This window comes from Chromobacterium subtsugae (assembly GCF_001676875.1).
In the GTDB taxonomy this organism is placed as follows: Bacteria; Pseudomonadota; Gammaproteobacteria; order Burkholderiales; family Chromobacteriaceae; genus Chromobacterium; species Chromobacterium subtsugae.
The window spans coordinates 1-56,196 of the sequence record NZ_JYKA01000019.1; the positions used below are offsets into that span (position 1 = coordinate 1).

Here is a 56,196-nt window from a genome sequence, read left to right on the forward strand (position 1 = left end):
TTGCCATTGACCACTGCGCGCATCCCGCACAAAATCAGCCCTTTACCGACTGGAAGGTGGCAGCCGATGGTTTCTCGCAGCAGCAAGCCCGTCCGGCGAATTCTGGCGGGCGATCGCAGCCTGTTCATCCACAGCATGCCGCGGCATTCGCTGCATGACCTATACCATTACTGCATGACCATCAGCTGGCCGCGTTTTTACCTGTTCATCGCGGCGGCTTTCCTGGCCTTGAACCTGTTGTTCGCCGGCTTTTACCAGTTGCAGCCAGGCGGTATCGCCAACCAGTTTCCACAAGGTTTTCTCGGAGCATTCTTCTTCAGCGTCGAGACGCTGGCCACCGTCGGCTATGGCGACATGCATCCGCAAACCCTGTATACCCACTGGATTTCCATGCTGGAAATCTTTATCGGCATGATGAGCATAGCCTTGATCACCGGCGTCACCTTTGCTCGCTTTTCGCGGCCTAGGGCGCGCATCGTTTTCACCAGCCTAGCGGTGGTGAGGCCGTTGAACGGCGAGCCGGCGCTGATGCTGCGCGCGGCCAATGCCAGAAACAATGTGATCATCGATGCCAGCGCCCGTCTGCGTTTGTTGCAACATGAAGTTACGGCGGAAGGGACGGCGTTTCGCAAGCTCTACGACCTGGAACTGGTGCGCGACGAGCACCCGATGTTCGTGCTGGGCTGGACGCTGGTGCACAAGCTGGATGAGCGCAGCCCGCTGTATCGGCGCGATGCCGAGTCGCTGGCGGCGGTGAAGGCGCAGTTGATCCTGTCCATCAGCGGCATAGACGAAACCACCATCCAGCCCATGGTGGCGCGTCATACCTTCTCGCATCTGGATATCCGCTGGAATCATGTTTTCGCCGACCTGATCTATACCGACGAAGAAGAAAACGACCATGTCGATTATCAGTTGTTGCAAGAGGTGAGGCCGCTGCGCGCCGATGGCGGCCAATCGGACGAGGCTGAGCGGCGCTAGGCTGCATCCGGCCGGCATTCGAAACCATGCCATCCGTCAGGCGGGATTCGGCGGGAAGGTGATGATGAAGGCAGTGTTGTGGCCCGGCTCGCTTTCCAGCCGGATCTGTCCCTTCAGGATCACCTGCACGATATTGTGCACCATCGCCAGGCCCAGCCCCACGCCGCCTTGCCCCATGCGGGTGGTGAAAAAGGGATCGAACACCTTGCCGTGCAACTCCGCCGGAATGCCTTTGCCGTCGTCCTCGTAGCGCAGCGTGATGTCGCCCTGCGATTGGCTGATGGTGATGGCTATGCAGCCCTGGTTGCGCCCTTCGAAGCCGTGGGTCAGCGAGTTGGCGACCAGGTGCGAAACCAGCTGCTCCAGCGCGCTGGGATAATTTTCTATCATCAGGTGGGCCGGCGCGTGCATCTCCACCAGCAGATGCGGGTGATGCTCGGGCGGCAGCAGCGCTTTCAGCAGCTGGCCGATGACTTCGCCGGGGCTGAACACGCGTTTGGGCTGGTCCAGCTGGTCGACGGCAATCTGCTTGAAGCGGCCGATCAGATCGCCGGCCTGTTCGCTGTTGCGTTGCAACAGTTCACAGGTTTCGCCGGCCTTCAGCAGGAAATCCTGCAGTCCCTTGCGCGACAGCTGCTTGTCGGCGTCGGCGCGGGCGATGTCGGCCACGTCGGCCTGGATCTGCGACGAGCATAGAAGGATGTTGCCTATCGGGGTGTTGAGCTCGTGCGCCATGCCTGCCACCATCCGGGCCAGCGCCGTCTGCTTTTCGGCGATGCTGATTTGGTGCATCGCTTTCTTCAGCTCGGCGGTGCGGCTGGCCACCCGTTCTTCCAGATGGCTGTTCAATAGCTGCAGCTCGCCTTCCGCGTGCTTGCGGCGGCTGATGTCGGAGTAGGTGCCTATCATTCGCAGCGGCTGGCCTTGGGCGTCGTGGCTGACCACCATGCCGCGGCCCAGCAGCCAGATCCAGTCCTGGTCCTTGCGGAAGCGATGCTCGGTGACGAAGGAACCCTGGGGTTGGCGCAGATAGCTGGCCAGGTCGGCCAGCACGGTCGGCAGGTCGTCGGGGTGGATGCCGGTTTGCCAGAGCTGGAAATCGGCGATGTCGGCCGGCCGCGACAAGCCCAAGAGTTGCTGGCAGCGGCTGGAGAAAAAGATTTCGCCATTGGCGATGTTCCAGTCCCAGACGCCGTCGCCGGCGCCTTCCAGCGCGAAGTGCCAGCGCTCCTCGCTCTCGCGCAGCGCGCGCAAGGCTTTCTGCTCGCCGGCGCGCAGCAGTTCGAACTCGCGGCGCACCCGCTCGGCCTCGTCGGCGCGCAGGGCGGCGTCTTCCTGCGCGCGGGCCTTGTCGTTGTAGATCTGCTTGAGGTCGCGCTCCACCATGCTGCGGAACTGCGCCAGCAGCTGCCGGTAGATGGGGGTGTAGGCGTTTTCGACGCGGTCGAGTATGCAGATGGTGCCGAAGATGTCCTGATTCGGCCAGGTCAGCGGCATGCCCATATAGGAGATCATGCCCAGCTTGATATCGGGGTTGTCGCACCAGTCCGGATCGGTCAGCGCATTGGGCACGGTCAGCTCGTTGCGGGAGCTCATCACGGTTTCGCAGTACAGGCCGGTGCCGAGGTCGGCCATTTCGTCTTCCTCGTAGGGGTTGCCGGCGCTGTGGCTGGAGAGGAAGACCTTGATGCGCGGCGGCTGCACCTGCATGATCAATGCCGCCGGAATGCTGACTATCCTGGCCAGCAGGTCCAGCACTTGCTGCCATTTTTCCGCGTAATCGTGGCTGACGTCTAGATTGCGGGTTTCTACCTTGGGGGTGGCCATGCGGCAACTCCGCTGCGTGCATATGCTTAGTAGTTTTAGCATATGGCGGCGCGGCGTTGGGCAATGAAAAAGCCCCGCGGCGGCGGGGCTGGGAAGCAAGGTCTTACAGCATCAGGTTCAGCATGCGGTCTATCCGCACCCGGCTCAGGCGGGTCAGCAGCTTCTTGATCTGTTCCGGGTAGTGGCGGACGTCTTCCAGCTGGCGATAGTGCTTGAGCAAGGTGGTGTGGCGCAGGATGCTTTGTTGTTCGGCCTGGCTCTGAGCCTGCAGCTGGCGCTGCGGATCGCGCAGCAGCAAGGCGTTTTCCAGATCCAGCCGGAAGGCGCGCGGATTGAGGTTGTTGCCGGTCAGCAGGATGTAGCGCTCGTCGCCCCACATGCCCTTGAGGTGGAAGGTGTTGTCGCCGTCCTTCCACAGGTGGACGCGCAGTTCGCCGCGGTTGACGAACTGGCGCTGGCGCTTGGCGAAGCGGCGCAGGTTCATCTCGTACAAATAAGGCAGAGCGCCGATCACCCGGAACGGCTGTTTGGGCGGGATGTAGAAATCGTTGGCGGTCTTGTCGCCGACCACGATGTCGATCTCCACGCCGCGGCGCAGCGCGCGGTTGATTTCCAGCACCACCGAGCGGGGGAAGTTGAAATAGGGCGTGCAGATGAAAAGCTTGCGCTCGGTGCTGGCGATGACGTCCAGGATGGCGCGGTTCAGGCGGTTGCCCTTGCCTATGCCGACGATGGGGCTGACGCTAAGCTGATCGGGCGCCGCCTGGCCGCCGGCCAGCCGGTATTGGCTATGCACCAGCTTGTCGCGCAGCTGGCGGATTTCCTTGCGTATGCTGCGGGTGGACGGCGCCGGCTTGTCCAGGCGGAACACCGCCGGGTCGTTGAAGAACTGTTCGGCCATGAAGCCGGCCATCGCGTCGGCCAGCTCCGGATTGCGGATCAGGTGGTAGCGGTCGAAACGGTATTTGTCCAGCTTGTGCAGGTAGACATTGTTGAGGCTGGCGCCGCTGTAGTAGACGGTATCGTCGATGACGAAGCCCTTCAGGTGCAGCACGCCGAACAGCTCGCGGGTTTGCACCGGCACGCCGTAGATCGGGATGTCCAGCTCCCGGCGCGCCGCCTCGTCGCGATACCAGGCGGCGTTGCAGTGCGACTGGTCTTCGCCGATCCTGCCGCGCTGGGCGCGGTGCCAGTCCACCATCACCCGGATGTCCAGGCTTGGGCGGCGCTGCTTGGCTTGGTAGAGGGCGTCCAGTATTTCGCGGCCGGCTTCCTCGTTCTCCAGGTAGAGCGAGCACAGATAGATGCGTTGCTCGGCGGCGGCGATGCCGGCCAGCAGGCGCAGGCGGAACTCGCTAGTTTGCAGCAGCGTGGAGAAGTCTTCCGGCCGCAGAGGCAGCCAGGGCAGACGGGAAAGCGTTGGTCGGGTAAGCAGAAATGCCATGAATGCGCAGTTGAATGACGTTCAATCGACGCATCGTAGCACCGTTTGGCTGGTTTGGGGGAGACGGCGGCGCGCGGGCGGCGGCGCTCAAGTTTTTAAAGTGTCGGCGGGCCGGAGTTTCGCGCATGGCAAGGCAGACGGAAATGTGCAAAAATTCCGGTAACTAGACGAATTGCAGGTTTTTTCCATGCTGGACCGGGACGGATACCGCCCAAATGTCGGAATCATCCTCACCAACTCCAGGAATGAGGTGTTCTGGGGCAAGCGCGTGCGCGAACACTCTTGGCAGTTTCCGCAAGGCGGCATCAAGCCGGGCGAAAGCCCGGAAGCGGCGATGTACCGCGAGCTGCTGGAGGAGGTGGGCTTGCTGCCTCAGCACGTGAAGATCCTGGGACGCACCCGCGACTGGATGCGTTACGAGGTGCCGACGAATTGGGTACGCCGCGAATGGCGCGGCAGTTACAAGGGCCAGAAGCAGATCTGGTTTCTGTTGCGGCTGGTCGGGCGCGACAGCGACGTCTGCCTGCGCGCCACCAGCCATCCGGAGTTCGATGGCTGGCGCTGGAATGATTACTGGGCGCCGGTGGACGCGGTGATCGAATTCAAGCGCGACGTGTACGAGCGGGCGCTGTCGGAATTGTCGCGCTTTTTGCGCGGCGTGGAGAGCCACCACGCCTACCAGGCGCGCACCGGCGCGCAGAGCGAGCATTGACGGCGGCGCCGTTTCAGCTATACCCACACGGCGGGCCGATGCCCGCTGTCTTTTTTCCCGCCGCTCTTGCCGGAGCGGCGCAGGCGCGAGTCGCGGATAAAGCAAGACCAAGAATATGAGCCAACAATACGACGAATCCTCGGTACGGGTGCTGAAGGGGCTGGAGCCGGTGAAAGAGCGGCCCGGCATGTACACCCGCACCACCGACCCCACCCACATCTGCCAGGAAGTGATAGACAACGCCGCCGACGAGGCGCTGGGCGGCTACGCGCGCAAGATCGCCGTCACCGTGCATCAGGACGGCTCGCTGACGGTGGAGGACGATGGCCGCGGCATTCCGGTGGGCCTGCATCCGCAAGAAGGCGTGCCGGTGGTGGAACTGGTGTTCACCCGGCTGCACGCCGGCGGCAAGTTCAACAAGAAGGACGGCGGCGCCTACGCCTTTTCCGGCGGCCTGCACGGCGTAGGCGTGTCGGTGACCAACGCGCTGTCCACCCGCCTGGAAGTGGAGGTCAAGCGCGAGGGCGGCGTGCATCGCCTGGTGTTCTCGGGCGGCGATGTGATCGAACCCTTGGCCCGCATCGGCGACTGCGGCCCGCGCACCAGCGGCACCCGGGTGCGGGTGTGGCCGGACGGCAAATATTTCGAAAGCCCGCGCTATTCGATGCAGGAGCTGGAGCGCCTGCTGCGCGCCAAGGCGGTATTGCTGCCCGGCGTGGCGGTGACGCTGACGGTGGAAAAGTCCAGCGGCGACGAGGTGAAGGTGTGGCAGTACCCGGAAGGCCTGAAGAGCTATCTGGCGGAGCTGTGCGGCGACGACGAGCCGGTGGCGCCGCTGTTCGCCGGCGAAGCGTATATCGGAGACGACCACGAGCAATTCGCCAAGGGCGAGGGCGCGCAGTGGGCCATGGCCTGGTTCGAGGACGGCGCCAGCGGCGAGAGCTACGTCAACCTGATCCCCACCCCGGTGGGCGGCACCCACGAGGCCGGCTTGCGCGCCGGCGTGTTCGACGCGGTGAAGAGCTTCGTCGATCACCACAACCTGTTGCCGCGCGGCGTCAAGCTGATGGCGGAGGACGTGTGGAGCCGCGTGCGCTTCGTGCTGTCGGCCCGGGTGCTGGACCCGCAGTTCCAGGGCCAGACCAAGGACAAGCTGACCAGCCGCGACGCGCTGAAGCTGATTTCCGGCCTTGCCCGCGATCCGGTGGAGCTGTGGCTGAACCAGCACGTGGAAGCCGGCAAGAAAATCGCCGAGCTGGCGATCCGCCAGGCGCAGAGCCGTCTGAAGTCGGTCAAGAAGGTGGAGAAGAAGAAGGGTTCCGGCGTGGCCGTGCTGCCGGGCAAGCTGACCGATTGCGAGAGCGAGGACATCGAGCGCAACGAGCTGTTCCTGGTAGAGGGCGACTCCGCCGGCGGCTCGGCCAAGCTAGCGCGCGACAAGGAGTACCAAGCCATCCTGCCGCTGCGCGGCAAGGTGCTCAACAGCTGGGAGACGGACAAGGACCAGCTGTTCTCCAATGCCGAAATCCACGACATTTCCGTGGCGATAGGCGTCGACCCGCATGGCCCGAACGACGCGCCGGACTTGTCCGGCCAGCGCTACGGCAAGATCGCCATCCTGTCCGACGCCGACGTCGACGGCTCGCACATCCAGGTGCTGCTGCTGACGCTGTTCTTCCGCCATTTCCCGCGGCTGGTGGAGAACGGCAATGTCTACATCGCGCAGCCGCCGCTGTTCCGCGTCGACGTGCCGGGCCAGGGCAAGACCCGGCCGCCGCGCAAGCTGTACGCGCTGGACGAAGGCGAAATGGCGGCCATCCTCGACCGCCTGCGCAGCGAAGGCGTGCGCGAGAACGCCTGGAGCATTTCGCGCTTCAAAGGCCTGGGCGAGATGAATCCGGAGCAGCTGAAGGACACCACGATGAACCCGGACACCCGCCGGCTGAGCCAGGTGCGGGTGCGCGAGGGCCAGCTGCAGCAGACGCTGGACACTTTCGTGATGCTGATGGGCAAGGGCGAGGCGGCCAGCCGCCGCAGCTGGATGGAAGCCAAGGGCAACGAGGTCGAGGCCGACATCTGATCCGGTCCGTGCCGATGCCCGGCAGACCCGCCCGCCTGCGAAGGCCGGCGGGTTTTTTCATGGCTAATCGTAGCGCGCCAGCAGCGCCGCCATCTCGCGCCGGCCGGCGGCGGAAACGCAGGCCGCGCGCAGTTTTTCCAGCGTCGCCGCATCGCGCGCCAGCGGGTGGGCGCGCGACACGTATACCGCCATCGGCTCGCTGCTGATCGGCAATTCGGTCCATTTGTCGGCGGGGGAGGACAGTTCGCGCAGCACGCGGCCGCAGCCGGGCCGCACGCACATCATCGCGTCCAGCCGGCCGATGCGCAGCATGCCGAAGCCCTGGCGCATGTCGGCCACCCGCACCGGGGCGGCGGCGGAAGCCGTCAGAAAGGCGTCCAGCGTATGGGTGCCGCGCAGTATGCCCACCGGTCGTCGCCGGAAGTCCTCGGGCCGCAGCGGGCGGCTGGCCTGGCGGTGGATCAGCGACAGCCGGATGGCGGCGGGACGACACAGCTCCAGGCCGAAGGCGTCGCGCTCCGGCGAGGCGGTGATCAGCGCCAGCGCGTCGCGGCCGGCTTTCAGGTCTTCCACCAGGCGCGGCAGCGGCCGGGTGTCCTGCGCCAGCCGCAGCCCGCTTTGCGCGGCCAGCCAGCCGAGAAAGCGCGGCGTCAGGCCGTCGCCGCTGGCCGGATCGCCCCAGGGCTCTATCGCCTGGCTGTACGCCGGTATCGGCTCGGCATGGGGAAAGAGCGGGCATAGCAGCAGCGCCAGCCCGCCCCACAGGATAGCTTTCATCGCGGCGTCCGGTGTTTGGCGGCTGTTGCAGTATAGGTTGGCCGCGCGCCGGGCCTTACCAGACCTTGAAGACTTGTCCGGTCTCCACGCCTTCGACGCTGCGTTGATAGGCGCGCGCGGCTCTGGCGGCCGGCACGGCCTCGAAGCCGGGGAATAAGTCCTTCAGAGCTTCCCAGGACTCTTGCAAAACGCCGGGGCTGACGACGTTGATCCTTTGGCCGGCTGCCAGCTCCACTGCGGCACCCCGGACGAAGCCTTCTATCGCGGCATTGACGGCGCAGGCGTTGCTGCCGTGTCGGATCGGTATTTCATTGCCCATGCCGCTGGTCAGCGTGATCGAACCGCCATCGCTGAGAAAGTGCTGGCCGATCAGGGCCAGGTTCACCTGCCCCAGCAATTTGCCGTCCAGGCCGATGCGGAACTGCTCGGACGACATTTCGGTCAGCGAGCCCAAGTGCAGGCTGCCGGCCGCGCTGACGATGGCGTCCACCTTGCCGATGCGTTCAAACAGCGCGCGGATGCTGGACGGCTCGGAGAGGTCGACGCGGACCTCCCCGCCGCTGCGGCTGGCTGCGATGACTTGATGATGTGACAGCGCTTGCGACACGGAACGTCCTATGGTTCCGCCGGCGCCGACTAGCAGTATCTTCATGGCCTGTCTCCTGCCCTGGTTTGGGGAATCACCACACGGTCAGCGTCTGGCTGTTGGCGATGCCCTCCACGCTGCGCACATAGGCCAGCGCCGCGCGCGCGGCCGGCACCGGCTCGAAGCCGGGGAAGAAGGGCGCGTAGCCGTCCCAGGACTCTTGCAGCGCGTTGGGGCTGACCACATTGATGCGGCGGTCGCGGCCCAGCTCCAGCGCAGCGGCGGCGGCGAAGCCTTCCAGCGCGCGGTTGACCGCGGTGGCGTTGGCGCCCTGGCGGATGGGTTGGGCGCTGATGATGCCGCTGGTCAGGGTGATGGAGCCGCCGTCATTCAGATAATGCTGGCCGGTCAGCGCCAGGTCGATCTGGCCCAGCAGCTTGTCGTTCAGGCCGATGCGGAAGTCGGCGGCAGTCATCTCGGCCAGCGGGGCGAAGTGCACGCTGCCGGTGGCGCTGACGATGGCGTCGAGGCGGCCGGCCTGCTCGAACATCCACTGCACGCTGGCGCTGTCGGTGATGTCGACGCGCAGGTCGCCGCTGCCGCGGCCGGCGGTGATGACTTGATGGTGGGACAGCGCTTGATGCACGGCGCGGCCCAGCGTGCCGCTGGCGCCTACGAGCAGAATCTTCATGGATGTTCTCCGTTATGGGTTGCGATGTCCGCAGTGTGCATGGATTCGCTGGTTTGATTAATCCGCTATGATGAACAAAATTGATAACTTGGAGTTTCTAATCTCGTGGACCGACTGCTCAGCATGGAATTGTTCGTCGCGGTGGTGGAGAAGGGCAGCTTCACCGCGGCGGCCGACGCCCACCGGTTGTCCCAGCCCATGGTCGGCAAGCATATCGCGGCTTTGGAGGCGCGGCTGGGCGGCAAGCTGCTGGTGCGGACCACGCGCCGGCAGCAGTTGACCGAGCTGGGCCAGCATTACTTTCAACGCTGCCGCGCCATCCTGGCCGAATTGGCGGCGGCCGAGGACGCGGCGGCGCTGCTGCGGGCGCAGCCGCGCGGGGTGCTGCGGATCAATGCCTCGGTTACGTTCGGCACGCTGAGGCTGGCGCCGCTGTTGGCCGATTTCATGGCGCGCTATCCGGATATCGGGGTGGAGCTGGAACTGAGCGACCAGCTGGTGGATCTGGTGGCCGACGGCTATGACGCGGTGTTCCGCATCGGCCATCTGGCCGATTCCGGCATGGTGGCGCGGCGTTTGCGGCCGTACCGGATGATGATCGCCGCCTCGCCCGCCTATCTGGCCGCGCGCGGCACGCCGGCGACGCCGGCCGATCTGGCGGAGCACGACTGCCTGGGCTTCAGCCGCTGGCGGCGCGACGACGGCTGGGAGGCGCTGGCGCAGCGGCATGGCCTGCGGATGCGCGCCAGCCGCTTCCTGTGCAATCAGGGCCAGGCTTTGCGCCAGCTGGCGCTCTCCGGCGCAGGCATCGCGCTGCAGGCGGAGGCGTTATTGGCCGGGGATGTGGCGGAGGGCAGGCTGGTGTCGCTGCTGGACGGCTATCTGCCCGATCCCAAGCCCATGCACCTGATTTACCCGGCCGACCGCCAACCCTTGCCCAAGCTGCGGGTTTTCGTCGATTTCATAGCCGAGCGGCTGGGCGAACTGTGAGGGCAGGTGACCGCCCCTGTCAGAATTTCTCGTTTGTATAGTCCTGCGGCGGCGAGTAGTGTCAAGGCATGAATAGCGATCTGATTCTTCCCAGCCGGCGCGAGCTGTTCGCCGGCTTCTTCTCCATCGGCGTCAGCGGTTTCGGCGGCGTGCTGCCGCAGGCGCACAGCATGCTGGTGCTGAAGCGGCGCTGGCTGTCCGAGGCCGACTTCGCCGAGCAGCTGGGGCTGTGCCAGGTGCTGCCCGGTCCCAATATCGTCAATATGGCGGTGTCGATAGGCGCGCGCTTCCACGGGCCGAGCGGCGCGCTGGCGGCGGTGTGCGGCCTGCTGTTGGCGCCCATGGTCATCGTACTGTTGTTGGCTTCCGTTTACGGCCGCTACCGCCAGCTGCCGCTGGTGGAGCATGTGATGCATGGCCTGGCGGCGGCCGCCGCCGGCCTGTTACTGGCGATGGCGCTGCGTTTGCTGTCCAGGCTGGAGCGGCGTGTCTGGAGCGCGCTGGTGGTGGCCGCCACCTTCGCCGCCATCGCGGTGTTCCGCCTGCCTTTGCTGTGGGTGCTGCTGGCCTCGGCGCCGTTGGCGCTGGCGCTGGCGTGGCTGAACAGAGGGAGGGCGGCGACATGATTCTGTTGGTGCTGCTGTGGCATTTCAGCCTGATGTCGCTGCTGGCGGTGGGCGGCGCCAATGTGCTGTTGCCTGAGCTGCAGCGGCTGGTGGTGGCCGAGGGCTGGATGAGCGCCGGCCAGTTCGCCGAGCTGTTCGCCATCGCCCAGGCCGCGCCGGGCCCCAATGTGCTGGTGGTCAGCCTGATAGGCTGGCATGTGGCCGGCCTGGCCGGGGCGCTGGTCTGCATGCTGGGCATGTGTCTGCCGTCGTCGCTGCTGAGCTTCTATGTCTCCCGCTGGTGGGAGGCCAACCAGGGCGGCGAACTGGCCCGGCTGCTGGCGCGCGCCTTGCTGCCTCTGACGGTGGGCCTGGTCGGCGCCAGCGCCTGCCTGTTGCTACAGGCGGCCAACCGCGACGCCGCCGGCTGGGGCGTGAGCCTGGCGGTGGCCTGGATCGCCTGGCGGCGCAACTGGAATCCGCTGTGGCTGCTGCTGCTGGGCGGGCTGGCGGGCGGCTTGGGCTGGCTCTGATCCGCGGCCATAATGGAGGCATCGGGGCGACGGGGTGCTTCCATCATGGTGAGGGTGTTGAGCATATGGCTGCTGTGCTGCCTGCTGCCGATGGCGCAGGCGGCTGGCATGTCCATCAACTACGCGCTGGTGTCCGGCGACAACGACCCGCACTGGCCCTACATGCAGGCGCTGTTGCAGTTGGCCTGCAGCCAGATGCGCGAGCGTTGCGTGCTCTTGGCGGCGCGCGACATGAACCAGGGGCGCGCCACCGAGCAGATGCTGCGTGCCGGCGGCAGCGTCGACTTGTTCTGGGGGATGACCAGCCGCGAGCGCGAAAGCAAGTTGCTGGCGGTGAAGGTGCCGCTGGACAAGGGGCTGATAGGCTGGCGGGTGCCGCTGATCAGCGCCGACCGGCCGCAGCTGTTCAAGGGCGTGAAAACCCGGCAGCAATTGATGGCGTTTCGCGCCGGGCAGGGACAGGACTGGCCGGACACCCAGATCCTGCAGCATGCCGGCCTGCCGGTGGTGACCAGCGTCGATTATCCCAACCTGTTCTCCATGCTGCGCCAGCGCCGCTACGACTACTTTCCGCGCAGTGTGATCGAGGTGCGGCAGGAGCTGGAGTCGCCGAACAGCAAGGGGCTGATGCTGGACCCCTACCTGCTGCTGCACTACCCCACCGCCTTTTATTTCTTCGTCTCGCCGAAGCGCCCGGAGTTGGCCAGGATGCTGGAGCAGGGCCTGGAGAGGAGCGTCGCCGACGGCAGTTTCGAGCAGCTGTTCAAGTCTTTCAACGGCGATCATCTGCGCGGACTCAATCTGGCGGCGCGCACCATCATCGAACTGGACAACCCGCTGCTGCCGGAGGACACGCCGCTGCGGCGGCGCGAGCTGTGGTTTCACCCCTGAGGCCGGGTGGGTATAATGCCGGCTGATTCCCATAGCGTGTGCCGACATGACCCAGCTGAGCAACGATACCTTCCTGCGGGCCCTCTTGAAGGAGCCGGTTGAATACACCCCGATCTGGATGATGCGCCAGGCCGGCCGCTACCTGCCGGAATACCGCGCCAGCCGCGCGCGCGCCGGCAGCTTCATGGACTTGTGCACCAGCCCGGCCTTCGCCACCGAAGTGACGCTGCAGCCGCTGGACCGTTTTCCGCTGGACGCGGCGATCTTGTTTTCCGACATCCTCACCGTGCCCGACGCGATGGGCCTGGGCCTGTATTTCGCCGAAGGCGAGGGGCCGAAGTTCGAGCGCCCGCTGCGCGACGAAGCCGCCATCCGCGCGTTGCGCCCGGCGCCGCTCGACAAGCTGCGCTACGTGTTCGACGCGGTGGCCAGCATCCGCCAGGCGCTGAACGGCCGCGTGCCCTTGATCGGCTTTTCCGGCAGCCCGTTCACGCTGGCCTGCTATATGGTGGAAGGCGGCGGCTCGGATGACTTCCGCCATGTGAAGGCGATGCTGTACAGCCGTCCGGAGCTGCTGCACCACATCCTGGAAATGAATACCCAGTCGGTGATCGCCTATCTGAACGCGCAGATCGACGCCGGCGCGCAGGCGGTGCAGATTTTCGACACCTGGGGCGGCGCGCTCAGCCATGCCGCCTATCGCGAATTCTCCCTCTCCTACATGCAGCGCATCGTCGCCGGCCTCAAGCGCGAGGCCGACGGCCGGCGCGTGCCGGTGATCGTGTTCACCAAGAACGGCGGCCAGTGGCTGGAAGACATCGCCGGCATCGGCGCCGACTGCGTCGGCCTGGACTGGACCACCGACATCGGCCTGGCGCGCGCGCGCGTCGGCGCCAAGGTGGCGCTGCAAGGCAACTTCGATCCCAACGCCTTGTTCGCCTCGCCGGAAGCCATCGAGCGCGAAGCGGGGCGGATCCTGGCCAGCTACGGCCAGGGCAGCGGCCACGTGTTCAATCTGGGCCACGGCATCTCGCAGTTCGTCGACCCGGCCCACGCCGGCGCGCTGATCGAGGCGGTGCACCGGCTGTCGCGCCCCTATCATTCCCAGTGAGATCCCGGACTATGCTGGTGCCGCGCCCGGTGCGCGGCGCACCAGCGTGGTGCGCGCGGATGTTGCTGAATGAATTCTTGTTTCTGTTTAAACAGAATTCTTATCTTTTATGCAGAAAACCTGTGGAAAAAACCGCGGTTTTTTAAGAATTTATTGCGCTTGTCGTATCGAAGCCTTGGGCGGCCGCCAGGGTATCGACGCCCGTCAGACCGGCTTTCGTTTCTGTTTTTAGATGGATATTTGCAACTTGAAAAATGTCTATTGACAGCGGACGCGGCTGGTGTTTCTGAAGTTATGCACACGGCCTAGTCGCTGTGGCTTCTCTTGTCAAGCGCGCAAGGCAAAAAATAAATAACTTTATAAACCATTGAAAATAAAAGAGTTTTACATTTGATTAATTTTTGTGCAATCCAACGGAAACACTGATTTCATGGCTTTTTGCCAGCGATCAGCATGGTTGTTCACAAAGTTATCCACAAGATCTGTGCACAGCGGATGCAAAGCCTTGTCGCAGCAGGGTTTGCCTGAGGAAGGCATGTAAATGGATGGCAAGGACTTGGTCCAGGTGGTGGTGGATCTGCCATTGCCCGGAACGTTCAGTTACCTGACTCAATCACCCGTCATGGCGGGCGCGAGAGTCTGCGTACCCTTCGGCAATCGGCGGGTGTGTGGCGTGGTTGTCGCGCCGATACCGGGGGAGGGTGTCGCCGAGGTCGACGCCGCCAAGCTGCGATGCATCGAAAGCGTGCTCGACGGACTGCCGGCGCTGCCGGAAGAGTTTCTGGCGCTGGCGCGCTTCGCCTCCGGCTATTATCACTATCCGCTGGGACCTACGCTGTTCACCGCGCTGCCCACCGGCTTGCGCGAGCCGCGCGACGTCATCCGCCCCGACCGCCGGTCATTCCTCCTGACCGCCGCGGGCTTGGCCGAGGCGCCGCCGGCGCGGCAGCGGGCCAGGCTGGCGTTGTGGCAGGCGCTGCAGGACGGGCCGCTGGACCTGGCCGCGGCCAAGGCGGTGACGCCGCAGGCCGGCAAGCTGCTGGCCGATTGGCTGGCCGAGGGCAAGGCGGCGCGCGCGACGCCGGAGCCGGCGCCGCTGCGGCTGGGCGAAGCGCCGGCGCTGAACGCCGAGCAGCAGGCGGCGCTGGACGCGCTGCGCGCCAGCCAAGGTTTTCAGCCCTGGCTGTTGCACGGCGTGACCGGCAGCGGCAAGACCGAAGTCTATCTGCAGCTGATCGCCGATCATCTTGCCGCGCGGCGGCAGGTGCTGGTGCTGGTGCCGGAAATCAATCTGACGCCGCAGCTGATCAACCGTTTCGCCGACCGCTTTCCCGGCAGCCGCATCGTGGTGCAGCACAGCCACCTGGCCGATGGCGAACGGATGCACGGCTGGCTGGACGCCTGGCATGGCGACGCCGAGGTGGTGATAGGCACCCGGCTGTCGGTGTTCACGCCGCTGCCCAGGCTGGGCTTGATCGTGGTGGACGAGGAGCACGACGGCTCGTTCAAGCAGCAGGACGGCCTGCGCTACCACGCGCGCGATCTGGCGGTGTGGCGCGCGCGCCGCGCCGGCATTTCCATCGTGCTGGGCTCGGCTACTCCCTGCCTGGAAACAGTGGCCAATGTCGAGGCCGGCCGTTACCGCAAGCTGGCGCTGATCCGGCGCGCCCACGGCGCGGCGCGGATGCCGGACGTGCGGCTGGTGGACACCCGGCGCCGGCGTCTGGCCGAGGGCCTAGACGAAGGCGTGGTCGAGGCGTTGCGGGCGCGGCTCGCGCGGCGCGAGATGAGCCTGGTGTTCATCAACCGCCGCGGCTTCGCCCCGGTGGTGGCCTGCACCGCTTGCGGCTGGCTAAGCGGCTGCCCGCATTGCTCGGCCAAGCTGGTGGTGCATTTGCTGGAGCGCAAGCTGCGCTGCCACCATTGCGGCTGGGAAGAGCCGGTGCCGCGCGCCTGCCCGGATTGCGGCGACCCCGACATCAAGCCGCTGGGCGAGGGCACGCAAAGGCTGGAGGCGGCGCTGCAGCGGATGCTGCCGGAGGCGCGGGTGCTGCGGATAGACCGCGACACCACCAGCCGCAAGGACGCCTGGGACGAGGTGTACCGCAAGGTGCATGGCGGCGAGGTGGACATCCTGGTCGGCACCCAGATGCTGGCCAAGGGCCACGATTTCGGCACCCTGTCGCTGGTGGCGGTGCTGGGGGCTGACGGCGGCCTGTATTCGGCCGACTTCCGCGCTTCCGAGCGCCTGTTTTCGCAGTTGATGCAGGTGGCGGGGCGCGCCGGCCGCGCCGAAGCGCCGGGCGAGGTGCTGATCCAGACGCAATGGCCCGAGCATCCGCTGTACCAGGCGTTGGCGGCGCATGACTTCGACGGTTACGCCTCCAGCCTGCTGGACGAGCGCCGCCAGGCCGGCTTCCCGCCCAGCGTGTTCCAGGCGCTGCTGCGCGCCGACAGCCCGGAGTTGGCGCAGGCCGCCGCCTTTCTCAAGGAGGCGCGCGCGCTGCTGGAGCCCTTGGCCGACGGCGTATTGATTTCCGGCCCGGCGCCGGCGTTGATGGCGCGGCTGGCGCAGCGCGAGCGCGCGCAGCTGGTGCTGGAGGCGCCGCGCCGCGCCGCGCTGCACAGCCTGCTCGCGCAGGCGCAAGCCTTGCTCGACCCGCTGGCGCGCTGCCATGGCCGCGGCTTGCGCTGGTCGCTGGATGTCGATCCGCAGGAATTATGAGGTGAACATGACGGGTAAACTGATTCTGCTGGCTGCTTTGACGGCCAGCGCCGCGCCGGTCCAGGCGCTGGACCTGCATGGCTTCCAGCCGGATGAGATCGCGGTGTGGGCCGCGCCGGTGGAAGGCGGCAGCCCGGTGGCCGAATACCGCGCCGACCAGGCGGTGAATCCGGCCTCCACCATGAAGCTGCTCACCGGCTGGGCGGCGCTGAACCAATTGGGGCCGGACTACCGCTGGAAGACGGCGCTGCTGTCCGAAGCGCCGGTGCGGGGCGACACGCTGAAAGGCGATTTGTATTGGCTGGGAGGCGGCGATCCGCGCTTCGACAACGGCAATCTGCTGAGCCTGCTGTACAGCCTGCGCCTGCGCGGCATCCGCCAGCTGGACGGCAGGCTGCTGCTGGACAAGCGCGCGTTCAGCCGGGTGGGCGGCGCCGACGACTTCGCCGGCGACGCCGGCAAGGCCTTCATGGTGAGCGCGGACAGCCACCTGACCAATCTGAAAGTCGCCTGGCTGACTTTCTACAACGACGACAAGGGCGCGCGGGTGGTGCTGGACCCGCCGCTGGCCGGCGTCAGCCTGCAGGCCGAGCTCAAGCCCGGCGGCGACGAGCCCTGCCCGGACGTGCGCCGTTTCGTCGCCATCCGCAACGATGGCCGCCATGTCGGCGTGCAAGGCAGCGTGCCGGCGGCCTGCGACGGCGCTCGCGCCTTCGTCAGCGTGCTGGAGCACGATGACTTCGCTGGCCAGGATTTCACCGCGCTGTGGCGGGCGCTGGGCGGCGTGGGGCCGCTGGCGGTGGGACTGGGGACGGCCCCGGCCGCCGCGCGCGAACTGGCGGTCTGGCAGTCGCAGCCGCTGACGGTGGCGCTGTCCGACACCAACAAGTACAGCAACAACACCATGGCGCGCACGCTGTTCCTGACGCTGGGCCGGGAGGCGGGCGGCGAGGACACCGCCGCCGCCGCCGAACGCGCGCTGCGCGGGCAATTGGCGCAGAAGGGCATAGCCGACGCCGGCGCGCTGGCGCTGGAGAACGGCTCCGGCCTGTCGCGGCGCGAGCGGGTAAGCGCCCGCCTGATGGGCGAGGTGCTGCTGGACGCCGCGCGCGGGCCTTACGCCGGCGAGTTTCTGGCCAGCCTGCCCATCGCCGGCGAGGACGGCACGCTGAAGAAGCGTTTCGCCGGCCTGGGGCCGCGGCTGCGCTTGAAAACCGGCACGCTGCGCGACGTGAGGGCGGTGGCTGGCTACTGGCTAGCGGCGGATGGGCGCCAGCTGGCGATCGTCGCCATCGTCAACAGCCCGCGCGCGCCGGAGATGGCCAAGGCGCTGGACGCGGTGGTGGCCGACGTGGTCGGCGCTTTCGACGCGGCGGCGCGATCCAGCGCAAACCGCTGAGCGCCAGACTCAGGCTATAATCGACCCCGACAGACCCCATCAGGCGAGGAATATGAAACCGGTTACCATGTACACCACCGCGGTATGCCCGTACTGCGTGCGCGCCAAGCAGTTGCTGGCGAGCAAGGGCGTGAGCGGCATCCAGGAAATCCGCATTGATCTGGACCCGGAGCAGCGCGACAAGATGATGGCCATCACCGGCCGCCGCACCGTGCCGCAGATCTTCATCGGCGACACCCATGTCGGCGGCTGCGACGACCTGGTCGCGCTCAACCACGCCGGCAAGCTGGACACGCTGCTGGCCGACTGAAACCGGGGCGGGCCGCGCCGGTTGGCCGCCGCCGGCTTTCATGCGATGATGCCCGCCGCTGTATCCAAACAATTCAACCGTCATCCAGGCGGTTATTAGCGAGAAAGAATCATGAGCGAACAACAAGAGCTGCAACCGGCGTTTTCCATCGAGAAAATCTACGTAAAAGACCTGTCGCTGGAGGTGCCGAACGCGCCGCAGGTATTCCTGGAGCAGGCTCAGCCGGAAATCGACATGCAGCTGGCCAGCGCCGGCCAGCAACTGGACGATGGCTTCTACGAAGTGACCCTGACCGTCACCGTGACCGCCAAGCTGCCGGAAAAAACCATGTTCCTGTGCGAAGTCGCCCAATCCGGCATCTTCCAGATCCGCAACGTGCCGGGCGAAGACCTGGATCCGATCCTGGGCGTGGCTTGCCCGAACATTCTGTTCCCGTACGCCCGCGAAGCGGTGTCCAGCGTGGTGAACCGCGCCGGCTTCCCGCCGGTGCTGCTGGCGCCGATCAACTTCGAAGCCCTGTACATGCAGCAGCGTGCGCAGCAGGCTGAAGCCGGCAACGCCTGAGGCATCGCATGAAGCGCCTCGTCATTACGCTGCTGTTGGCCCTGGGCGTTGCCCAGGCCGCCCAGGCCCTGGAATTCCGCTCGGTCAAGGAAACCGGCGTCGCACTGTACGAGGCGCCGGCGCTGTCCGCGAAGAAGCTGTTCGTGGTCAGCCGCTATTACCCGGTGGAAGTGCTGCAGAGCCAGAAGGAATGGGCGCGCGTGCGCGACGCCACCGGCGGCATCGCCTGGATTCCGGCCGCGGCGCTGTCCAAGCAGCGCTGGCTGCTGGTGGTGTCGACTCAGGCCGGCGTGCGCGACAAGGCCGGCGAAGACGGCAAGCTGCTGTTCACCGTGCCCAAGGATGGCGTGCTGGAGCTGATGGAAGCGCCGCAGGCCGGCTGGGCCAAGGTGCGCCACCGCGACGGCAGCGTCGGCTATGCTCGTATTACCGATTTGTGGGGTTTATAAGGGCCTGGCATGAAACTGGCGATATTGGGAGCCGGCGCCTGGGGAACCGCGCTGGCGATAGCTTTTGCCCGTCACCATCAGGTGACGCTGTGGGCGCGCGACGCCGGCCAGGCGGCGCAGATGGGCGAGGAGCGCGTCAATCGGCGTTATCTGCCCGACTGTCCGTTTCCCGAAGGCTTGGCGTTGACCGCCGATCTGGCGGCCGCGCTGCAGGACGCGGAGCTGGCGCTGATCGTCACGCCGATGGCCGGCCTGCGGCCCACGCTGAAGGCGTTGAAGGCCTTGAAGTCGCTGCCGCCGGTGTTGTGGGCCTGCAAGGGCTTTGAGGCCGGTTCCAGCCTGCTGCCGCACCAGGTGGTGGCGGAGGAGTTGCCGGCCGACCATCGCTGCGGCGTGCTGTCCGGCCCCAGCTTCGCCCGCGAAGTGGCGCAGGGCCTGCCGGCCGCGGTGACCATCGCGTCGGACGACGCCGAGTTCGCCGCCCGCGTGGCGCGCGAGCTGCACAGCCCGCTGCTGCGCCTGTACGCCAACGACGACCTGGTGGGCGTCGAGGTGGGCGGCGCGGTGAAGAACGTGATGGCGATCGCCACCGGCGTCGCCGACGGCCTGGATTTCGGCCTGAACGCCCGCGCGGCGTTGATCACCCGCGGCCTGGCCGAGATCAGCCGGCTGGGCGTCGCCCTGGGCGCCAGCCCGCAAACCATGATGGGCTTGTCCGGCATGGGCGACTTGATCCTCACCTGCACCGGCGCCTTGTCGCGCAATCGCCAGGTGGGCCTGAAACTGGCCGAGGGCAAGCCGCTGGAACAGGCGCTGCGCGAGCTGGGCCATGTCGCCGAAGGGGTGGCCACCGCCCGCGAAGTGCTGACCATGGCCGAGCGTCTGGAAGTGGACATGCCCATCACCGCCGCGGTGTGCGGCCTGCTTTACCAGGGCAACGACCCGCAGCAGGTGGTGGCCGGCCTGCTGGGCCGCTCGCCCAAATCCGAATCCGGCGCGATGCTGGATTGATCCCTCCCGCGGCGACGGCGCGCCGCCGCCGCGGAACATCCTGTCTTTCCCGTTTGCTTCATGCGCCTGCCTGGCCCGCTGCCGGGCCGCTCAAGGCTGGCCGCCCGGCCACACCACGTCCTGGTCCACCGCGTACAGCGAGCAGGGGCTGGGGCTATGGTTCTGGCAGAAGCCCAGCGCCCGGCCGGCGGCGTCGCCGCCGTGGGCATAGCCCCAATGGCCGTCCGGGCTGATGGCGAAGGCGCGCGGAAAGGGGCTGGACAGAAAGCGGGCGTAAGCGTCGCGCCTGTCCTCGGGCTTCAGATAGGGAATGCGTTCGCTGTCGTTCAGTGCGGCGAAGCCGCTGGGCGCCGGCCGCGGCGGGATGTCGGGTTGGCGAAAGCCCAGGCTGCCCAGATAGGCCTCCAGCAGCGGCATCCAGATGTCCGGACCGTCGGCGAACAGCAGGTGGCCGTTGTCGCCGAAGGCCGGCAGCAGCCGGTAGTCCAGCCGGGCGCCCGCCTCGCGGTAGGCGCGCGCCCATTCCTGCGTGTATTCCGGGCCGAAGAAGTGGTCATTGCGGGTGTAGACCCACAGCATCGGCGTGCGGGACTGCGCGCCGAACTCGGCGAACAGCCGCCGCAGCTGGGGCTCGGCGCAGGGGATGCCGGGATGGCTGGCCGGGTCGCCGCCGGCGCCGCCGGCGAAATTGATGGCCGCCATCACGCCAGGAGGGTTTTCGGCGGCGGCGGCCACCGTGCTGATGCCGCCGACCGATTGACCCAGCAGTAGCATGCGCTGGCTGTCCACTTCGTCGAGGCGGCGGCCGTAGTCTAGCGCGGCCAGGATTTCGCTCACGGCGGGGCGCAGCGAGTCGGCATAGTCCTTGTCGCGGCAGGGGCCGGAGTCTTCCGGATCCGCTCCGCCGGCGCTGGCGCCGTAGCCTTGCCGGGTCGGCACGATCACCACGAAGCCTTTGCGCACGAAATAGCGGGCGGCGTCCAGCATGCGCACCCGGGATGGACGGGCGCGCTCCGCCGGGGTCGTGGCGCGGCCGTGGCTGAGCACCGCCAGCGGGTGGGGGCCGGGGCCGGACGGATGGTAGACGGTGATGGTCATGGCGTGGATGCCGCCGGGCAGGCGCACCGGCAATTGCAGCACTTCTTCGCCCAGATCGCGCGCCAGCGTTTCATCGGCGCGGACGCCGCCGGCCAGGACAAGGGCCAGCAGGGCCGGCAGAATGGGAAGTTTCATCGAGGCCGCTTTCCAACGGAGGTGGTCGCAAGCGGAGCCGCCCGCGGCGCGGCCGACAGCCTCGATGCTTCAGGCCTCAGCGGCGCAGCGGCCCCAGTCCCAATGCGTAACGGATCGCCCCGCGCTTGAGCGGGCCGGCCTTGTCGGCCAGCCGCAGCCCCAGGCCGCGCAGCAGCCTGAGCGGGGCGATGTCGTTGGAGAAACCATAGCAGAAGGCGTCCATGCCCGCCTGCATCGCCAGATTGGCCGGCTTGCGGGCGCGGGTGTAGCGGGCCAGCGTGGCGGCGCCGGCCCAGTCCTCGCCTTGGCCGCGGGCGGACAGGATGACGTCGGCCAGCGCGGCGGCGTCCTGGAAGCCCAGGTTGACGCCTTGCCCTGCCAGTGGGTGGATGGTGTGGGCGGCATCGCCGGCCAGCGCCACGCCGTCGCGGACATAGCGCTGGGCATGGCGGCGGGTGAGCGGGAAGCTGCCGCGCGCCGCGATGCGGACGATGCCGGGCAGCTTGCGCGGAAAGGCCTGGGCGACGGCGGCGATCAATTCCGCCTCCGGGAGCGCGAGCAGGCGCTTCACTTCCTCCGGGCGGTGATACCACACCAGCGAGGCAGCGTCGCCGCACAGCGGCAGGAAGGCTTGCGGGCCGTCCGGCGTGAAGCGCTGCCAGGTGATGTCCTGCTGGCCGCCATCGGTTCGGCAGGCCAGCACCAGCGCGTGCATCGGGTAGTCCCAGCCGGTGACGCCGATGCCGGCCGCCTCGCGCACCAGCGAGCGCGCGCCGTCGGCGGCGACGACCAGCCGCGCCTGCAGTTGGCTGCCGTCGCTCAGCGTCAGTTGCGTGGCCTGCGGGCGGTAGACGATGCCGCTCACCGCCGCCGGGCAGCGGTAGTCGACATCGCCCTTGTCCCGCAGCGCCGCGGTGGCGGCCAGCTGCGCCACGCGGTTTTCCACGATATGGCCCAATTGTTCGACATCGGCCTCGGCGGCGTCGAACAAGGCGGCGCGGTTTTCCTCCCCCTCCCACACCTGCATGCGGCGGTAAGGCGCGGCGCGCATCGCCAGCACCTTGTCCCAGGCGCCTATCCCGGCCAGGAAGCGCGCCGACGCCGGGCTGATGGCCGACACGCGCAGGTCGGGGTCTTGCTCCGGGTCGAAGGGCGCCGGCGCTTCGCGCTCCAGCACGCAGATCGATAGGCCGTTGCCGGCCAGCGCCGCCGCCAGCGCGCTGCCGACCATGCCGCCGCCGACGATGACGATGTCGCGGTGTTCCATTGAGTTCTCCTTGTCAGGCCGGGCCAGCGCCGGCGCGAATGGCCGTCATTCTGACGATGGCGCCGCCGCGCCGCCTTGGCCTGGATCAAGGCTGTTCTCCAGCAGCGCGCGCATCCGCGGCACCACGTGCTGGATGAAGGCCTCGTATTTGCGCGGCAACGGATGGCGGTAAGGGTAGACCAGGAATACCGGCCAGCAGTCGTGGCTCCAGCCCGGCAGCACCGGCGCCAGCCGGCCGGACTTCAGGTGCTCGGCCGCTACGTAGGGGGGCAGCAGGGCGATGCCGCTGCCGGCGATGGCGCCGGACAGCAGCGGCGCGTACTGGTGGCTGGACAGCACCGGCTGCACCCGGATCAGTTTTTGCGCGCCGTCCTTTTCCAGCAGCCATTCCGGCGCGTCGCGCAGCTTGGGGCGGCTGGTGTCCAGCAGGATGCGGTGGTGGATCAGGTCGTCCGGCGCTTCCAGCGGCGGCGCCTTGGCCAGATAGTCCGGCGAGGCGAACGCCCATTCGCGCACGAAGCCCAGCGGTTTGGCCACCAGCGCGTCGTCATGGACGTTGCGGGTGCGGATGCAGAAGTCCAGGCCTTCCGCTATCGGGTCCTGCAGCCGGTTCTCAACTTGCAGCTTCAACTGCAGGCCGGGGTGCAGCACCGCCAGCTCGGCCAGTATGGGCGCCAGCAGGTATTGGGCGAAGGAGGTGATGGAGCTGATCACCAGCGGACCGCTGACTTCGCCCTCGGTTTCGTTGACATCCAGGCGGGCCCGCTCCAGCAGACCGCGCAATTCGCGCGCGTGCGCGGCCAGCCGCTGCCCGGCCTCGGTGAGCGCCACGCGGCGGGTGTTGCGCAGCACCAGCACGCTGCCCAGGTCTTTTTCCAGCGCTTTCACCAGTTGGCTGACCCGGCTCTTGGTGCAGTCCAATTCTTCGGCGGCCGCAGTGAAGCTGCCGCGCCGCACCAGCGCGTCGAAGGCCAGCATCGCCTGGGCATCGGGTAGGTGATTTGTTCTCATTTCATGAACAGTGTGTCATGACGAATGGGCTTTTTCAATAAAACCAGCGTGTATACGATATGCCTCATGATGAATGATTGAACAGTGGAGGCGAAAATGAGCACGTTGCTGATCATGCTCAGACAGTGGCGGGATTGGTGGTGGCAGGGCATGGCCATCCATGCCCGGCATGTCTGCCGGGATGAGATGGAAGCGCTGCAGCGCATCCGCAACCTTATGGAGGGAAGGCGATGAGTCGGGAGGAAACGAGGGCGGTGGTGCTGGGTTTTTTGCAGGAGGTGCGTTCGGGCGTCAATCCTGACGCCGTCAGCCGCTATATGGCGACCAGCGTCGCCGCGCATCAGCTGGAGTCGGAAAATCCGCGCACCCTGGCGCGCAGCCCGGCCAATTACGCCGAGCACGTGCGCGAATTCAAGCGCCTGTTCGGCGATTTCCAGCTGCGGATAGACGAACTGCTGGTGGATGGCGACCGCGCCTATGCGCGCTGGACCCAGCTTGGCCGCCATTTGGGCGAGCTGGACGGCCATGCGGCCAGCGGCAGGCCGCTGGCATTGGTGGATAGCGCTTGCTATCGGGTGGCGGACGGCAAGATCGTCGAGTACTGGATACAGGCCGACCGCATGGGGCTGGCGCGGCAATTGGAATGACGCGGCGTTCGACAGCCGCCGTCTTCTTCTGAAACAATGTCTGCCGCATAGGGCCGCGCAGACGGCCCGCCAACCGCATCGGGAGACATCTTGCCTTATCTCGCCCTGACGCTGGCCATGTTCCTGTGGTCCAGCGCCTTCATCGTGCTCAAATACGTATTCCAGTTCTATCATCCGCTGGCGGTGCTGTTCGCCCGCATGCTGATCGCCAGCCTGTGCCTGCTGCCGCTGGCGATGAGCGGCCGCATCCGCTGGCGCTACCGCCGCGGGGACTGGCGCTGGTTGTTGGCGATGGGGCTGGCCGAACCCTGCCTGTATTTCCTGTTCGAAGCCAATGCCTTGACCTATACCAGCGCGTCGCAGGCCGGAGTGATCACCGCCACGCTGCCGATGCTGATGGCGGTCGGCGCCAGCCTGTTCCTCGGCGAGCGCCAGCCGCGCCAGGTATGGTTGGGCATCGCGCTGTCTTTCGCCGGCGTGATCTGGCTGAGCATGGACAGCCGCTCCGGTCCGGGCGCGCCGGACCCGCTGCTGGGCAACGCGCTGGAGTTTTGCGCGATGGTGTGCGCCTGCGGCTATGTGCTGATCGCCAAGCGGCTGTCGACGCGCTACTCGCCGCTGGCCATCACCGGCATTCAGGCGCTGGCCGGCAGCGCCTGGTTCGGTTTGGCGATGCTGACGCCATGGGGGCAATGGCCGCAGCGGCTGCTGCTGGCGCCGAGCTTGTGGGTGCTGTACCTGGGCGCGGTCATCACGCTGGGCGCTTACGGCCTCTATACCTGGGCGGTGTCGCGGATTCCAGTGGCTCGGGCAGGCGCCTTCAACAATCTGATCCCGGTTTTTACCGTCCTGCTGGCCTGGTGGCTGTTGGGAGAGCGCTTCGAGGCCTGGCAGGGTCTGGCCGGCGTGCTGGTGTTCGCCGGGGTGTGGCTGAGCCAGCGCAAGCAGGCTTGAGCCGGCGCATGCCGACTGGTGCCTTTTCCGGCTATAGTCGATGATGCAGAATAGAATGAATATTTCCTTTGATGACCTTAAGGACTCGAGCATGAACTCTCGGCATATCAGATCGTGCATGGCGTTGCCGCTGCTGCTGGCGTTGCAGTCTGCATGGGCGGACGATGCGCCGGGAGCGCCGGAACCGCAGGTGCAGCAGGTGATCAAGCTGCCGTTGCGGCCGGGCAAGCCGGCGCAGGCGCCGGATGGCGCCGCGGCCGCGCCGCCGCAGTCGGCGTCGCCATCCGGCGCGAATTCGCCCAAGCCGGGCAAGCCCGCGGAGGCTGGCAAAAAGATGGATGCGGGCAAGGGCGGCGCCAAGGCTGACGTCCAGGCGGCGCCGGAGAAAATGGCGCCGTCGGTGCCGATGGGCAAACCGCCGGCGCGCGACCTGAGCCAGCCCAGTCCGGAAGTGACGGCGCCGGGAGGCAGGCCGCACGCCGCCCGCAAGGCGCGCGCCAAGGCCAGGCATCCGGCGCGCGCGGCGGCGACGGTCGCGGCAGGGGAGGCCGGCCAGGTGAAAAGCGTGGTGGGCAGCATATTGAAGGCCAACGGCGCCTATATCGCCAAGCATTCGCCGGGCTATCTCGCCAAGCTGGGCGGCCGCCAGACGCCGCGCGCCACGGTGGTGACCTGCTCCAATCCGGGCGGCCAGGTGGGCATGCTGGGCGGCGACGCCGACGGCGAACTGTTCGTGATCAGCAATCTGGGCAACCAGCTGGCCACCTCCGAGGGCTCGGTGGAGTACGGCGTCCGCCATCTGCACACGCCGCTGCTGATGTTCATCAGCCATACCGGCTGCGGCGCGATCAAAACCGCCGCCGGCGATTACAGCAATATGGAGCCGGCCATCCAGCGCGAGCTCGACAATATCGAAATTCCCAAGGGCATCGACGCAACCAACGGCGCGCTGATCAACATCAACAACCAGGTGGAAGGCTCCATCCTCAAGTTTTCCGGCGAGGTGGAGGCCGGCCGGCTGGCGGTGCTGGGCGGTTATTACGACTACAACAACGATCTGAAGCAGGGCCGCGGCCGGCTGGTGATCACCAATATCAACGGCGAGACCGATCCGGCGCGCATCCGCGAGCTGACCCGCAGCGGCCAGTATTTCAAGTACGGCTTCATGGGCCGGTAGCATCGTCGTTACAGATGTTTTGACCAGGACATTTTGCGGAGCGCCTAAACGGCGCTCTTTTTGTTGGCGAAGCGGCAATTGTTTGGCTAGGCGCAAAAACGAATATCCGAAAACAGACTAGCATGGTGGTGAGTCTGGCGAGGCTGGGGCAAAAAGCTTGAAAAGCCCCAAGTTTTATAAGGTTATCTGAGCCGCCTTGTAATGGCCGCGCTACACAAGCTTGAATGGCGTCCGCGCCGTTTGCGCGTCGGCAGCTGGTTTTTCTGCCAATTTTTTCGTTTTCGAAAATAAACAGCTGAAAACGAATAAATAGATGCCCGGCAATTTCATTTGGTTTCTGGAGAGACACTATGGCCGTTAGCAATCAAATCGAACTCGACGCCCTGGTGGCACGCGTCAAGAAGGCGCAGCAGGCCTTCGCGCAGTTCACGCAAGAGCAGGTCGACCACATTTTCCGCAGCGCCGCGCTGGTAGCCGCCGACGCACGCATCCCGCTGGCGCGGATGGCCGTGGCCGAAACCGGCATGGGCGTGATGGAAGACAAGGTGATCAAGAACCACTTCGCTTCCGAATACATCTACAACAAGTACAAGGACGAGAAGACTTGCGGCGTGCTGTCCGAGGATGACACTTTCGGCACCATCACCATCGCCGAACCGATAGGCGTGCTGTGCGGCATCGTGCCCACCACCAACCCGACCTCCACCGCCATCTTCAAGGCGCTGATCTCGCTGAAAACCCGCAACGGCATCATCTTCTCGCCGCATCCGCGCGCGCGCCGCTCCACTTGCGAAGCCGCCCGCCTGGTGCTGGAAGCCGCCGTCGCCGCCGGTGCGCCGCAAGACATCATAGGTTGGATAGACGAGCCGTCCGTCGCGCTGTCCAACCAGCTGATGCACCACCCCGACGTCAACCTGATCCTGGCCACCGGCGGCCCGGGCATGGTGAAGGCGGCTTACTCTTCCGGCAAGCCGGCCATCGGCGTCGGCGCTGGCAACACGCCGGCGGTGATAGACGAAACCGCCGACATCAAGCGCGCCGTGGCCTCCATCCTGATGTCCAAGACCTTCGACAACGGCGTGGTGTGCGCGTCCGAACAGTCGGTCATCATCGTCGATGAAATCTACGACGCGGTGCGCGAACGCTTCTCCAGGCACGGCGGCTACATTCTGTCCAAGAGCGAAGCCGAGGCGGTGCGCAAGGTGATCCTGCAGGACGGCAGCCTGAACGCCGCCATCGTCGGCCAGAGCGCGGCCAAGATCGCAGCGATGGCCGGCATCGAAGTGCCGCCGACCACCAAGGTGCTGATCGGCGAAGTGACGGAAGTGTCCGAAAACGAAGCCTTCGCCCACGAGAAGCTGTCGCCGACCCTGGCCATGTACCGCGCGAAGGATTTCCTCGACGCCTGCGACAAGGCGGCCGCGCTGGTGACCATGGGCGGCATCGGCCACACCTCGGCGCTGTACACCGATCAGGACCTGCAGGAAGAGCGCGTGCGCTACTTCGGCGACAAGATGAAGACCGCCCGCATCCTGATCAACACCCCGTCCTCGCAGGGCGGCATCGGCGACTTGTACAACTTCAGCCTGGCGCCGTCGCTGACGCTGGGTTGCGGCTCCTGGGGCGGCAACTCCATCTCCGAGAACGTCGGCCCCAAACACCTGATCAACAAGAAAACCGTCGCCAAGAGGGCCGAGAACATGCTGTGGCACAAGCTGCCGAAGTCCATCTACTTCCGCCGCGGCTCCCTGCCGGTGGCGCTGGAAGACCTGGCCGGCAAGAAACGCTGCCTGATCGTCACCGGCCAGTATCTGTTCGAGAACGGCTTCGTCGACGAGCCTATCCGCCTGTTGAAGAAGATGGGCCTGGAAGTGGAAACCTTCTTCGAGGTGCCGGCTGATCCGACGCTGGCGGTGGTGCGCAAGGGCACCGATCTGGCCCACGCCTTCAAGCCGGACGTGATCATGGCGATAGGCGGCGGCTCGCCGATGGACGCGGCCAAGATCATGTGGGTGATGTACGAGCATCCGGAAGTGCATTTCGCCGACCTGGCGCTGCGCTTCATGGACATCCGCAAGCGCATCTACCAGTTCCCGAAACTGGGCCAAAAAGCCATGATGGTGGCGGTGCCGACGACTTCCGGCACCGGTTCCGAAGTGACTCCGTTCGCGGTGGTGACCGATGAAGTGACCGGCGTGAAGTATCCGATCGCCGACTACGAATTGACGCCGAACATGGCCATCGTCGACGCCAATCTGGTGATGGACATGCCCAAGTCGCTGACCGCTTTCGGCGGCATCGACGCGGTGACCCACGCGCTGGAAGCGTATGTGTCGGTGATGGCCAACGAGTACTCCGATCCGCAGGCGCTGCAAGCCTTGAAGCTGCTGAAGGAATACCTGCCGTCGTCCTACCAGAACGGCGCCAAGGACCCGAAAGCGCGCGAGCAGGTGCACAATGCCGCCACCATCGCCGGCATCGCCTTCGCCAACGCTTTCCTGGGCGTCTGCCACTCGATGGCGCACAAGATCGGCGCCGAGTTCGGCTTGGCGCACGGCCTGGCCAATGCGCTGCTGATCAGCAACGTGATCCGCTACAACGCCGCCGATGTGCCGACCAAGCAAACCGCCTTCAGCCAGTACGACCGGCCGAAGAGCGTGGCGCGCTACGCCGAAATCGCCCGCCACCTGGGCCTGGAAGCCAGCCGCGACCACGAAAGGGTGGAAAAGTTGATCGAGTGGGTGGATGAGCTGAAGAAGACCTTGGGCATCCCGGCGTCGATCCAGGCCGCCGGCGTGGCCGAATCGGACTTCCTGGCCAAGGTGGATGAACTGGCCGAAGCCGCCTTCGACGACCAGTGCACCGGCGCCAATCCGCGCTATCCGCTGATCAGCGAGCTGAAGCAGCTGCTGCTGGACAGCTTCTACGGCCGGCCGTACAAGGAAGCCTGGGAGCGCGAGGAAGATGCCGCGGAAGCCAAGCCGGCCAAGGGCAAGAGCAAAGCCAAGGCCTGACCGCCGCGCGGAATGCCGCATCAGCCAAGCCCGGACGCGAGTCCGGGCTTTTTTGCGTCCGCCGCTTAGGCATGCGCGTCATTTCTATTGACGCTTATGGCGAGTGGTTTGAATTTTTATGCGCTTGAAAATGTTGAATCAAGGTTTTAATGTGCTCAAATATTCATATTGATATGAATATATGTAAAATGCTTTGTCATTAACCGGTAAGAAAACAGCAAAACGGCAACCGGGATTTCCACGCTTACACAAGGAGCATTGCATGCCAGGAGAACAACAGACCCTGCACCGCGGGCTGGAGGAGAGGCATATCAACCTGATGGCGCTGGGCGCGACGATAGGCGTCGGCCTGTTCCTGGGGTCGGCCACCGCGATCAAGATGGCCGGCCCGGCCATCATGCTGGCCTACGGCATCGGCGGCCTGGCCATTTTCATGATCATGCGCGCGCTGGGCGAAATGGCCATCCACAATCCGGTGGCCGGCTCGTTCAGCCGCTACGCGCAAGACTACCTCGGCCCCTTGGCCGGCTACCTCACCGGCTGGAACTACTGGTTCCTGTGGCTGGTGACCTGCATGGCGGAAATCACCGCCGTCGGCGTCTACATGGGCATCTGGTTTCCGGACGTGCCGTCCTGGTACTGGGTGCTGGCGGCGATGCTGGCGATGGGCGGCGTCAACCTGATCGCGGTGAAGGCCTATGGCGAATTCGAGTTCTGGTTCGCGCTGATCAAGATCGTCACCATCGTGCTGATGATAGCCGGCGGCTTCGCCATGATTATTTTCGGCTTCGGCAATCACGGCGTCGCCACCGGCATCGCCAATCTGTGGGCGCACGGCGGCTTCATGCCGCATGGCTTCTCCGGCGTGCTGATGTCCTTGCAGATGGTGATGTTCGCCTACCTGGGCGTGGAAATGCTGGGCCTGACCGCCGGCGAGGCCAAGAATCCGAAAAAGGCGCTGGCGCGCGCGGTGGATTCGGTGTTCTGGCGCATTCTGATCTTCTACATCGGCGCCTTGTTCGTGATCCTGTCCATTTACCCGTGGAACGAGCTGGGCACCCGCGGCAGCCCCTTCGTGATGACTTTCGAGAGCCTGGGCATTCCGGCCGCCGCCGGCATCATCAACTTCGTGGTGCTGACCGCCGCGCTGTCCTCGTGCAATAGCGGCATCTACAGCACCGGCCGCATGCTGTTCAACCTGGCCGAGCAGAAACAGGCGCTGCCGCTGTTCGCCAAGGTTTCGAAAAGCGGGGTGCCGCTGCCGGCGCTGCTGCTGTCCATCGCCGCGCTGCTGTTGGGCGTGCTGCTGAACTACCTGGCGCCGAAGGAGGTGTTCACCTGGCTGACCGCCATCTCGACCTTCGGCGCGGTGTGGACCTGGCTGATCATCCTGCTGGCGCAGCTGCGCTTCCGCCGTTCGCTGTCGGCCGAGCAACTGGCCGGCATCAGTCACCGCATGCCGCTGTGGCCGTACGGCTCCTACCTGACGCTGGGCTTCCTGGCGCTGGTGATAGCCCTGATGGCCTACTTCCCGGACACCCGCGTGGCGCTGATCGTCGGCCCCGGCTGGCTGGTGTTCCTGGTGGCGGTGTACTACTTGCTGGGCTACCACAAGCAGGATGCCGCCTGGCGGCTGGCGCAGCAGGGGCGCTAGCTTCAGGCTTGCCGCGCGCAACCCGCCGTTTGGCGGGTTTTGTCATTTCAGACGACGCCGTTGGCTTCGCGCAGAAAGTCTATCAACACTCTGAGCCTGGCCGGCAGGCGGCGCTGCTGCGGGTAGAACAGGTACAGCGCCTCGGCCGGCGGCAGGTAGGACTCCAGCACCGGCAGCAGCCGGCCGGCGGTGATGTCATCCCTCACCAGCGTTTCGGCCAGGTAGGCGATGCCGATGCCGCCGCGCGCGCCCAGCAGCCGGGCCTGGTTGTCGTTGGTGAGCAGCGGGCCGCGCAGCGCCAGCTGGCGCGGCTGGCCGTCCTCGACGAACTGCCAGCGGTACTGCGGCCCGCTGGCGCCGAAGCGGTAGCCTATGCAGGCGTGCCGCAACAGATCATCCGGCCTTTGCGGCGCGCCATGGCGCGCCAGGTATTCGGGCGTGGCCACCGCGACGAAGCGGAGCGGGCGGCTGATCTGCGCCGCCTGCATGCCGGGTTGCAAGCGGTCGCTGAAGCGGATGCCGGCGTCGAAGCGCTGGCCGACGATGTCGACCAGGCCGTCGCTGATGTCCAGCTCCAGCGCCACGGCCGGATGGCGGCGCTGAAAGCCGACCAGATGGGGATAGAGCGCGATTTGCGCCGCGCTGTGCGGCAGCGTCAGCCGCAGCGTGCCGGCGGGCTGGCCCTGCAGCTGGCGCGCATCCTCCAGCGCCTGGCGGATTTGCTCCAGCGCCGGCGCCAGCCGCTCCAGCAGCGCGTCGCCGGCCTCGGTCGGCGCGACTTGGCGGGTGGTGCGGATCAGCAGCGGCACGCCCAGCTCCGCCTCCAGCTGGCGCATGGTCTGGCTCAAGGCGGAAGCGGTGACACCCAGTTCGGCGGCGGCTTGGGTGAAGCTGCGTAGGCGGGCGATCAGGGCGAAAGCTTGCAGGGCATCGTGCTGGGGACGCGACATTGTTAAGCTCAGCTACATAATGTTTGTCATTTTGGCCCATTTATCGGCGGCTGGCCATCCCTTATGCTGATGTCACTTTCCACTTCAGGAGCGATGGCGATGCAAAAACGCACTCTGGGCCGCAATGGCCCGCAGGTTTCCGCGCTGGGCCTCGGCTGCATGGGCATGAGCGCTTTTTACGGCCCGCATGACGACGCCGAGTCGCTGGCGACGCTGGACGCGGCGCTGGATCTGGGCGTCAATTTTCTCGATACCGCCGATATGTACGGCCCGCACACGAATGAGCGGCTGTTGGCCAAACTGCTGGCCCGCCGCCGCGGCGAGGTGGTGCTGGCCACCAAGTTCGGCATCGTGCTGGACCCGGCCGATCCGATGAAGCGCGGCGTCAACGGCCGGCCGGAATACGTCCGCGCCAGCTGCGAAGGCAGCCTGCAGCGGCTGGGCGTCGATCATATCGACCTTTACTACCAGCATCGCATCGATCCCGCGGTGCCGATCGAGGAAACCGTCGGCGCGATGGCCGACCTGGTGCGCGCCGGCAAGGTGCGCTATCTGGGCTTGTCCGAAGCCTCGCCCGCCACGCTGCGGCGCGCGGCCGCCGTCCATCCCATCCACGCGCTGCAGAGCGAATATTCGCTGTGGACGCGGGATCCGGAAGACGGCGCGCTGGCGGCTTGCCGCGAAGTGGGCGCCAGCTTGGTCGCCTACAGCCCGCTGGGGCGCGGATTTTTGACCGGCGCCATCCAGAGCCCGGATGATTTCGCGCCTGACGATTTCCGCCGCCACAACCCACGTTTCCAGGGCGAAAACTTCCAGCGCAACCTCGACCTGGTGGCCAAGGTGAAAGCGCTGGCCGCCGACAAGGGCTGCAGCCCGGCGCAGCTGGCGTTAGCCTGGCTGCTGGCGCAGGGCGAGGACATCGTCGCGATTCCCGGCGCGCGCAAACAGGCCAATCTGCGCGACAACCTGGGAGCCTTGTCTGTCAGCCTGGATGGCGGCGAGCGGGATGCGCTGGCGGCGGTGTTCGCCGACGGCGGGGCCAGCGGCGCGCGCTACGCGCCGGACGTCATGCAGTTGATCGACCGCTGAGCGCGCCGGCCGCTTGCGCGTGGCGCTCAGCGGCCGGGCAGCTTGGGCAGCTCGTGCATCGGGATGGCGCGGGGTTTGCCGGTTTGCGGGTCGAAGCGCGGCAGCGGCTGGGGGCGCTCCCAGGGCGCGCGCGGCGGCTGGCCGGGCAGCGCCTGCGGTTGCCGGTTTTCCATCCGCTGCAGCATTTCCTGCTGTTGGCGCGGCGTCAGCTGGAGCGGGGCGTCCAGATCGCGCAGCTGCAGCGCGGGCTGGACTTGCAGCGGCTTGGCCGGCGCGGCCATATTGATGCGCGGCGCCGCCGCCGGCTTGGCCTGCAGCGCGAAATCATAGGAAGGCAAGGTCTTGGCTGCCAGCGGCGCGCTGCAAAACGCCATGGGCAGCAGGAAATGGCGAAAGCGCATAAGGATTCCTGCGGCGCCGGCCAAGGCGGCCGGACGATGGTTTGGGAAGAAAAGCTGGCTGGCGCGGCCGATTAAGAGGGGCCGCGTGGCTGGCAAGGGCCGGCGCGGCGCTAGCCGCGCGCAAGCGCCTGAAGAGATGGATATTTTATCCAATATGCGGCAGCCTGGGCAAGCCGGCTGGCCGCGGGCGGCGTTGCGGCGACGCCACTAGGCCTGTTTTTTCATGCGCAAGGCATCATTCAACGCCATGCGGGACGGCGGCGATCTGCTATGGTGTCTGCGATTCCATGGCCGACAATCCCGCGGCGCCGTGGCGGGCCGAGCCCGCTGGCGCGGCGGCAGCGCTGCACCCGACCTCCATGTCAAACCAAACCATACAAAACATACAAAGCATTCTGGATTTCAAGGCGACCTTGCTCAGCACCACCGGCTACACCGTCATGCTGACGGGCGTGGCGGTGTTGTTCTGGTTATACAACCGGAAGGAGCGCGCGCTGCTGACTCTGGGCATGGGCGGCGCGTTTGCCGTGTGTGGAACCCTGCTGGCCTACCTGCCGCCGATTTTGCCGCCCTGGCCGATGCTGATGCTCGACACCCTGTTGCTGCTGCTGTTCCACCCGCTGGCGTTGATCGCCACGCAGCAGATGTTAGGCCGCTCCGGCAGTTGGGGATACGCCGCCTTGTCGGTGGCGCTGGTGATGGCGGCGTTCGCGTACTGGGGCGGGGTGGAGAACTATGGCCGCCGGGTGATGGTGACTTCCGGCTCGCATTTGTTGTACTGGGGGCTGATTTTCCGCTTGCTGCTGCAGGAGAGGAAGCAGGGGACGCCGGCCGGCCACCGGTTGGCGATGGGCTTGGCCGCGGTGATGCTGACGATTTCGGCCAGTCGCTGGAGCGTGGCCTGCTATGCCGGCGATCCGGATTTTGGCCGGCATTGGTCGATGTTCAACCTCTTCAGCAGCCTTGGATTGTTCTGGTGCACGTTCTGCTTCAGCCTCAACATGCTGCTGATCAGTTACGAGCGCCTGCTGCTGCAGGTCCGGCTGCAGGCCCAGCAAGACGGGCTGACTCGGTTGTACAACCACCGCGCCTTCCATGAGAAGGCCGAAGGCCTGTTCCTGCGCGCGCTGGAGAAGCGCGCTGAATTGGCATTATTGCTGATAGACCTGGATCATTTCAAAAGCATCAACGACCGCCACGGCCATCAGGCCGGCGACGAAGTGCTGCGCCAGCTGGCCGACTGCCTGCGCGGAGAGGCGCGGCATGGCGACCTGCTGGGCCGGCACGGCGGCGAGGAGTTCGTGGTGCTGCTGCCGCAGACCGGCCGGATCGACGCCTACAATACCGCCGACCGGCTGCGCGGCGCCATCGCCAACCTGGCGCCCCAGGTGAATGGCCAGCCGCTGCGCATCAGCGCCAGCATAGGGGTGGCCTGCCTGCGTCCCAGCGAACATTCCAACCTGGCCAGCTTGTTTCTGGAGGCCGATGTGCTGCTGTACCAGGCCAAGCACAAGGGCCGCAACCGGGTGGAAATCGAGCGCGAGCGGGTGGTTGAACCGCTTTAGCCCAGGAGCTCGGCCTCATCATGGGCATCGCGCAGATAGACCGGTAGATCGGTGGCCGGCGGCAGGGCGGGAATCTGGTACAGCATGTCGGCGACGAAGCCGCGATGGTAGTTCTTGTGGTTGACGATGTGCAGCAGCATGTCGCCGCGGCGCATGCTGCCCCTGCCGCCGTCGACGAAGGCGAAATCCACCACCTGGTCGTGGGCTGCCGGGTCCAGCGCGTCGGCGTAATCGATATACCAGCGGTCCAGCTCGGCCTGATCGACGGCCAGTTCGGCGAGGCTGGGCGTGCGCTCGGTGTTGCGGCTGGCGTAGCCGTGCGCGCGTCCCTGCAGATGGGCCTGCCAGATGCGGTCCACCACCAGATTATGGTTGAGGGTGCTGAGTATGTTGCCGAAGACGGTGGCGCGCGGTTTGAGCAATTCGGTTTCCGGCAGCGCGGCCAGCGCGCCCAGCAGGCGCTGGTTGGCCCAGGCGCTGTAGCGGACCAGCATGCGGATATTGCGTAGCGGCATGGCGATGGCGGGGCGGGATAGTGATATGTCAAGTGTATGGATGATGACTGTCGGCCGCAATGCTTTCGACATGGCTCAGTCGCGCTCGCCGGAGCGATAGCGTCGCTCGATGCGCTGGTAGTCGCCGTTTTGCCGCAGTTGCCGCAGCGCCAGATTGAAGCGGTCGCGCAGCGCGCGGTCATGGAAAACCGCTGGATAGCCGGTGGTTTGCGGGAAGATGTCGTAATACCTGACGGCCTCAGCGGTGGGCAGGCTGGCGGCGAGCTTGCCGCGAAACCAGTCGAACACCGCGCGGTCGATGATCAGCAGCTCCACCCGGTTGGCCCAGAACATCCGGCACTGGTTTTCCTGGCTGGCGCTCTCGTGATAGTTGTGGCGGAAGCGCCCGGAAGGGTCGGGCTGGTAGATGGCCTGGAACACGGGGCCCAGATCGCGCCAGCCGTTCTGCCAGATGGCGAAGCTGTGGCCGCCAAGGTCCAGCAGCGAGCGGATATCCAGCTGCCGGCCCTGCTTGCCGATGGCGACATTGCGGTATTCGATGAAGTCGTCCGAATAATAGACGCCCTTGCCGTCGGGGCCGCGCTCGTGCACCGCCGAGGCGATGTCCGCGCTGCCGGCGGCGACGGCGCGCCGCAGCCGCGAATTGGGCACGATCATGATTTTCATCGCATAGCCCATCCGCTCCAGCGCCGCCCGCATCAGCTCCACCTCGATGCCGGTGTCGCCCAGCTTGTCGTCGTGGAAGGAAAACGGCGGCCGGCTGGAGGAAAAGGCGACGCGCAATTCGGCCGCGCCGGCCTGGGCCGTCAGCAGCAGGGCGCACGTCAGAACCGGCAGGCTGGCAAGGCGGGCGGACAGGGTTTTCATCGGCTGGGGGGCTGCTCGCGGTATTGCCGCAGCAGCAGCTGATAGCGGCCGCTGTCGCGCAGCGCCGCCAGGCCCTGGTTGAATTGGCGGATCAGCCGCTCGGCGTCGGGGCGGCGGCGGCTGACGATCAGGTACAGTTCGCTGCTCTGCGCCTTGCCGATATCGGCGATGGCGAAGGGCACGTGTGGGCCGAATAGCCGGCGCATCGCGTAATCGGCGACGAAGTCGTTGCAGGACACCAGGTCCACGGTGTCGCTGTTCAGCATTTTCAGGCAGTTTTCCAGCGTTGGCGGCCGCTCCAGCCGCAATTGGTATTTGCGCACGTCGGCGTCGACATAGGCGGTGGTCCAGCCCAGCGGCAGGCACAGGCGCTTGCCTTGCCAGCGTCCCTTGCGCGCATCCTCGTCGTCCTGGCGGGCGAAGTAAGAGAAGCGGTCCTGATGCAGCGGTTCGGAATACAGAAAGGCTTTCTCGCGGTTTTCATCGCGGGCATAGGGAAAGCTGGCGGCGAAGCGGCCCTGCTCGGTTTCCGAATAGGCTCGCTTCCAGGGCAGGAAAACGATGCTGGGGGCGGGCTGGCCAGCCGCCAGAAAGGCTTCGCGCACCAGCACCGCGCTGATGCCGCCCTGGGGCAGGGCCGCGCCGGTATAGGGCGGAAACTCGCCGGTGACCAGCGCGAGCGCATCCGCGTCCGGCTCGGCGAAGCCGTAGCCGGCTGCGCCGCAGGCCAACAGCGCGGCGAAGGCAAACTTGGGAATGGCGCTCATCAAGACAGGCCGGAGTGGGTGTGTCTTGATTATCGGTCAAGCCCGAGGCAAGGCAAGGCGGCTCAGCCGGCGTCCGGCTCTGCCCGGCCGCCGCGTTTGGCTGGTTTGCGCGGCTGCGCGGCCGGCTCGCCCTTGCGGATGTGGTTGAGGCGGCGGCGGATGTTGTCGCTGTCCAGCCAGATGTCCTCGCCTTTCTGGATGCGGTCCAGCTCCTCGTCTGTGAGGAAGGGGCGGCAGATGTGGCGCATCACCTTCTCGAACCACTTGCCGCTGGCCATCACCTGGGCCTGTTGCTCATTGCCCTTGCCTATCAGTGCCGACGAGTAGTTGTGGAACATCAATTGGCAGGTGTCGTGGACGATCAGCTCGTCGCCGGCGAGGAAGATCAGCGCGCCCATCGAATAGGCGCGCGCTTCCAGGATGGTGACCACGTGGGCCGGGCTGGCGGTGATGTTGTTGATGATCTGCAGGCCGGCGTCGAAATTGCCGCCCGGGGTGTTCAGGTGCAGAAACACGATGTCGGTGCTGCTGGCGGTGCGCAGCGTGTACAAGAGGTCGGTGTAGTGGATGGCGGCGCCGATCTCGTCGGACAGGTAAAACGATATCTGCCGCACCGTGCCCTGGGTTTCATATTGGCGATACAGCGGGACGGGCTTGTCGTCGTCGTCCGCGTCGGGGTTGTGGCGAGGCATGGCGTTTCTTCCTTGTGCTTGTCTTTCCAATCTAGCCGGGGAGAGGAGGGCTTGCCTTGCAATGGCGCAAGTTGAGGGGCTAAGGAATCCGCTTCGCGGATGATGATTCGCATGGCGGGGCTGCCCGCCGGGCAGGTCAGGGAGCTGTCTCGCCAGCTCCCCGACACCCCTAGGCGACCCCAGCAGCGCTGCGAAACCCCGGCTCCAAAGCCATTCCCAAGGCGCCGCCGGAACTAGCCGCGCGCTAACGTCGCGCGGCGTCGAACAACCGGCGGCTTAAAACCTTGGGAATGGTTTCGGAGCCGGCTTGCGCTGATGGGGAAGGGCGAGTCGGTTCGGTTCCACGCGATTGGTAGAGGGTACGCCACATGGGGCTCAAGGCAAATTCAAGAGGCAAAGCCAGGTAAGGCTATGGATGGTGGAATGCGGGGAAAGGCCGGGCTTCCTCCCTACAAGAGGTTGAGCGTGAGTGACGCGCCCCTTCCCCTTTCAGCACGCGCCGGCAAAAAAGCGCTGGGCAAGGTTTTAAGCCGCCGCTTGTTCGACGCCGCGCGACGGTAGCGCGTACTGCTGAGCGAATCAAAGATTCGCACGCATGTAGTTTCGGCGGCTCCTGGCCCAGCGGTTTTTTGTCGGGGTTTCGCGGGCTGCAGGGGCGGCCCGGGGTGGTGAGGGGCTGGCCGCGCGGCCCCCTCACCCGTTCGCCGGGCGGAACCGGCATCTAAATCATTATCCGCGGAGCGGATTCAAGAGCGTGAGAAGGTATTAGTTTTAATTTTGAGGGTAAACTAAGCGAGTAATTGGCTTGCGGCCTGCGGTATATATACGTATGAATATGCGTCGGCCTCGTAAGGATGTCGCTCCCCAGTCAAAGTGGCTAATGTCAGAAAATGTTAATGTGTGTGAGGAGTTTGCTTTTATTTCTATATCGTTGAAATCATATTCAGGACTGGCCATGGGTGTGTAATGACGAGTTGGCCATTTTCCCGAAACATAAATCAAGCTCCAATGTGTCAGAGTGATTGATTTGGGAGACAAGTTGCGAATGGTAATGTCGTTGCCAATGTCAGGTAAACTTCTGAAGTTATAAGATATTTCAATGCGAAACCTATCTCTCCACATTTCATATAACTTAATAATGGCTGAGGCTGATACTGAAATGGTCAAGAAGGATACTCCAATTTGGATGGAGGATGGCATAGGGTTGATTGGGTAGCGATTTACCTTCATTACAGCAAAAATAGGATATGGGACGCCTGAAGCAAAGGAAAAAGGCCAACTCCGAGGTGGCCTTTTGTTGAGTGCGTTATGAAAGTCGTTGAGCCTACGCGCTCAACTCCTTCAACACCTCCTTCACCTTCACGATCCGCTGCGCCACCTCCGGCAGCGGCTGCTCCACCCGCAACTTGTCCTGCCCGGCCAGGCGGTAATTCTTCTTGCTCTGGATCAGCATGATGATCTTCACCGGATCGATCGGCGGATTCTTGATGAAGGCGATCTGCACCGCCACCTCGCTGGCGTCCAGCTTTTGCACGCCCAGCTCCTTGGCCACCAGGCGCAGGCGGTGGCTTTCGATCAGCGTCTTCACGCTCTGCGGCGGCAGGCCGAAGCGGTCGATCAGCTCCTCGTGGATGCCGTCGATCTCGGCCTCGGTCTCGCAGCTGGCCAGGCGCTTGTAGATCAGCAGCCGTTCGTGCACGTCCGGGCAGTAAGCGTCCGGCAGCAGCGCCGGGCTGTGCAGATTGATCTCGGTGGTGACGCCCAGGGGGGCATCCAGATCTGGCGCGCGGCCCTTTTTCAGGTCGCGCACCGCCTGTTTCAGCATTTCGGTGAACAGGCTGAAACCCACTTCCTGCATCTCGCCGGACTGGCCTTCGCCCAGCACTTCGCCGGCGCCGCGGATTTCCAGGTCGTGCATCGCCAAATAAAAGCCCGCGCCCAGCTCGCCGGACAGCTGGATCGCCTCCAGCCGCTTCTGCGCGTCGCGGGTCATGCCGTCCGGCGTCAGCAGGTAGGCGTAAGCCTGGTGGTGCGAGCGGCCGACGCGGCCGCGCAGTTGGTGCAGCTGCGCCAGGCCGAACTTGTCGGCGCGGTTGATCAGGATGGTATTGGCGTTGGGGATGTCGATGCCGGTTTCGATGATGGTGGAGCACAGCAGCAGATTGAAGCGCTGCTGCAGGAAGTCGCGCATCACCTGTTCCAGCTCGCGCTCGCGCAGCTGGCCGTGGGCGACGCCGATGCGCGCTTCCGGGATCAGCTCGGCCAGCTTTTCCCGCATGTTTTCGATGGTGTCGACTTCGTTGTGCAGGAAGAACACCTGGCCGCCGCGCTTCAGCTCGCGCAGCACCGCCTCGCGGATCACGCCGTTGGAGAGCGGGCTGACGAAGGTTTTCACCGCCAGCCGGCGGCTGGGGGCGGTGGTGATGGCGGAGAAGTCGCGCAGGCCTTCCAGCGCCATCGACAGCGTGCGCGGAATCGGCGTGGCGGTCAGCGTCAATACGTCGACATTGGCGCGCAGCCGCTTCAGCTGCTCTTTCTGGCGCACGCCGAAGCGGTGTTCCTCGTCGATGATGACCAGGCCCAGGTTCTTGAATTCGATATCCGGCTGCACCAGCTTGTGGGTGCCGATGACGATGTCGACGCTGCCGTCGGCCAAGCCGGCCAGCGCGGCCTTGGTTTCCTTGCCGCTACGAAAGCGCGACAGTTCGGCGATGCGCACCGGCCAGTCGGCGAAGCGGTCGGAGAAGTTCTGGAAGTGCTGTTCGGCCAACAGCGTGGTGGGCACCAGCACCGCCACCTGTTTGCCGCCCATCACCGCGACGAAGGCGGCGCGCAGCGCGACCTCGGTCTTGCCGAAGCCGACGTCGCCGCAAACCAGCCTATCCATCGGCTTGCCGGAGCACATGTCCTGGATCACCGCCTCGATGGCGCCGGCCTGGTCGGGGGTTTCCTCGAAGCCGAAGCCGGCGGCGAAGGCGGCGTAGTCGGCGTGGGACAGCTGGAAGCTGTGGCCCTCGCGCGCCGCGCGCTGCGCGTACAGGTTGAGCAGTTCGGCCGCGGTGTCGCGCGCTTTTTCCGCCGCGCGTTTTTTGGCCTTTTCCCAGGCCGGGTTGCCCAGCCGGTGCAACTGGATGTCGTCGGTGGCGCCGCCGGCGTAGCGCGAGATCAGCTGCAGCTGGGACACCGGCACGTACAGCGTGGCGCCGTCGGCGTACTCCAGCTGCATCAGCTCGGTTTCGCCTTCGCCCAGATCCATGGTCACCAGGCCGACGTAGCGACCGATGCCGTGCGCCTCGTGCACCACCGGGTCGCCGGCTTTCACTTCGGCCAGATCGCGCAGCATCGCGTCGGAGCCGGCGCGGTTGGCCTTGCGGCGGGTGTGGCTGCGCGCCACGTGCTGGTACAGCTCGCTTTCGGTCACCACCGCGATGCCCTGCTCGGGCAGGGCGAAGCCGGAATAGAGCGGGGCGACGGCCAGCGCCAGCGCGGCTTTGCCGCCGGCGAAGTCGGCCCAGTTGTCGACCGGCGTCGGTTTGATGCCGTTGTCGGCCAGGAAGGCCAGCATGGTTTCGCGCCGGCCCAGGCTTTCCGCCGCCAGCAGGATGCGGCGGCCGCCCTGGGCGATATAGCTTTGCAACCGGTGCAAGGGCGCGTCGGCGCGGCGGTCCACCGCCAGCTCGGGCAGGGCGAGGCCGGGGGCGGCTTCGTCGGCGGACAGTTCGATGCGGGCGTAGGGCTTGAGCCTGGCCATCAATTCGTCCGGGCGCAGGAAGATGTCGGCCGGCGGCAGGATGGGGCGTTCCAGATCGCCGCGCGCCATGTCGTAGCGGCCTTGCGCGTCGCGCCAGAAGGTTTCGGCCGCGTCCTGCACGTCGTGGTGAAGCACCAGCAGCGCGTCCTCGCCCAGGTAGTCGAACAGGGTGGCGGTTTCGTCGAAGAACAGCGGCAGGAAGTATTCGATGCCGGCCGGCCACAGGCCCTGCGACACGTCCTTGTAGACGCGGCTCTTGCTTGGGTCGCCTTCCATCTTTTCGCGGTAGCGCTGGCGGAAAGCGGTGACGCCGCTTTCGTCGGCCGGGTACTCGCGCGCCGGCAGCAGGCGGATTTCCGGCACCGGGTACAGCGTGCGCTGGGTGTCGGGATCGAAGGTTTTCAGGCTGTCGATCTCGGCGTCGAACAGGTCGATCCGGTACGGCAGTGGCGAGCCCATCGGGTAGAGGTCGATCAGGCTGCCGCGCACCGAGAATTCGCCCGGCGCCATCACCTGGGTGACGTGCTGGTAGCCGGCGGTGACCATGTCGCCGCGCAGCTTTTCCACGTCCAGCTGCTGGCCGGCCTTGAGGAAGAAGGTGCGGCCCAGCAGGTAGCTCACCGGCGCCAGCCGCCCCAGCGCGGTGGACACCGGCGCGATCACCACCTGGCATTCGCGCTGGCGGATCTGCCACAAGGTCGCCAGCCGTTCGCTGACCAGTTCGCCGTGCGGCGAGAAATGGTCGTAGGGCAGGGTTTCCCAGTCGGGGAACAGCGCGATGGAGAGTTCCGGCGCGAAGAAGGGCAACTCGGCCTGCAGCCGCTGCGCGGACTGGGCGTCGGCGGTGAGGATCAGCAGCGGCTGGCGTTGGCGCGCCAGCGCGGCGACGGTCTGGCTGTCCAGCCCGTCCGGCAGGCGAACGCAGCGGGTTTTCTGGCCGCGGGGCGGAATGATCGGGAGCGTATCCAACTTGATCTGGCTTCTACGAGGTTGAGCTTGCCGCGATTATAACAGTCCGCCGGCCATGCCCATGGGCTTTACCTGCGATCGGAAGCTGGCGGGCGGCGGGAATCCCGGCTATCGTATGCGTTTGGCTCAAGCCCGCTGTATTTTGGCATGAAGAAATACAAAGCGTAATGCCATTGTGGTATCAAAAATAAGAATGTATCCATGGCGGCCGCCCGCGCGGCGGCGGCGGTGGAGCGGCGATCGGCAAGATCCGGCATACCGGACGACAAGAAATAGAAGGATGGAGCGTGAGAGCCACACCTTGGGTGGAGGAGTTGCTGGTTTTCCTGGGGTTTGCCGCCTGCCTGGCCCTGTGGCCGCGCAGTCCGCAGGCCGTGTTGTCTTTGGCCAGCTTCGCGCCGCACGGCCTGTTCTGCTGGCAGCTGCTGGCCCGCGGCGCGCGGCGCAGCTGGTGGTGGCCGCTGGCGGCGGCGCTGATCGCCAGCGAGGCGGCTTCGCCGCTGTGGGCGCTGGCGCTGGCCGGCTCGCTGTTTCTGATTCTGCCGGGTTTGCGCCTGGGCGGCTTGCTGCGCGCGCGCGCGCGGCCGGCCACGCCCGGCGAGCTGAGGCATCTGCTGCTGACGCTGATAGCGTACCCGGCTTTGCTGGTGGCGTTGCTGCTGGGCGCCGGCGCGTGGCTGGCGGGCGGGCAGCGGCTGCCGCCCTGGTCGTGGACCTGGCAGTGCTGGGCGGCGGCGAGTTCGGCGCTGTTCCTGTGCGCGCCGCTGGCCTGGCCGCCGCGGCAACGCTTGGTCCTGCCGCTGCGCATCGAGCTGGCGCTGATCCTGGCGTTGGTGGCGGGCGGCGCCATGCTGTTGCTGTCCAGCCAGGCGGCCTTGAACATTCCCAGCCAGCTGCTGTTTTTCCCCCTCATCCTGTGGGCGGCCTGCCGCACCGGCCTGGGCGGCGCCGCGCTGACCGCGGGCATGGTGACACTGGCCTTGTCGCTGGCGGCGCTGTCGCCGGACTGGCCGCTGCATCCGGGCATAGGCAACGCCTCCACCGATCTGCTGCTGGCGCTGGCGCTGAACGTGTCCGGCCTCCTGGTGGCGATCCTGATGGACGGCCACCGCGCGGATGAAGAGACGCTGCGCACCTTCCGGGCGCGGATCGAGTCGCTGGTCAACAACAGCCCCACCATGATGTCGTTGAAGGACATGGAGGGCCGCTACCTGCTGGTGAACGCCGCCTACGCGCGCCGGGTGGGCGTGTCGGCGCAGTCGCTGCTGGGCCGGCGCCCGGAGGACGTGTTCGACCGCGCCGACGCCGCCCAGATCCGCGAGCAGGACCAGCAGGTGCTCAACTTGCTGGCGCCGCGCCAGTTCGAGGAGCATTTCAGCCTGAACGGCCTGGAAACCTATCTGCTGGCCTCCAAGTTTCCGCTGTTCGACGCCGCCGGCCGTCCGGCCGGCGTGGGCAGCGTCGATACCGACATCACGCTGAGCAAGCGCGAACAGAAAGCCAAGCGCGAAGCCGAGGAGCGCTATCTGGCGCTGGTGGAGCAGTCGCTGGTGGGCATCTACATCCTGCAGGACGAGCGGCTGGTCTATGTCAATCCCAAGCTGGCCGACATCCTCGGCTACGAGCAGGAGCAGATGACGGGCATGACCATGGGCCAGGTGCTGGCGCCGGGCGAGGCCAACCGGCTGCGCCAGCAGGTGCTGCGCCGCTTCCGCGACAATATCGCGGTGATGCACTACTCCACCCGGGCGCTGCGCCGGGACGGCGTGCTGGTGGACATGGAGGTGCACAGCCGCCTGTTCGAGCTGGAGGGGCGCAAGGCCATCATCGGCGTGGTGATGGACATTTCCGAGCGCCTGCTGGCCGACACCAACCTCAGGCTGGCGGCCAAGGTGTTCGAAAACTCGGCCGAAGGCATCCTGATCCTGGATGCGGCGGCGCGCATCATCGCCGTCAACGACGCCTTCACCCGCATCACCGGCTATGCCGAGGAGGAGACGCTGGGCCGGGCTTCGCGCATTTTCAGCCTGGGCCAGCGCGAACGCGAGGCGATGCAGGAGGCCTTGGCCACGCTGGGCCACTGGCAGGGCGAGATGCAGGACCGGCGCAAGAACGGCGAATGGTATCCGGCGGAGCTGTCGATCTCGGCGCTGCGCGATGAAGATGGCCAACTGTCCAATTACGTGGCGGTGTTTTCCGACATCACCCAGCGCAAGGAGGCGGAGGAGCGGCTGCAGTTCCTGGCCAATCACGACCCGCTGACGCGGCTGCCCAACCGCAGCAGCCTCACCGCCAGGCTGGACGAGGCGCTGGCGCAGATGGCCAGCCAAGGCGGCCAGCTGGCGGTGATGTTCATCGACTTGGACCGCTTCAAGCTGATCAATGACTCTTTCGGCCACCAGGCCGGCGACCAGCTGCTGTGCGAGATCGCGCTGCGGCTGTCGCGGGTGGTGGGCGAGCGCGGCCTGCTGGCGCGGCTGGGCGGCGACGAATTCACGCTGTTGATGAGCGGCTTCGACAAGCACAAGCAGCTGGCCGAGATGGCCGGCGACATCCTGGCCGAATTGGGGCGGCCGCTGAGCCTGGAAGCGCACGAGGTGTTCATCACCGGCAGCATAGGCATCAGCGTGTTCCCGCACGACGGCCAGGACGCGCGCACGCTGCTGAAGAACGCCGACGTGGCGATGTACCGCGCCAAGGATTCCGGCAAGAACACCTATCAGTTCTTCGACATCGGCATGAACACCCAGACCTTCGAGCGGCTGCTGCTGGAAAACGGCCTGCGCATGGCGCTGGAGCGCGGCGAGTTCGAGCTGCACTTCCAGCCGCAGTTGGGCGCCGGCAGCCGCCGGCTGGAGGGCGCCGAGGCCTTGATCCGCTGGCGCCATCCGCAGCTGGGCCTGGTGCCGCCGGTGCGCTTTATCGCGCTGGCCGAGGAAACCGGCCTGATCAAGCCGATAGGCGACTGGGTGCTGCACGAGGCCTGCCGCCAGCTGGCAGCCTGGGACCGAGAAGGCGTGCGGGTGCCCAGGCTGGCGGTGAACCTGTCGCCGCGCCAGTTCGGCCAACCCTCCTTGCCGGCCAAGGTGGCCGGCGCGCTGCAGGCGGCGGGCCTGGCGGCGGAGCGGCTGGAGCTGGAAATCACCGAGAGCATGATCATGCAAAGCCCGACCGAGGCGGTCAGCCTGCTGTCGGAACTGAAGGCGCTGGGGGTGTGGCTGTCCATCGACGACTTCGGCACCGGCTACTCGTCGCTGTCGCACCTGAAGCGTTTCCCGCTGGACACGCTGAAAATAGACCAGTCCTTCGTCGACGGCCTGCCGGCGGACGAGGACAACGCCGCCATCGCCGAGGCGATACTGGCGATGGCCAAGAAGCTGAAATTCCACGTCGTCGCCGAAGGGGTGGAAAACGAGGAGCAGGCGGCATTTTTGCAGAACAAGGGCTGCCACACGCTGCAGGGCTATCATTTCAGCCGGCCGCTGCCGGCGCAGGAGTTCGCGGCGCTGGCCGCCGGCTGGCAGCTGCGCGACCAGGCGGCCGGCATTCCGGCGTGAGGCTGGGCCTGGGCCCGGCTTGGCGCTAGAATGGCGGGATTCTGAATCGAGACCCCGCCATGAGCAACAAACGCCTGATACACGGCTTCCACGCCATCAACGCCCGCCTGTGGCAGAACCCGAAGAGCCTGCTGGAAATCTGGCTGGCCGGCGGCCGCCACGACGCCCGCGCCAAGGCGGTGCTGGACAAGGCCGGCGAGGAAAAGATCAAGCTGCACATCGTCGACAAGGAACGCCTGGACAGCATGAGCGGCAACGCCCGCCACCAAGGCGTGGTGGCGATGATAGACGCCAGCATGAACTACGTGGACCTGGACGACGTGCTGGAAAACCTGTCCGAGCCGCCGCTCTTGCTGATCCTGGACGGCGTCACCGACCCGCATAATCTGGGCGCCTGCCTGCGGGTGGCCGACGCGATGGGCGCGCACGCCGTCATCGCCCCCAAGGACCGCTCCGCCACGCTGAACGCCACTGTCTCCAAGGTGGCCTGCGGCGCGGCCGAGGTGGTGCCTTACATCACCGTCACCAATCTGGCGCGCACGCTGCGCGAGCTGAAGGACCATGGGGTGTGGATCGCCGGCACCACGATGGAAGCCGATACCGACCTCTACCATTTCGAAGCCGCCGGCCCGCTGGCCTGGGTGATGGGCGCCGAAGGCGAGGGCATGCGCCGACTGACGCGCGAGCACTGCGACGTGTTGGTGTCGATCCCGATGTTCGGCACCGTCGAAAGCCTGAACGTGTCGGTATCGTCCGGCATGGTGCTGGCGGAAAGCCGCCGCCAGCGCGTGGTCAAGGCGCAGGGCTGATTCGATCCGGCGCCTGCCGCCAGGCGATGCCGCTCCCCCGCTTGCGGGCGGGCGGCATTTTTCATTCGGTCGCGGGCTACTCTTGTCCGCCCAGCACATCCCGCGTCAGCGCGAGCCAGGCGCGCGCCGCGTGCGACAGATAGCCGCCGCGCTGCCAGATCAGCGCCAGGTGCCAGTACAACTTGGGGTCGTACAGCGGGATCACGTCGTACTGCTCCGGGTTGAGGCGGCTGACGATGCAGCGCGGCAGCAGGGTGATGCCCAGGTTGGCCGCCACCAGCTCGACGATGAAGTCCCAGTGCGCGCTGCGGCCGACGATGTTGAGCGGCTTGCCCAGCTCGCGGAAGGCGTCGCCGATGCGGCGGCTCAGCGTGAAGTCGTCCGGGTACAGCACCAGCGGCTGGTCGGCGATGTCGGTCAGTTGCACCAGCGAGCGGCCATGCCAGCGCGAGCCGGCCGGCGCCACCAGGCACAGCGGGTCGCGCACCACCGAATAATGGTCGAACAGCTGGCTGTCCACCGGCAGCACCGCCACGCCGATTTCCAGGTCGCCGCTCTTGATCCGACTTTCTATGCCGAGCGCGCCGTCCTCCACCATTTTCAGCTCGATCTGCGGGTAGCGGCGGCGGAAATGGCTGACCACCGGGGCGAAGAAGGCCACGCCCACCATGGGCGGCAGGCCCACCACCAGTTCGCCGCTGCTGAGCGAGGCCAGGTCGGCCAGCTCGTGTTTGAGCTGGTTCATCGCCGACAGCACGTCCAGGCCGCGCTCGTAGGTGACGCGGCCTGCATCGGTCAGGCGGAAGCTGCGGCCTTCGCGCAGGATCAGCGGCATGCCCAGCTCCTCCTCCAGCTGCTTCACCATCTTGCTGATGGTGGGCTGGGTGACGAACAGCGCGTCGGCGGCCTTGGTGAAGCTATGGCATTTCACCAGTTCGACAAAATAACGCAGCGCGCGGATGTCCATTTCCATTCCTGTTTGGAATCATGTCGATAATTTTAATTCATTTTTAGAATGCATGCCGGCTGGCTATACTTTCACCAACTCCTAAGTTTTGATGGAAGCCGATCATGGCCAGCCGCTTGTTTCACCGCCTCGCGCCCTTGCTGCAGACTTTCAGCCAGGTGTTGCTGCTGAGCCTGGTGTGGCTGGCGGCCAGCCAGCTGAGCCAGCGCTTTCTGCCGGCGATGCCGGCCGGCGTGCTGGGGATGCTGCTGGTGCTGGCCGGATTGTGGTCTGGCCTGCTGCCGCTGAAATGGTTCAAGCACGGCGCGCGCTGGCTGCTGGCGGAGATGCTGCTGTTCTTCATCCCGGCGGTGGTGGCGGTGGTGCAATACCCTCAGCTGGTGCTGAGCTCCGGCCTGCGCATAGTGCTGGTGATCGGCCTGTCCACCATGCTGGTGATGGCGGTGACCTCGCTGGTGGTGGACCGCTGCTACCGGCTGGAACTGATGTTGCGGCGGCGCGGCAGCAATCGCAAGGCGCAGCTGAAGGCGGAAGTCCATGGAGCATGAAATCGCATTGGTCTCGTTCGTACTGACGGTGGTCTTGTACGGACTGGTGAAAAAGTATTACCTGAAAACCCGCAGCTGGTGGAGCACGCCGATTCTGGCGGTGCCGTTGCTGGTGATCGGCCTGGTGGTGCTGGCCCGCGTGCCTTATCCCACCTATTTCGCCGATACCCGCTGGCTGACCTGGCTGCTGGGGCCGGCGACGGTGGCGTTCGCGATACCGATCTACGAGCAGCGCGCCTTGATCCGCAAGCACTGGCTGTCGCTCAGCTGCGGCGTGCTGGTGGCGATTCCGGTGGCGGTGTTCAGCTCGGTGTGGCTGGCGCGCTGGCTGGATCTGTCGGAAATGATGCAGAAAAGCCTGGCGCCGCGTTCGATCAGCACGCCGTTCGCGTTGGCGGCTGCGCACACGCTGGGCGGCTCGGCCGACCTCACCGCCTTGTTCGTGGTGGTGACCGGGGTGTTCGGCATGATGGCCGGGCAGCTCATGCTGGCGGTGTTGCCGGTGCGCTCGGCATTGGCCCGCGGGGCCTTGTTCGGCGCCGCCGCCCATGCGGCGGGCACGGCCAAGGCGGCGGAGCTGGGCGCGGAAGAGGGCGTGGTGGCCAGCCTCACCATGATGCTGGCCGGCGTGGCCACGGTGTTCGCCGCGCCTTTGATCGGATATTGGATTTAACGGTTCTTGTTGTGAGCCGGCCGTCGGTGGGGTGGCGGTCGGTGGGTTTCTCCTCCCCGAAACGAGCGTTGATTAGGGCCGGCCCTTGTGGGGTCGGCCGTTTTTTTGCCCGCGTGGTCGTAATCGTGGCTGTGGCCGTGATTGTCCTGGCCGAACGGGGTGTGGCAGACGCAGGGCGAGCCTTCGGCAGCCTCCACCAGTGTCTGCAAAATGCCGCAGTCGGCGGCTGGATGGCTTTCATGGCACTTGTCGCGCAGCGCCAGCAATTGCTGCTCCAGCAGGCGCAGCGCCTCCACTTGCTGGTGCACCTTGACGATCTGCTGATCGATCAGCTGGTTGATGTCCTCGCAATCGTGCTGGTGGTCGGCCTTGAACGCCGCCAGGTTGCGGATGTCGGCCAGCGACATGCCCAGCGAGCGGCAGTGCAGGATGAAGTTCAATTCGCCCAGCTGCTCCGCGGTATAGCGGCGGTAGCCGGAAGCCGAGCGCAGCGGCGCCGACAGCAGTCCCTCGCGTTCGTAATAGCGTATGGTTTCCACTTCGCAGCCGGTCTGGCGCGCTAGTTCCCCGATCAACATGATGCCTCCCGATAGAATCCGCTTGACCCTGTAGTGGCTACAGGGTGTGCAATGTGCCCAGACTATCAATGGAGGCGCATATGTCAAGCGCGACGCGTTACCGCAAGGCTGCACCGCACCAGAACCGCCAGCATGCCCACGGCGGCGATTGCTGCTCGGCCAAGGCCGAAGCCGCGCTGGCTTTGGAACCCAAGACGCATGGCCACGCTGGTGGCGCTTGCGGCCAAGATCATGGCAAGCAAGCGCCTCAGCCCGGCGCGGCGTGTTCCCACGATCACGGCGATTCGCATGATCATGCCCACGACCACGACCACAAACACGCCGCGGGCTGCTCGCATGGCCATGGTCACGCCGCCCCGGCGCGCGTGCAATTGGGCCAGGGACGCGGCGCCATGCGCTCTCGGCTGCAGATCCAGGCGATGGACTGCCCGACCGAGGCGAAGCTGATCGAAAAGGCGTTGGCCGGCATGGACGGCGTGGTGGCGCTGGAGTTCAACTTCATCGAGCGGGTGTTGCTGCTGCGCCACGACCTGCCGCAACTGGACGAAGTGAAGCGGGCGATCGCCAAGGTGGGCATGCAGGCGATGGAGTTGGAAGCCGACGCCAAGATGCTGGCGCCGCAAGGCCACGGCCGCCGCGCCAACCTGCTGCTGCTGGTATCCGGCCTGAGCGCCGCCGCGGCCGAAGCCGCCGCCTGGAGCCTGGGCGACGGCAAGCCGGTGGTGGCCGCGCTGGCGCTGGCCTCCATTCTGCTGGGCGGCATTCCCACCTTGAAGAAGGGCTGGATCGCGCTGTCCACCCGCACCCTGAACATCCATTTCCTGATGTCGGTCGCCGTGATCGGCGCGATGCTGATCGGCCAGTGGCCGGAAGCGGCGATGGTGTTGTTCCTGTTCGCCATCGCGGAAAGGCTGGAGGCGATGTCGCTGGCCAAGGCCGGCGAGGCGGTGCGCGCGCTGATGGCGCTGGCGCCGGAAACCGCCTGGGTGGCGGCGGCTGGCGGCTGGCGCGAAACGGCGGCCGCCGAAGTGGCGGTGGGCAGCCGGGTGCGGGTGCGCCCGGGCGAGCGGGTGCCGCTGGACGGCCGCATTGCCGACGGCCACAGCAGCTTCAACGAGGCCAGCATCACCGGCGAGAGCCTGCCGGTGGACAAGGGACCCAGGGATGCGGTGTTCGCCGGCAGCATCAACGGCGCGGGGGTGGTGGAAATCGAAACCACGGCGTCGGCGTCCGGCTCGGTGCTGGCGCGCATCATCGCCACCGTGCGCGACGCGCAGGCGTCCAAGGCACCGACGCAGCGCTTCATCGACCGCTTCGCCGCGGTCTACACCCCGGTGGTGCTGGTCTTGGCAGCGCTGTTCGCCGTCGCCGCGCCGCTGTCGGGGCTGCAGCCCTGGCACCAGGCCATTTACAGCGCGCTGGTGATGCTGGTGATCGCCTGCCCGTGCGCGCTGGTGATCGCCACGCCGGTGACGGTGGTCAGCGCGCTGGCTTCGGCCGCGCGCCACGGCTTGCTGGTGAAAGGCGGCGCGCCGCTGGAGATGGCTGCCCGCATCGACACGGTTTGCCTCGACAAGACCGGCACGCTGACGCAGGGCGAGCCGCGCGTCACCCGGGTGACGGCGCTGGCCGGCCAGGATGAAGACACCGTGCTGGCCTGGGCGGCGGCGCTGGACGGCCATTCCACCCACCCGCTGGCGCGCGCGGTGCTGGATGCCGCCGCGGCGCGCGGCGTGAGCGCGCCGGCCGCCAGCCAGGTGAGCGAGCTGATAGGCCGGGGCGTCAGCGGCTGGGTGGCGGAACGCCATTTGCAACTGGGCAGCCGCCGGCTGGCGGACGAGCAGGGCGCGATGACGCCGCTGCTGGAGCAGACGCTGCAGGCGCTGGACGCGGCCGGCGAGGGCGCGCTGGTGTTGCTGGACGGCGGCCAGGCGCTGGGCGTGCTGGCGGTGGCCGACCAGGCGCGGCCGGAAGCCGCGGCCACCCTGGCGCGCCTGAAGCGGATGGGGGTGGAAACGGTGATGCTCAGCGGCGACAGCCCGCAGGTGGCACAGGCGGTGGCCAGGCAAACCGGCATCGGCGCGGCTTACGGCGGCCTGCTGCCGCAGGACAAGTTGCGCCATATCGAGCGGCTGCAGCAGGGCGGCAAGGTGGCTATGGTGGGCGACGGCGTCAACGATGCGCCGGCGCTGGCGCGCGCCGACCTGGGCATCGCGATGGGAGCGGCCGGTTCGGACAGCGCGCTGGAAACCGCCGGCGTGGCGCTGATGGACGACAAGCTGTCGCGGCTGGCCGACCTGATCGCCCACGCCCGCCGCACCGCGCGGGTGCTGAAGGCCAATATCGCGGTCGCGCTGGGCATCAAGCTGCTGTTCTTCGGCCTGGCGCTGGCCGGGGTGGCCAGCCTGTGGATGGCGGTGTTCGCCGACGTCGGCACCAGCCTGATCGTGATCGCCAACGGCCTCAGGCTGGCGCGCCGGGTTCAGGCGTAAGTGTCGATATTGCCGCCCTTGGCCTGCGGGCTGCCGCCCGGGGTGGCGGCTTGCTGGGCTTTCTGCAGCGGGCTGAGATGCTGATTGCCGTTCTGCTGCTGCAGCAGCTGCGTCCGCGCTTGCTGTTCCATCTGCGAGGCTTCGGCCGCCACCGCGCGGTCCTGGCCTGAGGGGTCGGACGGCGCCAGCGCGGCGGCCCGCACCGTTTGGGCGTTCTGTATGGTTTCCTGCGGCGTGTTGCCCTGGCTCAGGCGGATGGGCACTTCGCCGCCTATCGCGTACTGTTTGCCGTCGGGGCCTTGTTGGTAGGTGAAGCTGGCCGCGCCGGCCAGCGCGCCGCCGGCGGCCTGGTGGGCGGCCTCATGGCGGCGCACGTCGGTATCGCGCGCCTTCAGGTCTTCCACTTCTTTCTGTTGCGCATCGTTCAGCGGCTTGCCGTCCGGCGCCTTCGGCGCGGCTGGATTGGCTTGCTGGGCGTTTTTCGCGTTGCCGGAGCCATTCTGGCCGGAGGCGTCCGCGCCTGCCTGGCCCCCGGCGGCGGGCGCCGCGGCATTGGCGGTTTGGGCGGGAGAGGAGGGCGCGGAGGCAACGGCGGCGGCCTGCGAGCGCAGGGCTTGGCAGGCGGGGCATTGGCAATTGGCGCCATGCATGCTGATTCCGTAGCTGGAAGAGCCGCCGGCTACACTGGAAATGGACATGAAACGCGTTCCTTCTGTCGTTTCAGTATAGAAGCGCCTGCCCGCTATTCCAATCGGCGTGGCAGAATGTCCGCTTGTACACAGCGGGAGCAGACCATGAATGAACAGGCCCAGGGGCAAAGAGAACTGGTGATGTCGGTGTTGATGACGCCGGACATGGCCAATTTTTCCGGCAACGTGCACGGCGGCGTGCTGCTGAAGCTGCTGGACCAGGTGGCCTATGCTTGCGCCAGCCGCTACGCCGGCCGTTATGTGGTGACGCTGTCGGTGGACCAGGTGCTGTTCAAGCAGGCCATCCATGTCGGCGAACTGGTGACTTTTCTCGCCAGCGTCAACCATGTCGGCCGCACCTCGATGGAGGTGGGCATCAAGGTGGTGGCGGAAAACATCCAGCAGCGCAGCCAGCGCCATACCAACAGCTGCTATTTCACCATGGTGGCGTTCGAGGACGGCAAGGCGGTGGCGGTGCCGCCGCTGGCGCTGGACACGCCGGACCAGCAGCGCCGTTTCCGCGGCGCGGAGATGCGCAAGCAGCTGCGCATCGAGATGCAGCAGCGCAAGGACGCCATCGCGTGATCCCGGCGGGCTCCGCCCGCTGTTCCGGCGGCGGCGCCTGCTCTACAATCGCCGTTTGTTTTCCCGCGGCCGATTGCCCCCCATGTATACCCTGATACACCAAGATCCCCGTTTCTACCTGGTCGACAAGCGCGCCGGCGCCAGCTTCCACCGCGAAGGCGAAGAGGACGGCCTGATGGACGCGCTGCGCGCCGGCTTGGGCGACGACGCGCTGTGGCCGGTGCATCGGCTGGACCGCATCACTTCCGGGTTGATCCTGGTGGCGCGCTCCGCCGAGACGGCGCGGCAACTGGGCGAGGCGCTGGCCGGGCGCGAGGTGGAGAAATACTATCTGGCGCTGTCCGACCGCAAGCCGCTGAAGAAGCAGGGCAAGGTGAGCGGCGACATGGCCAAGGGCCGCGGCGGCGCCTGGCGGCTGCTGGCCAGCCAGGACAATCCGGCGGTCACCCAGTTTTTCAGTTATTCGGTGCAGCCGGGGATCCGGCTGTTTTTATTGCGCCCGCGCACCGGCAAGACCCACCAATTGCGGGTGGCGCTGAAGTCGCAGGGGGCGCCCATCTTGGGCGACGCTCTGTACGGCGGCGGCGCGGCCGATCGCGGCTATCTGCACGCCTACGCCTTGCGCTTCGCGCTGGATGGCGAAGCGTTCAGCTTCGTCTGTCCGCCATCGCAGGGCGAGCGTTTCGCCGATCTGGCCTGCCGCGCCTTGCTGGCTGAGCTGGCCGAGCCGTGGACGCTGAGCTGGCCGGGAGCGTGAGGCGGGATCAGGCGGCGGCGACGGCGGCCGGCTGGAAGCGGACGATCTCCACTTTGTGCTGTCGGCAGTGCTCGGCGAAGGCGTCGCCGGAGAGGTAGTCGAATTCGCGGCTGCGGCTGGCGGCGATCGGATCGTCGGCGTCGCTGGCCGGCAGGCCTGGGTGGCACATGATCAGCGCCTGTTCCGGGCTGCGCGCCAGCCAAGCTTGCATCAGGCCGGAGAAGTCCGCTTGCGGGGTCAGCGAATACATGCCGCCGAACCACGGCGTGGTGGCGAAGCCGGCTTCCTGCGCCTGCTCGTCGAAATTGATGCAGACGCTGCGCAGGATCAGCGACTTGAGGCGGTTGTCGCCCGGGTGGCCCAGCTTGTCCGGCGCGCGCAGATAGGGCAGCGGCAGCTGTTGCCAGCGCCGCTGTATCGCGTCGAACAGCGCGTCGCGTATCACCGGCAGCGCGTGCACGTGCTGGTGGCCGTCGACGAAGTCGGGCAGCCGGCCGAAATGCTCGGCGAAGCGGTCGATCTGCACCAGCGCCTCGTCGCGCAGCGCCGGCAGCGACAACTGGCGCAGCTGGCTCTTCATCAGCCAGTGCGACAGCGGCTTGGCCGGCGCGTCGAAGCTGTGGGTGAGATTGAAGTGCAGGCCTATATCAGCGCGCTGCGAACGGGCCTTGAGGTCGGCCGCCAGCGACGGCCAGTGCGGCGACTGGCTCATCACGCTGGTGGCGGACAGGCGGCCGGCGTCCAGCAATTGCAGGATGCCGGCGCTGATGCTGCCGGACTGGGCGAAGTCGTCGGCGCAGAGTGTCAATCGTTTTGTCATGGACAGTACGACCGTCCGGCGGCCGGAAAGTTTAGCGATCCGGCATGCCAGACGTTAATTTGTTTGCGGAGAAGCGGCGAAGGCCCACAGCTTGCCGAGGACGAAGGTGAGCACCGCCACGCTGAACAGCACGATGCACAGCGACAGCCGGTAATCCAGCGCGGTGAAGCGCAGCAGCAGGAAATACATCGCCTCGTTGACGCAGAAGCTCAGGCAGGAAACGCCGAAGAAGCGCGGCAGCGCCTGGCGGTGCGGCACGTGGCGCGCCTCGAAGGTGAAATGGCGGTGGCCCCAGTAGCTGAGCTGGAAGGCCGCCAGGAAGGCCAGCACATTGGCGGCCAAGGGCGGCAGCCCCAGCGGCACCATCACCAGCGCCACCAGCATGAAGTGCAGCAGCATCGCCGACACCCCTACCACGCCGAACCAGAACAATTGCCGGCTCATGCGCCGCGCCCGGCCTGCGGTTTGCTGATGCGGCTGATCAGGTAGGTGGGGCGGCCCTTCACTTCATTGAAGATGCGGCCGACGTATTCGCCCAGTATCCCGATCGACAACAGCTGCACACCGCCGAGGAAGGTGACGGCGACTGCCAGCGTCGGCCAGCCGCTGACGCGGTTGCCGTACAGCAGCGTGTGGATGAATTCCCAGATCGCGTAGCCTATCGACAGCATGGAAATCACGCAGCCCACCAGCGTCCAGATCCGCAGCGGCATGTTGGAGAAGGCGGTGAGACCGGTGAGGCCCAGGCCGAACAGGCTGCGGAAATTGAAGCTGCTCTTGCCGGCGCGGCGCTCCTGGGTTTCGGTTTCCATCGCCAGCTGAGTGAAGCCCACCCAGTTGTACAGGCCCTTCATGAAGCGGTTGCGCTCCGGCATCTGGCGCAGCGCGTCGAGGATGCTGCGGTCCAGCACGCGGAAGTCCTGGGTGTTTTCCGGGATTTTCAGCGGCGCGCCGCTGTTGAGCAGCGCGTAGAACACGCGGGTGAAGGCGCGCTTGGCCAGGGTTTCGTTGTCGCGGTTGGCGCGCACGCTGTACACCATATCGTAGCCTTGGCGCCATTTTTCCAGGAATACCGGCACCATTTCCGGCGGGTGCTGGAAGTCGCCGTCTATCAGCACCGCCACGTCGCCGGCGATATTGTCGATGCCGGCGGTGAGCGCGATTTCCTTGCCGAAGTTGCGCGACAGCTGTATCAGCGTGACCGGCAGCCGCTGGCCAGCCTCCAGCACCTTGGGCACGGTGTCGTCGCGGCTGCCGTCGTCCACCACCACCAGTTCGTGGCGCAGGCCATGCTGCGTCAGCAGCCGATGCAGCGTCTCCAGCATCGGCACGATGTTTTCCGACTCGTTGTAGGCCGGGATGATGCAGCTGACCAGCGGGTCGCGCGGGCGTTCCGCCGCGTGCAGTTCCAGCAGGTAAGGCGGGACGAAGCCGGGTTTGCGGGTGTCAGTCATGATTCTGTCCTGGGCGTTCAGCGGCTGGCGGCGGGGCGCAGCAGCAGCATGCGGTCCT

The 56,196-nt window shown here is 66.2% G+C and carries 51 protein-coding genes (1 of these 51 only partly in view); 29 read left to right on the forward strand and 22 right to left on the reverse strand.

Features of this window, described 5'->3' with window-relative positions; all coding sequences use genetic code 11:
- Positions 1-174: 174 nt before the first annotated feature.
- Positions 175-981 (forward strand): ion channel, encoded by an 807-nt coding sequence (locus tag MY55_RS18065; protein ID WP_236686470.1) that lies wholly within the window; start codon positions 175-177, stop codon positions 979-981.
- Between the two features lie 36 nt (positions 982-1,017).
- Here MY55_RS18065 and MY55_RS18070 read toward each other — a convergent pair whose 3' ends face one another.
- Both MY55_RS18070 and pssA read right to left on the reverse strand, forming a co-directional pair.
- Positions 1,018-2,808 (reverse strand): ATP-binding protein, encoded by a 1,791-nt coding sequence (locus MY55_RS18070; protein ID WP_043580886.1) that lies wholly within the window; start codon positions 2,806-2,808, stop codon positions 1,018-1,020.
- Between the two features lie 103 nt (positions 2,809-2,911).
- Positions 2,912-4,252 (reverse strand): CDP-diacylglycerol--serine O-phosphatidyltransferase, encoded by a 1,341-nt coding sequence (gene pssA, locus MY55_RS18075; protein ID WP_065202843.1) that lies wholly within the window; start codon positions 4,250-4,252, stop codon positions 2,912-2,914.
- Positions 4,253-4,439: 187 nt separating this feature from the next.
- On the opposite strand from pssA, the gene MY55_RS18080 reads away from it, so the two are divergent.
- Both MY55_RS18080 and parE read left to right on the forward strand, forming a co-directional pair.
- Complete coding sequence (locus MY55_RS18080; protein ID WP_043580902.1) at positions 4,440-4,964, forward strand: RNA pyrophosphohydrolase; 525 nt, start codon at positions 4,440-4,442, stop codon at positions 4,962-4,964.
- A 115-nt stretch (positions 4,965-5,079) separates the two neighbouring features.
- The gene (gene parE / locus MY55_RS18085; RefSeq protein ID WP_043580881.1) at positions 5,080-7,044 is read left to right on the forward strand and encodes a DNA topoisomerase IV subunit B; all 1,965 of its coding nucleotides are present in this window, start codon (positions 5,080-5,082) and stop codon (positions 7,042-7,044) included.
- A gap of 63 nt (positions 7,045-7,107) precedes the next feature.
- Here the strand turns inward: parE and MY55_RS18090 are convergent, their stop codons facing one another.
- Genes MY55_RS18090 through MY55_RS18100 form a run of 3 tightly spaced genes read right to left on the reverse strand, consistent with a single transcriptional unit; the run spans position 7,108 to position 9,098 of the window.
- Positions 7,108-7,821 carry a substrate-binding periplasmic protein gene (locus MY55_RS18090; RefSeq protein ID WP_043580879.1) on the reverse strand — a complete coding sequence of 238 codons (714 nt, stop codon included), beginning with the start codon at positions 7,819-7,821 and terminating at the stop codon, positions 7,108-7,110.
- Positions 7,822-7,876: 55 nt separating this feature from the next.
- A complete protein-coding gene (locus tag MY55_RS18095) occupies positions 7,877-8,473 on the reverse strand; it encodes a short chain dehydrogenase (RefSeq protein WP_065202844.1) in 597 nt (198 codons plus the stop codon).
- Between the two features lie 28 nt (positions 8,474-8,501).
- Entirely contained in the window at positions 8,502-9,098 is a 597-nt protein-coding gene (locus MY55_RS18100; protein ID WP_065202845.1) for a short chain dehydrogenase, read from the reverse strand.
- 105 nt (positions 9,099-9,203) lie between these two features.
- Between MY55_RS18100 and MY55_RS18105 the strand changes: the two genes are divergently transcribed.
- The 11 genes from MY55_RS18105 (at position 9,204) to MY55_RS18155 (ending at position 19,686) form a co-directional block, all read left to right on the forward strand.
- A complete protein-coding gene (locus MY55_RS18105; protein ID WP_043580873.1) occupies positions 9,204-10,088 on the forward strand; it encodes a LysR family transcriptional regulator in 885 nt (294 codons plus the stop codon).
- Between the two features lie 68 nt (positions 10,089-10,156).
- Entirely contained in the window at positions 10,157-10,714 is a 558-nt protein-coding gene (locus MY55_RS18110; protein ID WP_043580872.1) for a chromate transporter, read from the forward strand.
- The gene (locus MY55_RS18115; protein WP_047244429.1) at positions 10,711-11,226 is read left to right on the forward strand and encodes a chromate transporter; all 516 of its coding nucleotides are present in this window, start codon (positions 10,711-10,713) and stop codon (positions 11,224-11,226) included. The genes MY55_RS18110 and MY55_RS18115 overlap by 4 nt, the downstream gene beginning before the upstream one ends.
- Positions 11,227-11,271: 45 nt before the next feature.
- Positions 11,272-12,117, forward strand: a complete 846-nt coding sequence (locus MY55_RS18120; protein ID WP_047244430.1) for a type 2 periplasmic-binding domain-containing protein — start codon at positions 11,272-11,274, stop codon at positions 12,115-12,117.
- 46 nt (positions 12,118-12,163) lie between these two features.
- The gene (hemE, locus tag MY55_RS18125; protein ID WP_043580866.1) at positions 12,164-13,228 is read left to right on the forward strand and encodes a uroporphyrinogen decarboxylase; all 1,065 of its coding nucleotides are present in this window, start codon (positions 12,164-12,166) and stop codon (positions 13,226-13,228) included.
- Between the two features lie 541 nt (positions 13,229-13,769).
- A complete protein-coding gene (locus MY55_RS18130) occupies positions 13,770-15,953 on the forward strand; it encodes a primosomal protein N' (protein ID WP_065202846.1) in 2,184 nt (727 codons plus the stop codon).
- 7 nt (positions 15,954-15,960) lie between these two features.
- Positions 15,961-17,352 carry a D-alanyl-D-alanine carboxypeptidase/D-alanyl-D-alanine endopeptidase gene (gene dacB, locus MY55_RS18135; protein WP_065202863.1) on the forward strand — a complete coding sequence of 464 codons (1,392 nt, stop codon included), beginning with the start codon at positions 15,961-15,963 and terminating at the stop codon, positions 17,350-17,352.
- A 52-nt stretch (positions 17,353-17,404) separates the two neighbouring features.
- Complete coding sequence (gene grxC / locus MY55_RS18140; RefSeq protein ID WP_043580863.1) at positions 17,405-17,662, forward strand: glutaredoxin 3; 258 nt, start codon at positions 17,405-17,407, stop codon at positions 17,660-17,662.
- 111 nt (positions 17,663-17,773) lie between these two features.
- Positions 17,774-18,226, forward strand: coding sequence for a protein-export chaperone SecB (gene secB / locus MY55_RS18145; RefSeq protein ID WP_043580861.1), 453 nt, complete (start codon positions 17,774-17,776; stop codon positions 18,224-18,226).
- An 8-nt stretch (positions 18,227-18,234) separates the two neighbouring features.
- On the forward strand, positions 18,235-18,675 hold the full coding sequence (locus MY55_RS18150) for an SH3 domain-containing protein (RefSeq protein ID WP_043580858.1): 441 nt from the start codon (positions 18,235-18,237) through the stop codon (positions 18,673-18,675).
- Between the two features lie 9 nt (positions 18,676-18,684).
- Positions 18,685-19,686, forward strand: a complete 1,002-nt coding sequence (locus tag MY55_RS18155) for an NAD(P)H-dependent glycerol-3-phosphate dehydrogenase (RefSeq protein ID WP_043580856.1) — start codon at positions 18,685-18,687, stop codon at positions 19,684-19,686.
- Positions 19,687-19,776: 90 nt separating this feature from the next.
- On the opposite strand, the gene MY55_RS22865 is transcribed toward MY55_RS18155, so the two are convergent.
- The 3 genes from MY55_RS22865 to MY55_RS18170 form a co-directional block, all read right to left on the reverse strand.
- The gene (locus tag MY55_RS22865) at positions 19,777-20,919 is read right to left on the reverse strand and encodes an alpha/beta hydrolase family protein (RefSeq protein ID WP_065202847.1); all 1,143 of its coding nucleotides are present in this window, start codon (positions 20,917-20,919) and stop codon (positions 19,777-19,779) included.
- Between the two features lie 76 nt (positions 20,920-20,995).
- Positions 20,996-22,186 (reverse strand): FAD-dependent oxidoreductase, encoded by a 1,191-nt coding sequence (locus MY55_RS18165; RefSeq protein WP_065202848.1) that lies wholly within the window; start codon positions 22,184-22,186, stop codon positions 20,996-20,998.
- A gap of 45 nt (positions 22,187-22,231) precedes the next feature.
- Positions 22,232-23,197 carry a LysR family transcriptional regulator gene (locus MY55_RS18170; RefSeq protein WP_065202849.1) on the reverse strand — a complete coding sequence of 322 codons (966 nt, stop codon included), beginning with the start codon at positions 23,195-23,197 and terminating at the stop codon, positions 22,232-22,234.
- Between the two features lie 96 nt (positions 23,198-23,293).
- Between MY55_RS18170 and MY55_RS23820 the strand changes: the two genes are divergently transcribed.
- From MY55_RS23820 to MY55_RS18195, 6 genes are all read left to right on the forward strand, one after another.
- Entirely contained in the window at positions 23,294-23,431 is a 138-nt protein-coding gene (locus MY55_RS23820; protein ID WP_155294755.1) for a hypothetical protein, read from the forward strand.
- Positions 23,428-23,844 carry an ester cyclase gene (locus tag MY55_RS18175; protein ID WP_043580849.1) on the forward strand — a complete coding sequence of 139 codons (417 nt, stop codon included), beginning with the start codon at positions 23,428-23,430 and terminating at the stop codon, positions 23,842-23,844. Before MY55_RS23820 ends, MY55_RS18175 begins: the two co-directional genes overlap by 4 nt.
- A gap of 90 nt (positions 23,845-23,934) precedes the next feature.
- The gene (locus MY55_RS18180) at positions 23,935-24,798 is read left to right on the forward strand and encodes a DMT family transporter (protein ID WP_236686469.1); all 864 of its coding nucleotides are present in this window, start codon (positions 23,935-23,937) and stop codon (positions 24,796-24,798) included.
- 118 nt (positions 24,799-24,916) lie between these two features.
- Positions 24,917-25,975 (forward strand): carbonic anhydrase, encoded by a 1,059-nt coding sequence (locus tag MY55_RS18185; protein ID WP_052878118.1) that lies wholly within the window; start codon positions 24,917-24,919, stop codon positions 25,973-25,975.
- Positions 25,976-26,325: 350 nt separating this feature from the next.
- Positions 26,326-28,989, forward strand: a complete 2,664-nt coding sequence (adhE, locus tag MY55_RS18190) for a bifunctional acetaldehyde-CoA/alcohol dehydrogenase (protein WP_047248929.1) — start codon at positions 26,326-26,328, stop codon at positions 28,987-28,989.
- Between the two features lie 262 nt (positions 28,990-29,251).
- Complete coding sequence (locus tag MY55_RS18195) at positions 29,252-30,643, forward strand: amino acid permease (RefSeq protein ID WP_043580841.1); 1,392 nt, start codon at positions 29,252-29,254, stop codon at positions 30,641-30,643.
- Between the two features lie 47 nt (positions 30,644-30,690).
- On the opposite strand, the gene MY55_RS18200 is transcribed toward MY55_RS18195, so the two are convergent.
- The gene (locus tag MY55_RS18200; RefSeq protein ID WP_065202850.1) at positions 30,691-31,593 is read right to left on the reverse strand and encodes a LysR family transcriptional regulator; all 903 of its coding nucleotides are present in this window, start codon (positions 31,591-31,593) and stop codon (positions 30,691-30,693) included.
- A gap of 99 nt (positions 31,594-31,692) precedes the next feature.
- On the opposite strand from MY55_RS18200, the gene MY55_RS18205 reads away from it, so the two are divergent.
- Positions 31,693-32,682, forward strand: coding sequence for an aldo/keto reductase (locus tag MY55_RS18205; protein WP_043580837.1), 990 nt, complete (start codon positions 31,693-31,695; stop codon positions 32,680-32,682).
- Positions 32,683-32,708: 26 nt separating this feature from the next.
- Here MY55_RS18205 and MY55_RS18210 read toward each other — a convergent pair whose 3' ends face one another.
- Positions 32,709-33,083, reverse strand: coding sequence for a hypothetical protein (locus MY55_RS18210; RefSeq protein ID WP_047238109.1), 375 nt, complete (start codon positions 33,081-33,083; stop codon positions 32,709-32,711).
- A gap of 287 nt (positions 33,084-33,370) precedes the next feature.
- On the opposite strand from MY55_RS18210, the gene MY55_RS18215 reads away from it, so the two are divergent.
- A complete protein-coding gene (locus MY55_RS18215) occupies positions 33,371-34,648 on the forward strand; it encodes a sensor domain-containing diguanylate cyclase (RefSeq protein ID WP_052258431.1) in 1,278 nt (425 codons plus the stop codon).
- Here MY55_RS18215 and MY55_RS18220 read toward each other — a convergent pair.
- The 5 genes from MY55_RS18220 to mfd form a co-directional block, all read right to left on the reverse strand.
- Positions 34,645-35,142 carry a DinB family protein gene (locus tag MY55_RS18220; protein ID WP_081284756.1) on the reverse strand — a complete coding sequence of 166 codons (498 nt, stop codon included), beginning with the start codon at positions 35,140-35,142 and terminating at the stop codon, positions 34,645-34,647. The genes MY55_RS18215 and MY55_RS18220 overlap by 4 nt on opposite strands.
- Before the next feature lie 96 nt (positions 35,143-35,238).
- Positions 35,239-36,030 (reverse strand): substrate-binding periplasmic protein, encoded by a 792-nt coding sequence (locus MY55_RS18225; protein WP_065202852.1) that lies wholly within the window; start codon positions 36,028-36,030, stop codon positions 35,239-35,241.
- Positions 36,027-36,797 carry a substrate-binding periplasmic protein gene (locus MY55_RS18230; protein ID WP_052878121.1) on the reverse strand — a complete coding sequence of 257 codons (771 nt, stop codon included), beginning with the start codon at positions 36,795-36,797 and terminating at the stop codon, positions 36,027-36,029. Before MY55_RS18230 ends, MY55_RS18225 begins: the two co-directional genes overlap by 4 nt.
- A 62-nt stretch (positions 36,798-36,859) precedes the next feature.
- Entirely contained in the window at positions 36,860-37,489 is a 630-nt protein-coding gene (locus MY55_RS18235; RefSeq protein WP_043580831.1) for a Clp protease ClpP, read from the reverse strand.
- 1,324 nt (positions 37,490-38,813) lie between these two features.
- Positions 38,814-42,209, reverse strand: coding sequence for a transcription-repair coupling factor (mfd, locus tag MY55_RS18240; RefSeq protein ID WP_065202853.1), 3,396 nt, complete (start codon positions 42,207-42,209; stop codon positions 38,814-38,816).
- Between the two features lie 287 nt (positions 42,210-42,496).
- Here mfd and MY55_RS18245 point away from each other — a divergent pair, with 287 nt between their 5' ends.
- Both MY55_RS18245 and rlmB read left to right on the forward strand, forming a co-directional pair.
- Positions 42,497-45,766, forward strand: coding sequence for a sensor domain-containing protein (locus MY55_RS18245; protein ID WP_099049668.1), 3,270 nt, complete (start codon positions 42,497-42,499; stop codon positions 45,764-45,766).
- A gap of 59 nt (positions 45,767-45,825) precedes the next feature.
- Entirely contained in the window at positions 45,826-46,575 is a 750-nt protein-coding gene (gene rlmB / locus MY55_RS18250; protein ID WP_043575725.1) for a 23S rRNA (guanosine(2251)-2'-O)-methyltransferase RlmB, read from the forward strand.
- Positions 46,576-46,651: 76 nt separating this feature from the next.
- Here rlmB and MY55_RS18255 read toward each other — a convergent pair whose 3' ends face one another.
- Positions 46,652-47,542 carry a LysR family transcriptional regulator gene (locus MY55_RS18255; protein WP_043575861.1) on the reverse strand — a complete coding sequence of 297 codons (891 nt, stop codon included), beginning with the start codon at positions 47,540-47,542 and terminating at the stop codon, positions 46,652-46,654.
- Between the two features lie 104 nt (positions 47,543-47,646).
- On the opposite strand from MY55_RS18255, the gene MY55_RS18260 reads away from it, so the two are divergent.
- Positions 47,647-48,090 carry a CidA/LrgA family protein gene (locus MY55_RS18260; protein ID WP_043575722.1) on the forward strand — a complete coding sequence of 148 codons (444 nt, stop codon included), beginning with the start codon at positions 47,647-47,649 and terminating at the stop codon, positions 48,088-48,090.
- Complete coding sequence (locus MY55_RS18265) at positions 48,080-48,763, forward strand: LrgB family protein (protein WP_047237866.1); 684 nt, start codon at positions 48,080-48,082, stop codon at positions 48,761-48,763. Before MY55_RS18260 ends, MY55_RS18265 begins: the two co-directional genes overlap by 11 nt.
- Here MY55_RS18265 and MY55_RS18270 read toward each other — a convergent pair.
- Positions 48,760-49,341 carry a Cd(II)/Pb(II)-responsive transcriptional regulator gene (locus tag MY55_RS18270; protein WP_244270696.1) on the reverse strand — a complete coding sequence of 194 codons (582 nt, stop codon included), beginning with the start codon at positions 49,339-49,341 and terminating at the stop codon, positions 48,760-48,762. The two genes, MY55_RS18265 and MY55_RS18270, sit on opposite strands and share 4 nt — an antisense overlap.
- A gap of 80 nt (positions 49,342-49,421) precedes the next feature.
- On the opposite strand from MY55_RS18270, the gene MY55_RS18275 reads away from it, so the two are divergent.
- Complete coding sequence (locus MY55_RS18275) at positions 49,422-51,833, forward strand: heavy metal translocating P-type ATPase (protein WP_167595309.1); 2,412 nt, start codon at positions 49,422-49,424, stop codon at positions 51,831-51,833.
- Here the strand turns inward: MY55_RS18275 and MY55_RS24100 are convergent.
- Positions 51,824-52,531 carry a putative metalloprotease CJM1_0395 family protein gene (locus tag MY55_RS24100; protein ID WP_052941325.1) on the reverse strand — a complete coding sequence of 236 codons (708 nt, stop codon included), beginning with the start codon at positions 52,529-52,531 and terminating at the stop codon, positions 51,824-51,826. The two genes, MY55_RS18275 and MY55_RS24100, sit on opposite strands and share 10 nt — an antisense overlap.
- 96 nt (positions 52,532-52,627) lie before the next feature.
- Between MY55_RS24100 and MY55_RS18285 the strand changes: the two genes are divergently transcribed.
- Positions 52,628-53,107: an acyl-CoA thioesterase gene (locus tag MY55_RS18285; protein ID WP_043575715.1), complete on the forward strand. Its 480-nt coding sequence runs from the start codon at positions 52,628-52,630 to the stop codon at positions 53,105-53,107.
- An 82-nt stretch (positions 53,108-53,189) separates the two neighbouring features.
- A complete protein-coding gene (locus MY55_RS18290) occupies positions 53,190-53,864 on the forward strand; it encodes a TIGR01621 family pseudouridine synthase (protein WP_065202854.1) in 675 nt (224 codons plus the stop codon).
- A 7-nt stretch (positions 53,865-53,871) separates the two neighbouring features.
- On the opposite strand, the gene MY55_RS18295 is transcribed toward MY55_RS18290, so the two are convergent.
- The 4 genes in view from MY55_RS18295 to MY55_RS18310 are tightly spaced (at most 54 nt apart) and all read right to left on the reverse strand, a layout consistent with a single transcriptional unit that may run on beyond the window.
- A complete protein-coding gene (locus MY55_RS18295) occupies positions 53,872-54,684 on the reverse strand; it encodes a ChbG/HpnK family deacetylase (protein WP_047237863.1) in 813 nt (270 codons plus the stop codon).
- 54 nt (positions 54,685-54,738) lie between these two features.
- The gene (locus MY55_RS18300; RefSeq protein ID WP_047237862.1) at positions 54,739-55,128 is read right to left on the reverse strand and encodes a GtrA family protein; all 390 of its coding nucleotides are present in this window, start codon (positions 55,126-55,128) and stop codon (positions 54,739-54,741) included.
- Positions 55,125-56,138, reverse strand: a complete 1,014-nt coding sequence (locus MY55_RS18305; RefSeq protein WP_052258089.1) for a glycosyltransferase family 2 protein — start codon at positions 56,136-56,138, stop codon at positions 55,125-55,127. The genes MY55_RS18300 and MY55_RS18305 overlap by 4 nt, the downstream gene beginning before the upstream one ends.
- A gap of 17 nt (positions 56,139-56,155) precedes the next feature.
- On the reverse strand, positions 56,156-56,196 hold the final stretch of the coding sequence (locus tag MY55_RS18310; protein ID WP_047237861.1) for an ArnT family glycosyltransferase. It continues 1,429 nt past the right edge of the window; only the last 41 of its 1,470 coding nucleotides appear in the window; the start codon falls outside the window, past its right edge; it ends in the stop codon at positions 56,156-56,158.

Bases quoted from the DNA above. Each gene is read 5' to 3' on its own strand.
- MY55_RS18065 (WP_236686470.1), top strand. From the start codon at position 175: ATGACCATCAGCTGGCCGCGTTTTTACCTGTTCATCGCGGCGGCTTTC.
- MY55_RS18115 (WP_047244429.1), top strand. From the start codon at position 10,711: ATGATTCTGTTGGTGCTGCTGTGGCATTTCAGCCTGATGTCGCTGCTG.
- MY55_RS18120 (WP_047244430.1), top strand. From the start codon at position 11,272: ATGGTGAGGGTGTTGAGCATATGGCTGCTGTGCTGCCTGCTGCCGATG.
- MY55_RS18130 (WP_065202846.1), top strand. From the start codon at position 13,770: ATGGATGGCAAGGACTTGGTCCAGGTGGTGGTGGATCTGCCATTGCCC.
- MY55_RS18080 (WP_043580902.1), top strand. From the start codon at position 4,440: ATGCTGGACCGGGACGGATACCGCCCAAATGTCGGAATCATCCTCACC.
- hemE (WP_043580866.1), top strand. From the start codon at position 12,164: ATGACCCAGCTGAGCAACGATACCTTCCTGCGGGCCCTCTTGAAGGAG.
- secB (WP_043580861.1), top strand. From the start codon at position 17,774: ATGAGCGAACAACAAGAGCTGCAACCGGCGTTTTCCATCGAGAAAATC.
- MY55_RS23820 (WP_155294755.1), top strand. From the start codon at position 23,294: ATGAGCACGTTGCTGATCATGCTCAGACAGTGGCGGGATTGGTGGTGG.
- MY55_RS18255 (WP_043575861.1), bottom strand. From the start codon at position 47,542: ATGGACATCCGCGCGCTGCGTTATTTTGTCGAACTGGTGAAATGCCAT.
- MY55_RS18305 (WP_052258089.1), bottom strand. From the start codon at position 56,138: ATGACTGACACCCGCAAACCCGGCTTCGTCCCGCCTTACCTGCTGGAA.
- MY55_RS18220 (WP_081284756.1), bottom strand. From the start codon at position 35,142: ATGCTGGTCCGCTACAGCGCCTGGGCCAACCAGCGCCTGCTGGGCGCG.
- parE (WP_043580881.1), top strand. From the start codon at position 5,080: ATGAGCCAACAATACGACGAATCCTCGGTACGGGTGCTGAAGGGGCTG.
- MY55_RS18210 (WP_047238109.1), bottom strand. From the start codon at position 33,083: ATGCGCTTTCGCCATTTCCTGCTGCCCATGGCGTTTTGCAGCGCGCCG.
- MY55_RS18230 (WP_052878121.1), bottom strand. From the start codon at position 36,797: ATGAGCGCCATTCCCAAGTTTGCCTTCGCCGCGCTGTTGGCCTGCGGC.
- MY55_RS18165 (WP_065202848.1), bottom strand. From the start codon at position 22,186: ATGGAACACCGCGACATCGTCATCGTCGGCGGCGGCATGGTCGGCAGC.
- MY55_RS18090 (WP_043580879.1), bottom strand. From the start codon at position 7,821: ATGAAAGCTATCCTGTGGGGCGGGCTGGCGCTGCTGCTATGCCCGCTC.
- MY55_RS18200 (WP_065202850.1), bottom strand. From the start codon at position 31,593: ATGTCGCGTCCCCAGCACGATGCCCTGCAAGCTTTCGCCCTGATCGCC.
- grxC (WP_043580863.1), top strand. From the start codon at position 17,405: ATGAAACCGGTTACCATGTACACCACCGCGGTATGCCCGTACTGCGTG.
- MY55_RS18300 (WP_047237862.1), bottom strand. From the start codon at position 55,128: ATGAGCCGGCAATTGTTCTGGTTCGGCGTGGTAGGGGTGTCGGCGATG.
- MY55_RS18150 (WP_043580858.1), top strand. From the start codon at position 18,235: ATGAAGCGCCTCGTCATTACGCTGCTGTTGGCCCTGGGCGTTGCCCAG.
- rlmB (WP_043575725.1), top strand. From the start codon at position 45,826: ATGAGCAACAAACGCCTGATACACGGCTTCCACGCCATCAACGCCCGC.
- MY55_RS18195 (WP_043580841.1), top strand. From the start codon at position 29,252: ATGCCAGGAGAACAACAGACCCTGCACCGCGGGCTGGAGGAGAGGCAT.
- MY55_RS18170 (WP_065202849.1), bottom strand. From the start codon at position 23,197: ATGAGAACAAATCACCTACCCGATGCCCAGGCGATGCTGGCCTTCGAC.
- MY55_RS18185 (WP_052878118.1), top strand. From the start codon at position 24,917: ATGGCGTTGCCGCTGCTGCTGGCGTTGCAGTCTGCATGGGCGGACGAT.
- MY55_RS18275 (WP_167595309.1), top strand. From the start codon at position 49,422: ATGTCAAGCGCGACGCGTTACCGCAAGGCTGCACCGCACCAGAACCGC.
- MY55_RS18095 (WP_065202844.1), bottom strand. From the start codon at position 8,473: ATGAAGATACTGCTAGTCGGCGCCGGCGGAACCATAGGACGTTCCGTG.
- MY55_RS18175 (WP_043580849.1), top strand. From the start codon at position 23,428: ATGAGTCGGGAGGAAACGAGGGCGGTGGTGCTGGGTTTTTTGCAGGAG.
- MY55_RS18100 (WP_065202845.1), bottom strand. From the start codon at position 9,098: ATGAAGATTCTGCTCGTAGGCGCCAGCGGCACGCTGGGCCGCGCCGTG.
- MY55_RS24100 (WP_052941325.1), bottom strand. From the start codon at position 52,531: ATGTCCATTTCCAGTGTAGCCGGCGGCTCTTCCAGCTACGGAATCAGC.
- MY55_RS18265 (WP_047237866.1), top strand. From the start codon at position 48,080: ATGGAGCATGAAATCGCATTGGTCTCGTTCGTACTGACGGTGGTCTTG.
- MY55_RS18285 (WP_043575715.1), top strand. From the start codon at position 52,628: ATGAATGAACAGGCCCAGGGGCAAAGAGAACTGGTGATGTCGGTGTTG.
- pssA (WP_065202843.1), bottom strand. From the start codon at position 4,252: ATGGCATTTCTGCTTACCCGACCAACGCTTTCCCGTCTGCCCTGGCTG.
- MY55_RS18260 (WP_043575722.1), top strand. From the start codon at position 47,647: ATGGCCAGCCGCTTGTTTCACCGCCTCGCGCCCTTGCTGCAGACTTTC.
- MY55_RS18290 (WP_065202854.1), top strand. From the start codon at position 53,190: ATGTATACCCTGATACACCAAGATCCCCGTTTCTACCTGGTCGACAAG.
- MY55_RS18235 (WP_043580831.1), bottom strand. From the start codon at position 37,489: ATGCCTCGCCACAACCCCGACGCGGACGACGACGACAAGCCCGTCCCG.
- MY55_RS18070 (WP_043580886.1), bottom strand. From the start codon at position 2,808: ATGGCCACCCCCAAGGTAGAAACCCGCAATCTAGACGTCAGCCACGAT.
- MY55_RS18155 (WP_043580856.1), top strand. From the start codon at position 18,685: ATGAAACTGGCGATATTGGGAGCCGGCGCCTGGGGAACCGCGCTGGCG.
- MY55_RS18215 (WP_052258431.1), top strand. From the start codon at position 33,371: ATGGCCGACAATCCCGCGGCGCCGTGGCGGGCCGAGCCCGCTGGCGCG.
- adhE (WP_047248929.1), top strand. From the start codon at position 26,326: ATGGCCGTTAGCAATCAAATCGAACTCGACGCCCTGGTGGCACGCGTC.
- MY55_RS18225 (WP_065202852.1), bottom strand. From the start codon at position 36,030: ATGAAAACCCTGTCCGCCCGCCTTGCCAGCCTGCCGGTTCTGACGTGC.
- MY55_RS18270 (WP_244270696.1), bottom strand. From the start codon at position 49,341: ATGTTGATCGGGGAACTAGCGCGCCAGACCGGCTGCGAAGTGGAAACC.
- MY55_RS18110 (WP_043580872.1), top strand. From the start codon at position 10,157: ATGAATAGCGATCTGATTCTTCCCAGCCGGCGCGAGCTGTTCGCCGGC.
- MY55_RS18205 (WP_043580837.1), top strand. From the start codon at position 31,693: ATGCAAAAACGCACTCTGGGCCGCAATGGCCCGCAGGTTTCCGCGCTG.
- MY55_RS22865 (WP_065202847.1), bottom strand. From the start codon at position 20,919: ATGAAACTTCCCATTCTGCCGGCCCTGCTGGCCCTTGTCCTGGCCGGC.
- MY55_RS18295 (WP_047237863.1), bottom strand. From the start codon at position 54,684: ATGACAAAACGATTGACACTCTGCGCCGACGACTTCGCCCAGTCCGGC.
- dacB (WP_065202863.1), top strand. From the start codon at position 15,961: ATGACGGGTAAACTGATTCTGCTGGCTGCTTTGACGGCCAGCGCCGCG.